Origin of the sequence: Trueperella bernardiae (assembly GCF_030246965.1) — a bacterium.
Classification (GTDB): domain Bacteria; phylum Actinomycetota; class Actinomycetes; order Actinomycetales; family Actinomycetaceae; genus Trueperella; species Trueperella bernardiae.
On the sequence record NZ_CP127099.1, the window covers coordinates 2,004,772 to 2,062,442 of the forward strand.

Annotated in this window: 39 protein-coding genes (2 of these 39 only partly in view); 22 read left to right on the forward strand and 17 right to left on the reverse strand. The window is 65.3% G+C overall.

Annotation, left to right across the window (positions count from 1 at the left end):
- Positions 1–425: the final stretch of an anaerobic ribonucleoside-triphosphate reductase gene (gene nrdD, locus QPC17_RS09190; RefSeq protein WP_068538894.1), read on the forward strand. It extends 1,726 nt beyond the left edge of the window; the window shows 425 of its 2,151 coding nt (coding positions 1,727–2,151); the start codon falls outside the window, past its left edge; it ends in the stop codon at positions 423–425.
- Complete coding sequence (nrdG, locus tag QPC17_RS09195; RefSeq protein ID WP_068538893.1) at positions 422–1,045, forward strand: anaerobic ribonucleoside-triphosphate reductase activating protein; 624 nt, start codon at positions 422–424, stop codon at positions 1,043–1,045. Before nrdD ends, nrdG begins: the two co-directional genes overlap by 4 nt.
- A gap of 229 nt (positions 1,046–1,274) precedes the next feature.
- Here nrdG and QPC17_RS09200 read toward each other — a convergent pair whose 3' ends face one another.
- Entirely contained in the window at positions 1,275–3,197 is a 1,923-nt protein-coding gene (locus QPC17_RS09200) for an acyltransferase family protein (RefSeq protein ID WP_285347271.1), read from the reverse strand.
- A gap of 252 nt (positions 3,198–3,449) precedes the next feature.
- Positions 3,450–4,241, reverse strand: coding sequence for an IclR family transcriptional regulator (locus QPC17_RS09205; protein WP_285347272.1), 792 nt, complete (start codon positions 4,239–4,241; stop codon positions 3,450–3,452).
- A 193-nt stretch (positions 4,242–4,434) separates the two neighbouring features.
- Between QPC17_RS09205 and QPC17_RS09210 the strand changes: the two genes are divergently transcribed.
- The 7 genes from QPC17_RS09210 (at position 4,435) to QPC17_RS09240 (ending at position 11,692) form a co-directional block, all read left to right on the forward strand.
- The gene (locus tag QPC17_RS09210; protein WP_070447687.1) at positions 4,435–6,036 is read left to right on the forward strand and encodes a mannitol dehydrogenase family protein; all 1,602 of its coding nucleotides are present in this window, start codon (positions 4,435–4,437) and stop codon (positions 6,034–6,036) included.
- Entirely contained in the window at positions 6,033–7,127 is a 1,095-nt protein-coding gene (locus QPC17_RS09215; protein ID WP_062612763.1) for a mannonate dehydratase, read from the forward strand. Before QPC17_RS09210 ends, QPC17_RS09215 begins: the two co-directional genes overlap by 4 nt.
- On the forward strand, positions 7,127–7,771 hold the full coding sequence (locus tag QPC17_RS09220) for a bifunctional 4-hydroxy-2-oxoglutarate aldolase/2-dehydro-3-deoxy-phosphogluconate aldolase (protein WP_068538890.1): 645 nt from the start codon (positions 7,127–7,129) through the stop codon (positions 7,769–7,771). Before QPC17_RS09215 ends, QPC17_RS09220 begins: the two co-directional genes overlap by 1 nt.
- Complete coding sequence (locus QPC17_RS09225) at positions 7,768–8,865, forward strand: sugar kinase (protein WP_062612759.1); 1,098 nt, start codon at positions 7,768–7,770, stop codon at positions 8,863–8,865. The genes QPC17_RS09220 and QPC17_RS09225 overlap by 4 nt, the downstream gene beginning before the upstream one ends.
- A 282-nt stretch (positions 8,866–9,147) precedes the next feature.
- On the forward strand, positions 9,148–10,173 hold the full coding sequence (locus QPC17_RS09230) for an endonuclease/exonuclease/phosphatase family protein (protein WP_062612757.1): 1,026 nt from the start codon (positions 9,148–9,150) through the stop codon (positions 10,171–10,173).
- An 83-nt stretch (positions 10,174–10,256) separates the two neighbouring features.
- Entirely contained in the window at positions 10,257–10,556 is a 300-nt protein-coding gene (locus tag QPC17_RS09235; protein WP_143602064.1) for a hypothetical protein, read from the forward strand.
- A 173-nt stretch (positions 10,557–10,729) separates the two neighbouring features.
- Complete coding sequence (locus QPC17_RS09240) at positions 10,730–11,692, forward strand: ADP-ribosylglycohydrolase family protein (RefSeq protein ID WP_160326859.1); 963 nt, start codon at positions 10,730–10,732, stop codon at positions 11,690–11,692.
- Between the two features lie 158 nt (positions 11,693–11,850).
- Here QPC17_RS09240 and QPC17_RS09245 read toward each other — a convergent pair whose 3' ends face one another.
- Together QPC17_RS09245 and QPC17_RS09250 are read right to left on the reverse strand one after the other, a co-directional pair.
- Positions 11,851–12,951 (reverse strand): App1 family protein phosphatidate phosphatase, encoded by a 1,101-nt coding sequence (locus tag QPC17_RS09245; RefSeq protein WP_062612752.1) that lies wholly within the window; start codon positions 12,949–12,951, stop codon positions 11,851–11,853.
- Between the two features lie 199 nt (positions 12,952–13,150).
- A complete protein-coding gene (locus QPC17_RS09250; protein WP_285347273.1) occupies positions 13,151–14,068 on the reverse strand; it encodes a GntR family transcriptional regulator in 918 nt (305 codons plus the stop codon).
- Between the two features lie 202 nt (positions 14,069–14,270).
- Between QPC17_RS09250 and QPC17_RS09255 the strand changes: the two genes are divergently transcribed.
- The 3 genes from QPC17_RS09255 to QPC17_RS09265 are packed head-to-tail and all read left to right on the forward strand — an operon-like array spanning position 14,271 to position 18,015.
- Positions 14,271–15,767: a sugar ABC transporter ATP-binding protein gene (locus QPC17_RS09255; RefSeq protein ID WP_285347274.1), complete on the forward strand. Its 1,497-nt coding sequence runs from the start codon at positions 14,271–14,273 to the stop codon at positions 15,765–15,767.
- Positions 15,764–16,915, forward strand: a complete 1,152-nt coding sequence (locus tag QPC17_RS09260) for an ABC transporter permease (RefSeq protein ID WP_285347275.1) — start codon at positions 15,764–15,766, stop codon at positions 16,913–16,915. Before QPC17_RS09255 ends, QPC17_RS09260 begins: the two co-directional genes overlap by 4 nt.
- Positions 16,912–18,015 (forward strand): ABC transporter substrate-binding protein, encoded by a 1,104-nt coding sequence (locus tag QPC17_RS09265; RefSeq protein WP_218837028.1) that lies wholly within the window; start codon positions 16,912–16,914, stop codon positions 18,013–18,015. The genes QPC17_RS09260 and QPC17_RS09265 overlap by 4 nt, the downstream gene beginning before the upstream one ends.
- A gap of 43 nt (positions 18,016–18,058) precedes the next feature.
- Here the strand turns inward: QPC17_RS09265 and QPC17_RS09270 are convergent, their stop codons facing one another.
- Positions 18,059–19,252 carry a carbohydrate kinase family protein gene (locus QPC17_RS09270; protein WP_068538887.1) on the reverse strand — a complete coding sequence of 398 codons (1,194 nt, stop codon included), beginning with the start codon at positions 19,250–19,252 and terminating at the stop codon, positions 18,059–18,061.
- Positions 19,253–20,364: 1,112 nt separating this feature from the next.
- On the opposite strand from QPC17_RS09270, the gene QPC17_RS09275 reads away from it, so the two are divergent.
- Positions 20,365–21,723: a family 4 glycosyl hydrolase gene (locus tag QPC17_RS09275; RefSeq protein WP_276787477.1), complete on the forward strand. Its 1,359-nt coding sequence runs from the start codon at positions 20,365–20,367 to the stop codon at positions 21,721–21,723.
- A 92-nt stretch (positions 21,724–21,815) separates the two neighbouring features.
- Here the strand turns inward: QPC17_RS09275 and QPC17_RS09280 are convergent, their stop codons facing one another.
- The 7 genes from QPC17_RS09280 to QPC17_RS09310 form a co-directional block, all read right to left on the reverse strand.
- Entirely contained in the window at positions 21,816–26,657 is a 4,842-nt protein-coding gene (locus QPC17_RS09280; protein ID WP_285347276.1) for a family 20 glycosylhydrolase, read from the reverse strand.
- Positions 26,658–26,886: 229 nt separating this feature from the next.
- Positions 26,887–28,365 (reverse strand): galactose-1-phosphate uridylyltransferase, encoded by a 1,479-nt coding sequence (locus tag QPC17_RS09285; protein WP_285347277.1) that lies wholly within the window; start codon positions 28,363–28,365, stop codon positions 26,887–26,889.
- Complete coding sequence (locus QPC17_RS09290; protein ID WP_068538883.1) at positions 28,362–29,456, reverse strand: phosphotransferase enzyme family protein; 1,095 nt, start codon at positions 29,454–29,456, stop codon at positions 28,362–28,364. The genes QPC17_RS09285 and QPC17_RS09290 overlap by 4 nt, the downstream gene beginning before the upstream one ends.
- Positions 29,456–31,618, reverse strand: coding sequence for a 1,3-beta-galactosyl-N-acetylhexosamine phosphorylase (gene gnpA, locus QPC17_RS09295; protein WP_285347278.1), 2,163 nt, complete (start codon positions 31,616–31,618; stop codon positions 29,456–29,458). The genes QPC17_RS09290 and gnpA overlap by 1 nt, the downstream gene beginning before the upstream one ends.
- A 35-nt stretch (positions 31,619–31,653) precedes the next feature.
- Positions 31,654–32,592, reverse strand: a complete 939-nt coding sequence (locus QPC17_RS09300; RefSeq protein WP_285347279.1) for a carbohydrate ABC transporter permease — start codon at positions 32,590–32,592, stop codon at positions 31,654–31,656.
- Positions 32,585–33,553, reverse strand: coding sequence for a carbohydrate ABC transporter permease (locus QPC17_RS09305; protein ID WP_062612730.1), 969 nt, complete (start codon positions 33,551–33,553; stop codon positions 32,585–32,587). Before QPC17_RS09305 ends, QPC17_RS09300 begins: the two co-directional genes overlap by 8 nt.
- Before the next feature lie 85 nt (positions 33,554–33,638).
- Entirely contained in the window at positions 33,639–34,973 is a 1,335-nt protein-coding gene (locus QPC17_RS09310; RefSeq protein ID WP_285347280.1) for an ABC transporter substrate-binding protein, read from the reverse strand.
- A 230-nt stretch (positions 34,974–35,203) separates the two neighbouring features.
- Here QPC17_RS09310 and QPC17_RS09315 point away from each other — a divergent pair, with 230 nt between their 5' ends.
- Together QPC17_RS09315 and QPC17_RS09320 are read left to right on the forward strand one after the other, a co-directional pair.
- Positions 35,204–36,376 (forward strand): ROK family protein, encoded by a 1,173-nt coding sequence (locus QPC17_RS09315; protein WP_145989883.1) that lies wholly within the window; start codon positions 35,204–35,206, stop codon positions 36,374–36,376.
- Positions 36,373–37,284, forward strand: coding sequence for an ROK family protein (locus QPC17_RS09320; protein WP_101923875.1), 912 nt, complete (start codon positions 36,373–36,375; stop codon positions 37,282–37,284). The genes QPC17_RS09315 and QPC17_RS09320 overlap by 4 nt, the downstream gene beginning before the upstream one ends.
- A gap of 217 nt (positions 37,285–37,501) precedes the next feature.
- Here QPC17_RS09320 and QPC17_RS09325 read toward each other — a convergent pair whose 3' ends face one another.
- The 4 genes from QPC17_RS09325 to QPC17_RS09340 are packed head-to-tail and all read right to left on the reverse strand — an operon-like array spanning position 37,502 to position 43,377.
- Positions 37,502–39,571 carry an ABC transporter ATP-binding protein gene (locus QPC17_RS09325; protein ID WP_285347281.1) on the reverse strand — a complete coding sequence of 690 codons (2,070 nt, stop codon included), beginning with the start codon at positions 39,569–39,571 and terminating at the stop codon, positions 37,502–37,504.
- Positions 39,572–39,573: 2 nt separating this feature from the next.
- On the reverse strand, positions 39,574–40,563 hold the full coding sequence (locus QPC17_RS09330) for an ABC transporter permease (protein ID WP_083281071.1): 990 nt from the start codon (positions 40,561–40,563) through the stop codon (positions 39,574–39,576).
- On the reverse strand, positions 40,560–41,519 hold the full coding sequence (locus QPC17_RS09335; protein WP_062612721.1) for an ABC transporter permease: 960 nt from the start codon (positions 41,517–41,519) through the stop codon (positions 40,560–40,562). Before QPC17_RS09335 ends, QPC17_RS09330 begins: the two co-directional genes overlap by 4 nt.
- A 52-nt stretch (positions 41,520–41,571) precedes the next feature.
- Positions 41,572–43,377: a peptide ABC transporter substrate-binding protein gene (locus QPC17_RS09340; RefSeq protein ID WP_285347282.1), complete on the reverse strand. Its 1,806-nt coding sequence runs from the start codon at positions 43,375–43,377 to the stop codon at positions 41,572–41,574.
- Between the two features lie 189 nt (positions 43,378–43,566).
- On the opposite strand from QPC17_RS09340, the gene QPC17_RS09345 reads away from it, so the two are divergent.
- The 5 genes from QPC17_RS09345 to QPC17_RS09365 all read left to right on the forward strand — a co-directional run bounded on the left by QPC17_RS09345 (position 43,567) and on the right by QPC17_RS09365 (position 54,497).
- Positions 43,567–44,727, forward strand: coding sequence for an ROK family protein (locus tag QPC17_RS09345; RefSeq protein WP_062612716.1), 1,161 nt, complete (start codon positions 43,567–43,569; stop codon positions 44,725–44,727).
- Between the two features lie 11 nt (positions 44,728–44,738).
- On the forward strand, positions 44,739–46,028 hold the full coding sequence (locus tag QPC17_RS09350; RefSeq protein ID WP_082661087.1) for an alpha-L-fucosidase: 1,290 nt from the start codon (positions 44,739–44,741) through the stop codon (positions 46,026–46,028).
- A 3-nt stretch (positions 46,029–46,031) separates the two neighbouring features.
- Positions 46,032–47,495: a M81 family metallopeptidase gene (locus tag QPC17_RS09355; protein ID WP_062612712.1), complete on the forward strand. Its 1,464-nt coding sequence runs from the start codon at positions 46,032–46,034 to the stop codon at positions 47,493–47,495.
- Positions 47,489–48,250 (forward strand): copper homeostasis protein CutC, encoded by a 762-nt coding sequence (locus tag QPC17_RS09360; protein WP_285347283.1) that lies wholly within the window; start codon positions 47,489–47,491, stop codon positions 48,248–48,250. Before QPC17_RS09355 ends, QPC17_RS09360 begins: the two co-directional genes overlap by 7 nt.
- 700 nt (positions 48,251–48,950) lie before the next feature.
- Positions 48,951–54,497, forward strand: a complete 5,547-nt coding sequence (locus QPC17_RS09365; protein WP_285347284.1) for a Rib/alpha-like domain-containing protein — start codon at positions 48,951–48,953, stop codon at positions 54,495–54,497.
- Positions 54,498–54,731: 234 nt separating this feature from the next.
- Here the strand turns inward: QPC17_RS09365 and uxaC are convergent, their stop codons facing one another.
- Positions 54,732–56,138, reverse strand: a complete 1,407-nt coding sequence (gene uxaC, locus QPC17_RS09370; RefSeq protein WP_062614185.1) for a glucuronate isomerase — start codon at positions 56,136–56,138, stop codon at positions 54,732–54,734.
- 337 nt (positions 56,139–56,475) lie between these two features.
- Between uxaC and QPC17_RS09375 the strand changes: the two genes are divergently transcribed.
- The gene (locus QPC17_RS09375; protein ID WP_068538876.1) at positions 56,476–57,513 is read left to right on the forward strand and encodes a TRAP transporter substrate-binding protein; all 1,038 of its coding nucleotides are present in this window, start codon (positions 56,476–56,478) and stop codon (positions 57,511–57,513) included.
- Positions 57,513–57,671, forward strand: the start of a protein-coding gene (locus QPC17_RS09380) for a TRAP transporter small permease (protein ID WP_068538875.1). Its footprint extends 537 nt past the window's final position; 159 of the gene's 696 nt are visible here — the first part of the coding sequence; it begins with the start codon at positions 57,513–57,515; its stop codon lies off the right edge, out of view. Before QPC17_RS09375 ends, QPC17_RS09380 begins: the two co-directional genes overlap by 1 nt.

Genomic DNA, 57,671 nt, shown 5'->3' on the forward strand with positions numbered 1-57,671 from the left:
AGGAGTACTACACGAACTCCTTCCACTACGACGTGCGCAAGAAGGTCACCCCGTTCGAGAAAATCGACTTCGAGGCCGAGTATGCGCCGCTCACCAAGGGTGGCTTCATCCACTACTGCGAGTACCCGAAGCTGACGCACAACACGAAGGCGCTGGAGGCCGTGTGGGATTACGCCTACGACCGCGTGGCCTACCTCGGCACGAACACTCCGATCGACCGCTGCTACGAGTGCGGTTTCGAGGGCGAGTTTGACCCGACGCCGGAGGGCTTCGCCTGCCCCGAGTGCGGTAACGACGACCCGGACACCTGCGACGTCGTCAAGCGCACCTGTGGCTACCTCGGCAACCCGGTCAAGCGCCCGATGGTCCACGGCCGCCACGTGGAGATTTCCTCGCGCGTCAAGCACATGGACGCCCGCGAGTGATTAACGCCGATGGCGTCAGCGTCCCCGCCCCCTGCGAGTGGGACGGGCGGGCGCTGTTCGCCGGGAATGTCGCGGACTACAAGCCGTTCAATTTTGTGGACGGGGAGGGGGTGCGCTGCTCGTTGTACGTGTCGGGGTGCCCGTTCCGGTGCCCGAATTGTTACAACAAGGCGGCGCAGTCCTTCCGCTATGGCCGACCCTACACGACTGAGCTTGAGGAGCGGATCCTCGCAAATGTCGCCCAGCCGTACGTGGCCGGGCTGTCCCTGCTGGGCGGGGAGCCGATGCTGGCCACCCCGATCCTGTTGCCGTTGTTGCGCCGCTTCCGCGAACGCTTCGGCGCGGGTGAGGCCGCCACGCGCGACGTGTGGGTGTGGACCGGCTACACCTACGAACAGCTCCTGGCCGACACCCCCGACAAGCGCGAGCTGCTCGACCTCGTGGACGTGCTCGTGGACGGGCCGTTCATCCAGCGTCTCTACCACCACGACCTCGCCTTCCGCGGCTCCGCCAACCAGCGCATCATCGACCTGCGGGCCTCCCGTGTTCATGCCGACCTGCAGTGCTCGGGTGTGCAGTACGCCGCCGAGCCGGTGCTCTGGCGCGGGGGCGAGTACTAGCCGCCGAGCCGCGGGCACAAATGCCGCCAGCCCGGGCGCCGATAATCCGTGCCGGCAGCCTAATTTCAGTCCGGCACCCGGAGGCGCCGGGGTCATTCCCTCCTGATACCCGGTGGCGCCGCCATAAGTCGTGAATCTGGTGCCCACCGAGTGTCTATAGGAATCGGTAGCCGGTATTTTCACGACTTCTGTCGGACGGGCCCTGAGAACCGCGTGTGCTGCCCAGAAATCAGAACGAGTCGACCGCCCGCTTGACCTCGGTCGCGTACTCGGCCCCGCCTTCACCGCCGGGGTGGATCCCGTCGGAGGCGAGGTGTTCGGGGTGGGCGGCGGCGATCGCGGCCCAGTCGGCAACCCGCACGCGGTCCGGGTATTCGGCGGCGATCTGCGAGATCGTGGCGTTCGATTGCGGCACCCATTCAGCGTGCGGGGCGGCGGCGGTCACCCACACGACGTGGCGGTCGGGCCCGAGGTAGTCCATGATGTCACGCGCGGTCTCCACCGAGATCGCGCCGTTGGTACCCAGTGAGATGACCACGGTCCCACGCAGCTTGCCCTGCGCGGCGTATCCCTCGGCGATGCCCTTGAACACCCGGATCGACCGGGAGACCTCCCCGTCCACAACGGCGTCCGGGAACGTCTCGAGCAGAGCGGGTGCGGCGGCGAGGGTGACGGAGTCGCCGATGATGGTGATGTCGGCGCCGGTGTTGGGCGTGGGGGCGGCGGTCGGTTCCGGTTCGGGTGTCGCTTTGGCGCTGGGCTCGGGCGCAGCGGTGCCAGCGGCCCCGCCCGGCTCAGCCGCTCCAGCCCCGCCAGCGCCTCCGGCTTCACCAGCGCCGTCACCCGGTTTGGCGGAGTGCGAGGCGAGGGCGTGCTTCCCGGCGGCGACTGCGGCCTGGGCCTCGGTCATGTCGGGGGAGGTGACGAGCGCGACCGTGAACGTGGCCGCGAGCGCGAGCGCGCCGGTGGTGAGCCACGCGGTTGTGACGGTGGGGAGCTTGCCCATGGAGCGCACCCAGGCCACTAGCCCCATGGTGCGGATCGGCGTCTCCACGTAGGTATAGGACAGGTGCGCGGCGGCCACCGACACGGCGAGCACCAGGGCTGCCGCGAGCGGCCGCGGCATGTGGAGGTGGTAGACGGCGAGCACCCACAGGGGCCAGTGCCACAGGTAGATGCCGTATGAGCGCTGCCCGATCCACACCATGACCCGCGACTCGAGCAACCCGGCGAGGGCCTCGGAGGGTGTGCCGACGACGTCGGGCAGGATCCCCCGCACGGCCACCCCGGCCAGTGCGGACGCGAGCAGCATGCCCCAGGGGTAGAACCAGGAGGCGTCGGGGACGTTGAACGTGAGCACGGTCAGGCCCGCGAGCGCCACCCAGCTGCCCACGCCCCACAGGGGGGAGGCGGTGCGCGGCCGGCCGGTCATGATGCCGGGCAGGGCGAATGCGATGCCGGCGCCGATCATGAGGCCGAAGATGTGGGATTCGGTGCCGACGTAGGCGCGGGTGACGTCGCCGCCGGCGAGCCACGCGTGCAGCGTCAGTGACATGACGCCGATGCCCGCAATCACTCCGATCTGCGCACGACGGGCGTCCCGTTCGGCCGCGCCCGCGCCCCCGTGCCCCGCGACCCACCGCCGCGCGCCAAGCAAGAGCGCCATGACTACCACGGGCCACACGAGGTAGAACTGCTGCTCCACCGCGAGCGACCACATGTTGTTCAGCAGTAGCGGCGACTGCGCCTCGAAGTAGTTGGACCCGTTGGCCACCTGGAACCAGTTGTAGGTGCCGGTGAGCGCGCCGAAGGCTTGCCAGCGAGCCTGGGTGACGGCGTCGGCGGAGATGAGTCGGCCGAGCGCGAGCGTGACCACCACCATGACTACCACCGCGGGCAGGAGTCGCCGGTAGCGCCGGTGGAGGAAGCTGGGCAGGTCGATGACGCCGGTGGCGTCGTGTTCTTTGAGCAGGAGCGCGGTGATGAGGAACCCGGAGATGACGAAGAAGACGTCCACCCCGATGAACCCGGCCCCGCCCACGGACGGCAGCAGGTGGTAGACGAGCACAAACAGTGCTCCGATGGCGCGCAGGCCGTCCAGGCCCCGGATACGATACGGCCTCGAAAACGAGTTCGCGGTGTTCCCTGGCATGCTCCCCATATTAGGTGCGCGCCCGCTCGCCGATGTCCACCGCGGGCCCTACGTGTGTCGTGAGTTTTCGCTTGTTGTAGCGGGTTTTCTGACGCCGCCGTGGCGTAGCTCGCTGCTGTAAGTTACGTCGCGTGTGGGGTGCCGACGATGCCGGCCCGACCGGTTGCACTAGTTCCAGCAGCACCGGCACAGTCCGAGCCGCACGAGCCCCAGCCGCGCTACCCGGCAGGCCGCGCGACCGGCGTCGTGAACCTATCCGCGCTCGATGGGGCGCGTGTGGAGGTGGAGGTTCGAGGGGAGGTGGTCGCTTTCTTCGCGGATGCCGGCGGCGAGTTCGGCGCGATAGTCGGGGGTCATGCGTTCGGCGGGGGCGGAGATGGAGATGGCGAAGTTTTTGCGCGGGCCGAGGAGCGGGACGCCCACGCAGGCGATGCCGACTTCGTTTTCTTCGATTTCTTCGGTCCACCCGTCGTGGTCGAGGCGGGTGAAGTTGGCGAGGACGGCGTCGTGGAGGGTGCGCTGGTCGGCCTTGGTGCGCGAGGTGATGTCGGGGGTTTCGAAGTACCAGGGGAGGCGATTGTCGCGGTCGGGGAAGGAGCCGATGAGGGCTCGGCCGAGCGAGGTGGTGACGGCGGTGGCGTGGCGGCCGACCGCGGAGACGACTCGGATGGGGCGGTCGGGTTCGACCTTGTCGAGGTAAACGATGTCGGTTTCCACAAGTTGGCCGAGGTGGACGAGTTCGTTGAAGCGCCGCCCGATGTTCTCAAGGTAGGGTCGTAGTTCGTCCACGGCGCGGCGGGTGGAGGTGCGGTAGGCGGCGATGGGGGCGATGCCGTCGCCGAGCCGGTAGAAGCCGGTTTCGGGGTCTCGTTCCACCCAGTCGCGGTCGCGTAGCGTGGCAAGCGTGTTGTAGACGGTGGCTTTGTTGAGGCCGAGGTCGGAGGCGATGGTGCCAAGTGCGGTGCCGTCGGGGTCGCGGGTGGCGAGGTATTCCACGAGCGAGAGGGCGCGGCTGACGCTTGCCAGTGGTTTGGGTGTGCTCATGCGGCTAATTCTAGCGCGGCCCGTTCCACCATATGAAATACGCGGGGAATCTTGCGTTCGGTTGCGCGGAGAATGTTGTGCTCGACACACTATGATGAAACTAGTGACTGTGTCACAGGGACAGGGTACTGTTTAAGTGTATGAAACGAGCGTTTCACATAAATAAATGACTAGGGTCAACGGAGAGCCAAGCATGAAACTGAATCTCGCAGGACTAAGCGACCGCGCCCCCTTCGAAGTGGCCGGCGTGCAGCTACCGCCCTTCGACGTCGCCGCCATGCAGGCGGACGGGCGGGCCAACCCGCGCTGGATCCACCTGGGTCCCGGCAACATCTTCCGCGTCTTCCCGGCGCGCATCGCCCACGACCTCCTGGCCGCCGGCGATCGCTGGCCCATCACCGCCGTCGTGCCGATGGACCCCGCGGAGCTCGACATCCAACTCGGCAAACACGACCTCATGACCCTCTCCACCATCCTCAACCCGGACGGCTCGCGCGACTACCGCGTGATCGCCGGCATCGCCGAGGGCCTGGCCTGGCAGCGCCCGGAGGACTTCGAGCGCCTCACCCAGATCGTCACCAACCCCGAGCTCACCCTCATCACGATGACCATCACCGAAAAGGGCTACGGCATCCACGACTCGGCCGGCAACCTTTCCGAGCAGGCGCTCGCGGCGATCGCCGCCGGCCCGCACGGCTTCCATGCAAACACGATGGCGAACCTGGCCGGGTTGCTCGTGCGCCGCTTCGAGGCCGGCGCCGGCCCGATCAACGTCATCTCTTTCGACAACTTCTCCCACAATGGCGACAAGCTGCGCGACTCGGTCATGACCATCATGCGCGGCTGGCACGAGGCGGGCCAGCTCTCTAACGAGGCGCTCGCCTGGGCCGACGACGCCGCCCGCGTGGCCTTCCCCATCACCGTGATCGACAAGATCACCCCGCGCCCCAACACCTCCGTGGCTGAGGAGCTTGCGGGCCTCGGCTTTGAGGACATGGGCATCGAGATGCTCGGGCGCACCCCGCTGGCCGGCTTCGTCAACGCCGAGCCTACCGAATATCTCATTATTGAGGACGTGCTCGTGGGCGAGGTGCCGGATTTCGCCGCTCATGGCGTTCACCTCACCTCCCGCCAGGTGTGCGACGACTTCGAAAACATGAAGGTCACCACCTGCCTCAACCCCCTCCACACCGCGCTCGCCACCGCCGGCGTGCTGCTCGGCTTCCCCACGATCGACTCCGAGATGCGCGACGCCGACCTGCGGGCTCTGGTCGAGCGGCTCGGCTGGAAGGAGGGCCTGCCCGTCGTCGTCGACCCCGGAATCGTGAACCCAGAGGACTTCCTGCGCGAAGTGCTCGAGGTGCGTTTCCCCAACCGCTTCCTGCCCGACGACCCGGCCCGCATTGCGATGGACACCTCGCAGAAGGTGGGCATCCGCTTCGGGGAGACCATCAAGAAATACCTCGCGCAGGGCCGTGACCTGGGCGAACTCGTGGCGATCCCGCTGGTGATCGCTAACTGGATGCGCTACCTGCTCGCTGTCGACGACGATGGCGCGCCGTTCGACCCGTCCCCGGACCCGCTGCTGGCTGAGCTGCAGGCCCACCTGGACGGTGTCGAGCTCGGAGGGGACGTGGACGCCCACGCGGCCCTTCAGCCCATCCTGTCCAACCCCGCCATTTTCGGCACCAACCTTTATGACACGCCGCTCGCCTTGCGCGTGGAAGAACTGTTCACCAAACTCGTGGCCGGCCCGGGCGCCGTCCGCACCACCCTGAAGGAGACCCTCGCATGAAGATGACGTTCCGTTGGTACGGCGAAGGATTCGACCCGATCCCGCTCCAGTACATCAAGCAGATCCCCGGAATGACCGGCACCATGGGTGTCCTGTCGCAGTACGCTGCGGGGGAGGTGTGGACCCGTGAGGAGATCGCGAAGATGATGGACCAGGTCCGCGCCGCCGGCCTCGAGTGCGAGGTGATCGAGTCGGTCAACGTCCACGAGGACATCAAGCTCGGCCTTGACACGCGCGATGAGTACATCGCCAACTACTGCACCACCCTGGAGAACCTGGCCGAGTTCGGCGTGAAGGTGGTCATCTACAACTTCATGCCCGTGTTCGACTGGCTGCGCACCGAGCTCGCCCACGTCAACGAGGACGGCTCGACCTGCCTGTACTACGACCACGCCGACATCGAGGGCATGACCCCGCAGGATATCGTCCAGCGCACGGCCGAGGAGTCCGGTGGGCTCACCCTGCCCGGCTGGGAGCCCGAGCGCCTGTCCCGCCTGGACGAGGTCATGGCCCTCTACCAGGATATGACGGTGGACAAACTGCGCGAGAACTGGAAGTACTTCCTCGACGGCATCATCCCCACGTGTGAGAAGGTCGGCATCCGCATGGCCTGCCACCCCGACGACCCGGCATGGGACCTGTTCGGCATCCCGCGCGCATACAAGAACCGCGACGACATCGACGCGATCTGCGGGCTGAATGACTCGGACGCGAACGCCCTGTGCCTGTGCTCGGGCTCGCTCGGCTCCAACCCGGCCAACGACGTCCCCGCGATCTTCCGCGAGTTCGGCAAGCGCGGCCGGATCGCCGCTGCCCACGTCCGCAACGTCAAGTACCTGGGCGAGAAGAAGTTTCAGGAGGCCGCGCACTGGGCCGCCGACGGCGACCTCGACATGCACGCCATTGTCGAGGCCCTCTACGACTACGCGCCCGACATTCACGTGCGCCCCGATCACGGTCGCATGATCTGGGGCGAGACGGGCCGCCCGGGCTACCCGCTCTACGACCGCGCCCTCGGCGCCCAGTACCTCCTCGGCCTGTGGGACGCGATCGACGCCCAGCGCAAGGCCGCCGCCGGAAAGGATGCCTAATGGTACAGATCCCTGACGCACTGCCCTTCCTTAAGGCCAACCCGATCGTGCCCGTCGTCGTGATCGACGACGCCGCCGACGCCGTCGACGCCGGCCGCGCCCTCGTGGCGGGTGGCATCCACTGCGCCGAGGTGACGTTCCGGACACAGGCCGGGCCGGACGCGATCAAGGCAATGAGCGCCGTTGAGGGCATGACCGTGGGCGCGGGCACCGTGCTCAACCGCGAGCAGGCCGAGCGCGCCGCGGACATGGGCGCGAAGTTCTTCGTCTCGCCCGGGTTCAGCAGGGGCGTGGCCGAGGTGGCCGCTGAGCGCGACATCCCCTACCTGCCCGGCGTGCAGACCGCCACCGAGGTGATGATGGCGCTCGAGGTGGGCGCCACCGCCGTTAAGTTCTTCCCCGGCGGGGAGGCCGGCGGGCTGAAGATGGTCAAGGCGCTGCGCGGACCGTTTCCGAACACGGCGTTCGTGCCGTCGGGCGGCGTGAACCTTGCAAACCTCAGCGAGTGGCTGGCCGACCCCGCCATCGCCTCCGTCTCTGGATCATGGATGATCAAGCGAGACCTCATCACAAACAAGGAATTCGACACAATTACTAAGCTCTCGCAGGAGGCCTCCTCGCGAGTCAAGGAGTTGCGATCATGATTAAGCTGCGTCCCGTAGAAGAGTGTGCCTACGACATCGTCTCGCTCGGCGAGGTGATGCTCCGCCTGGACCCGGGCGAGGGCCGCATTCGTACCACCCGCTTGTTCGCGGCCTCAGAAGGCGGCGGCGAGTACAACGTGGCCCGCGGCCTGCGCCGCTGCTTCGGCAAGCGTGGGGCCATCGTCACCGCGCTCGTGCGCGATGAGGTGGGCCGCCTGCTCGAGGACTGCATCCTCACCGGCGGGCTTGACACCCAGTTCATCAAGTGGGTTCCCTCCGACGGCATCGGCCGGACCGTGCGTAACGGGCTGAACTTCACCGAGCGCGGGTATGGCGTGCGCGGCGCGGTCGGCACCTCGGATCGTGGGAATACGGCCGTGTCGCAGATGCAGCCGGGCGACGTGGACTGGGATCACCTGTTCGGCGAGCTCGGCGTGCGCTGGCTCCACACCGGTGGCATCTTCGCCGCGCTGTCCGAGTCCACAGCCGAGGTGGCCAAGGCCGCGATGAAGGCCGCGAAGAAGTACGGCACCATCGTCTCCTACGACCTCAACTACCGCCCCTCCCTGTGGAATGCCTTCGGTGGGCTCGACAAGGCGCGCGAGGTCAACCGCGAGCTGGCCAAGTACGTGGACGTGATGATCGGCAACGAGGAGGACTTCACCGCCTCCCTCGGCTTCGAGATCGAAGGCGCGAACGAGAACCTCGACAACCTTGAGGTGGAGTCCTTCCGCAAGATGATCGAGAAGGCGTCGGCCGCCTACCCGAACTTCCAGGCGATCGGCACCACGATGCGCGAAGTCAAGACAGCCACGATTAACAACTGGTCCGCCGTGGCATGGAGCCGTGAGGACGGGTTCGTCAAGGCCACCCAGCGTGACAACCTCGAGATCCTCGACCGCGTGGGTGGCGGCGACTCCTTCGCCTCCGGCCTCATCTACGGGATCATGGAGAAAGGCAACGTGCGCGAGGCCGTCGAATATGGTGCGGCCCACGGTGCGCTTGCCATGACCACCCCGGGTGACACCACGATGGCGTCGCTCGAAGAGGTGGAGCGCCTGGTGGCGGGCGGTAGCGCTCGCGTGCAGCGCTAAACGCCACGTTGGCGGAGGGCCCGGGGGCCGGCATGGTGTGCCGGCCCCCGGGCCCTCTTGCGCGTCGGCGTGGCAGCGCCCGGCTGCCGGTTCCCCCGGGCCCTGGTTTCGCCGCGTGCCGGAGTCGGACGCGGATCGGCACGGCATCGTGCGAGCGGCGTCTAATCTGATGCGCTAGGGCCGGGCCTGATGGGCTGGGCGCGCTCGACCCCACGCCTGGCCGCTTCGCAGAATTGTCGGAGGCGGCCACTAGGATGAAGGCTCGGAGACGAGGGGAGCCTAATGAAGTACGTGTGGGGATTCCTGGCGGCCGTTTTTGTGGCAGTGGGCGCGCTGACGTTGCGGCCGGACCTGCTGCCGGGTGCCGAAAATTGGGTGCTTGACACGCCGATGGCGCAGGTCATGGCTTTGCGGGTGTGGCTGGCAATTGTGTTCTTCGGTGTGGCGATCTTCCTCTTTAGTTTTGCGGGCATCCGGCGCAGGCTAGTGGACTCGGGGCGGATTGCGCTGGCCACGGCCGTAGCGTACCTGGTGATGGCGATCTTCCATGGGGGCACGGTGTATGCGCGGGGGATTGAGTCGCCGGAGCAGTTGAAACCGGACCGCGGGGTCACGGTGGCAGGCGCGGGTAATGGCGAGGTCACGGTGTTGTCGTTCAATACGCTCGGCGGGTCGGTGGATATGGAGGATCTGGCCGCGTCGGTGGTGAGGAACGGCGTGGATGTGCTCGTGTTGACGGAGACGGCCACGGCACGCGGCGAGGAGCTCGTGGGGCTACTGGCCGAGCGTGGGCTGGACTTCCATCAGTTCGACACGGGCACTGACCGCTACGCCACGGAGTTTGAGTCCACGGTGGTGCTTATTTCCGACTCGCTCGGGGAGTACGCGCAGGTGGAGCCGGAGGGGTTGCCGGGTTCGACAGTCATGGTGGTGCCGGCAAACGGGCAGGGGCCCAAGATTATCGGCGTGCACCCGTTTGCTCCCGTCCTCGCGCATATGGGCCGCTGGAAGTCCGATATTTCCGCGATTTACAGCCAGTGTGCTAGCGGGCCGGTGATCATGGCTGGTGACTTCAATTCGACCGTGGATCATCAGATGACGCTCGGGGCGGACTGCGCCGACGCCCGCATCGAGGCAGGCGCCGGCGGTCTTGGCACGTGGCCGTCCAACCTGCCCGCGCTACTGACCACGCCGATTGATCGCGTGGTCACCGACGGCAGCTACCGCGGGGTGGAGGCCGTAGGCGTGCCCGCCGGCGGCAGCGATCATCGCGGGATCATCGTGCGGTTGGCGCCGGCTGGGGACTAGGCGCGGATTCAGCGCACCGCATATCGGGCGGCCGGGGAGGGTCGGCGTCGTTATGCTGGAGAAAAACTAACGAAGGGGGAACCATGGGTTTCTTGAGGACTGTGACCGTGGGCGCGATCGCGTACGTGCTGGGCGCGCGGGCGGGCCGTGAGCGCTACGAGCAAATTAAGACTGGGACGAAGCGCGTGTGGGATTCGAACGTGGTGCGTGATGGTCGCTCGAAGGTCCGCCACCAGGCGGCCGACACGTTCCAGCAGGCGCAGAACCTCGCCTCGGAGAAGCTGCACGAGGCCACCGACGCGGTGAAGGAGAAGGTCCGCCAGGACGATCCGCGCGTCGAGGACGAGATCACGGTGGAGGCCGTTAAGGTCGACCCCCAGTAGCCGGCGACGGCGGCCAGGCGTTGAGCCCCGGCAGGCAGAGCCCGGCCGCCAGACTTCGCGCACGAGCCGACTAGGCGCCGCGGCCTAGGCCGGTCAAAACGTGAGCCAGCCCACCCACGTCGTGATGATCGGGGTAAGCTGGGGGAAACCGACGGAGGTGCCCCATGGACTATGTGCTCACTGATTTGATGGTCGACCGCGGGCGCGGGGCGCTCCTGGCCTCCGCGTGCGGAGACGCGCTCGGCGTGCCGTACGAATTCACGCGCGGAACGGATGACCCGCAGATGCTCGGCGGCGGGCTCGGCCCGTACGAACCGGCCGAATGGAGCGACGACACGCAGATGGCGATCTGCATCGCGTCCGTGGCGGACTCCGGGCTCAGCCTCACGTCGGACCGGGCTCACGACGAGATTGGCCAGAACTTCATCAACTGGATGCACGATGGCGCCACTGACATCGGCATCCAAACCCGCGCGGTGTTGCTTAATGCGTCGCGGTTGACGGGCGACGTGTCTGACCGGCTGCGGCAGGCCGCGCGCGAGTACTCGGCGAACACTGAGCGGGCGGCGGGCAACGCAGCGCTCGGTAGGATCGCGCCGATTGGGATCGCATTCCTGTGGGACCGCGACGCCACCGCGCGGGCGGCTCGCAGCATCGCATCCCTCACGCACGACGACCGCGAGGTCGAGGAGGCGTGCGTGCTGTGGGCTGAGGCGATGCGCGTGGCCGTGATCGACGGGGTGCTTGACGTGCGGGCGGGCATGGACCTGCTACTCGCCGAGTCGCGCCCGAAGTGGGAGGACTGGATTACCGACGCCGAATCGGGGCTGGTCAACCCGCGGACGAATAGCTCGGCGGTGTCGGCGTTGCAGTGCGCGTGGTTCGCCGTGAAGGCCACCCAGGACTACTTCGGGGAGGCCGCGATGTACGACGGGCTGCGCCGGGCGGTCAAGCTGGGCGGGGATACGGACACGGTGGCGGCTATTGTGGGTGCGCTGCTTGGCGCCCGATGGGGCGAAAGCGCGATCCCAGCGGCCTGGAAGGAATCGGTGCACGGCTGGCCCGGCATGAGCAGCGGCCAGCTCGCCGACATGGGCGAACGGATCGTGCGCAACTCCCAGCCGCGGGGTTTCTAGCCGGGCGGCTGGGCGGCTCGGGCGGGCGCTCCCGGGCGGGCGTGCCCCGCCAGGCTGAACCGCACCCGCGCCCTTCGCGGGACGATTTCAGCCGTATCTACGCATATACGAAGATACGGCTCATTTCGTCCCGTCAAGGGACGGCCTGCGCGTGTCACCTACCGGAAGCGCTCCACCTGACCCAGCAGCGCGTACCCGTCTTCGCCGCGAATGATGGGGACGCCGTCGTCCTCAAGGTCCGACTCCTCGCGGTGCAATGCCGTGGCCTCCGTGGTGCCGTGGGAGAGCACCTGCTCCACGGGGTTGAGCGTGCGTAGCGCGATACCGCGAACGCGGCGCGGGTAGGCGCGGGCGAGCTCGTCGTAGATGAGGGGGTCGTGCTGACCGTCGTCGCCCACCAAGTACCACGAGATGTTGGGGAACATGATGAGCAAGTTGCGCAGCTGGGTTTTCTTGTGTTCCTGGCCGGAGCGGAACAGGCCGGTGGGGGTGGGGCCCCAGTCGGTGAGGAGCATCGGGCCGATCGGCAACGCGTTGTGCTGGATGAAACTCAGCATCGTCGAGTAGACGTTCCACGCGCCGGTGGACAGGTAGAAGACGGGCGCGTCCGGCGTCGGCTCGAGGAGGGCGTGGTAGAAGTCGGCCATGCCGGGCACGGGCTGGCGCATGTCCGTGTGCAGGACGAAGGAGTTGTAGGCCGCGAGCATCGAGCGGGGTAGCCAGGTGACGACGATCGTGTCGTCGATGTCTGAGATCAGGCCGGTGGTGACCTGGTTCGCCACGATCATCACCGGCGCCGTGATCGGCTCGCCCGCGGCCGGGGTCAGGGTGGCTTCGTGCCAGCCGGGGGCGAGGCCGTGATCTTCGATGAGGAGGTCGACGTAGCCGGAGCGGTCCGTGCGCGTCTTAATCGTGCGGTTGCCAAGCTGCACCGTGACCGGGAGGAAGCCCACCTGCGTGGTGAAAAACTGGCGCCACCCGCGCTGGGCCTTCTCCGCGTTCTGCGTGGCGAGTTTCGCCAGGCCGGACATTTGCGGGGAGGTCAGCGAGTGCATCGACTTCGGCAGGAAGGGAAGCTTGAAGGGCTGGGAGTCGTTGGGGTCGGCCATCGTAGCGCGGGCTAGCACCTTCGCCGCGTGCACCGAGCCCCAGCCGGCGTAGCCGGTCAGCCGCGGCTCCCATCCGCGCTCGCGCAAGCGCACGGTGTTGCGCCTGTTCGCGCCGTCTTCAAAGTTGCGGACCACATCAGCCAGAGCCATAGCTCCAGCCTACAAGGGTCGGGCTGGCAGTGCGAGGGCGGCGGCAATGCGAGGGCGGGGTGCCCGACAGAAGTCGTGAATATACCGGCTGGCGATTGCTATGTGGGCGAGGTCGCTTTCAGGTTCACGAGTTGTGTCGGCGCCGCTGGGAACCAGGGCTGGGGACGCGGATTATCGGCGCCCGGCGCGGCCCACCCGCCTACGCCTGGGCGAACACGGTCGATTCGTACCTATACAAATCTGCTCGATAGATATGGAACCCCCACTCGATGATGTGCCCGCTGGGGTCGAAGGCGGTGCGGTCGATGGTGAGGACGGGGTCGCGCAGGGAGATGGCGAGCAGTTTGGCCTCGCGCCGGTCGGGGCGTTCGGCGCCGACAGACTGCGTGGTCGACGTCGGCTCCACCCCCGCTTCGCGCAGCAGCTCGTACAGCCCGTGATCCTCGAGCTTTTCCCGCGGCGGGGTGATCTTGGCGGGCAGCCAGTTGTAAAGGATCGCCACGGGCACGCCGTCGCGCTTGCGTAGCCGCTCCAGCTCCACGACCGGCGTGTCGATCGGTATGCCCAGCTGTTCGGCGATGGCGTCGGTGGCGCGGCGGTGGTTGTAGTTGAGGATTTCGGTGGTGGAGGCGTGCCCGGTCGCCTGTATCTCCTCGTGCAGGGACGGCAGGCGCATGAGCTGCCGCTTCGGCTGCGGGGCCACCACTGTCCCCACCCCACGACGCCGCAGCAGGAACCCCGCATCCACCAGGGTCTGGAGCGCCTGGCGGGTGGTCGGCCGCGAGACGTTCAGCCTCCGCGACATCGACACCTCATTTTCAATCCTCGTCCCCGGCAGTAGGTGCCCCTCGAGGATCGCGCGCTTGATCGGTGCGGAAATCTGGGCGTGGAGCGGCTGGCTGGAGGTTCGGTCAAGCACGACGGTGGGCTCCCACCTCACGCCCGACGTCCGGCTGCTCGCCTCCAGGCTGCCGACGCCGCCCTGCCCCGCGGAGCCTGCGCCGCCCGCGCCCCGGCCCGCCGATCCTACGCCGGCCGCACTTGCCCGGTCCGAGCTCGCAACCACCGAGCCATCCGCGCCCGCCGCCCGCGCCTCGGCGCGCTCTGCGTCAGTCATCTGAGCTCCTTCCTGCGATGTGTCTCTCAGCCCATTCTAGCCGCACGGTGAGACGCTCCTAGAAAACGGCTTTGTCATGACATAGAGTAGACTATGTTCGTGAATGAGCCGCGCTCCGGCGTGCCTTAACCCGCATGATTCCATACAAATGTGGTGTTGAGGCACCTCCGCTTCGCAGCTCGCCTAAGTTGGGATGTGTTATATGCTTCTCGAAGCGCGCTCGATCTCGAAGCGCTACCCGGGGGTGCAGGCGCTGGACGGCGTGGACTTTTCGCTCCGCGCGGGCCAGATCCACGCGCTCGTGGGCGAAAACGGTGCGGGTAAGTCCACGCTGATGAAGATCCTCGGCGGCATCGAGCACGCCGACGCCGGTCAGGTGCTGCTCGACGGCCAGCCGGTCTCGATCGCCGGCCCGCTGGACGCCCAGCGCCGCGGCATCGCGCTCATCCACCAAGAGCTCAACCTGATGGCTGACCTGAGCGTCGCCCAGAACATTTACTTTGGCCGCGAGCCGCGCCGGGGTCACTTCATCGACGACGCCGCTATGGCGGCCGGCGCCCGCGGCATCCTGCTAAGGGTGGGTCTGGACATCGACCCCACGATCCGGCTCGGCACCCTGACGGTCGCGGGCCAGCAGATGGTGGAGATCGCGAAGGCGTTGTCGATGGACGCCCGGATCCTCATCATGGACGAGCCCACCGCCGCGCTGTCGGAGCACGAGGTCACCCAGCTTTACGCCATCGTGCGCGAGTTCATCGCGGGCGGCGACCGCGCCGTCATCTACATTTCGCACCGCTTGGAGGAGATCCGGGAGCTGTGCACGCAGGTCACGGTGTTGCGCGATGGCGTCATCGTCGCCTCCCACCCCACCGCGGACCTCACGCGTGAGGACATGATTGCCCTCATGGTCGGCCGCGTCATTGATACCTCCCACCGCCCGGACCCCCACCCGGGTGGCGAGCCGAAGTTGGAGGTGCGTAACCTGTCGGCTGGTTTCGTGCGTGACGTGTCCTTCATTGTCCGTGCGGGCGAGATCTTCGGCCTGGCCGGCCTGGTGGGGGCGGGCCGGACGGAAACCGCGCGGGCGATCGTCGGGGCGGACGGCAAGGAGGCGGGCGACGTCGTCGTCGCCGGAAAGGCCCTGCTCGCCACCACGGTGGAGGAGGCCGTGCGTGGAGGGATCGGCTACCTGTCGGAGGACCGCAAGCATTACGGGCTGCTGCTTGAGCAGTCGCTGACGCAGAATGTGGCGTTGCCCTCGCTGGCGCGGTGGTCGCGGCACGGGGTGGTGGATGACTCGTTCGCTGGTGAGGTGGCCGAGCGCTCGGTGGATGACCTGGCGATTGCCACGCCGTCGGTGGAACAGAAGGTCAAGGCGCTCTCGGGCGGGAATCAGCAGAAGGTGGTCATCGCCAAGTGGGTGGCCCGCGACTGCGACGTCCTCATTTTCGACGAGCCCACCCGCGGCGTGGACGTGGGTGCGAAGGATGACATTTATCGGCTGATGGAGTCGCTGGCGGGGGAGGGGAAAGCCATCGTGGTCATCTCCTCTGAGATCGCCGAGCTGCAGCGCGTGGCGCACCGGATTGGCGTCATGTGCCAGGGCCGGCTGACCGGGGTCCTCGACAACGCCGAGGCCACGCAGGAGAACATCATGGATTTGGCAACGCGTTTCGTTGCGGCAGAAGGAGAAGCATGAACGGCAAGGTCGAATCGGCTGTGAGGCCCGACGACGACGGGCGCACGGCCCGCGCTGCCAGCGCGGCTGGTGCTGGCGCGGGTAGCGTCGGGGACGTGGGCGCGGCTGGCACGGGCGGCGTCGTGCACGCCGGCGAACGCGGCGGGATCAAGGTGCGGGAGCGTCGGAAGGTCGGCGGCGGGTTGCTCGGCCGGCTGTATGCGAAGCACCCGGCGCAGGTGCTGATCGTGGTGTCGGAGCTGGTGCTCGTGGCGGTTTTCGCGGTGGCGAGCCCGTACTTTCTGGACCTGGGCAACATGTCGGCGCTGCTGCTGGACGCGTCGGTGTACATCCTGCTGGCGCTCGGGCTCACGTTCGTGATTGCCACCGGCGGCATCGACCTCACCCCCGGATTCGGCATGGCGTTCACCGGCGTGATCGCGGCGCTCGCGATGACGAAGGTGGGCGGGCCGATGGGGCTGGCTATTGCGGCCGGCGTCCTCGCAGGAATCTTGGCTGGGCTGGTGCTCGGCGTCGTGAACGGCTTCCTTGTGGCGAAGCTGAACATGCAGCCGATGGTGGCCACGCTGGCGATGATGCTGGTGGCGTGGGGTGCGGCGCTGTCGATTACGGGGACGTCGTCGATCCCGCTCAACGATTTTGGGCCGTTCTTGGCGCTCGGCAACGGCAAGACCTTCGGGCTGACGAACGCGATTTACCTGTGCATCTTGGCGGCCGTGGTGGCGCACTTCCTGCTCAAGCACACGCTGATCGGGCGGTATGCGCTGGCGATGGGCTCAAACGAAGAGGCCACCGAGCTGTCCGGCGTCAACGTCCAGCGCTGGAAGTGGCGCGTGTATGCGCTGGCCGGCACGTTCACGGGCCTGGCGGGGGTGCTGATGGCGTCGAGGTTGGCGTCGGGCAAGCCGGACGTGGGCCAGTCGTATGAGATGTATGCGATCGCGGCTGCCGTCCTGGGTGGGGCGTCGCTGCGCGGCGGCAACGCCTCCGTGTTCGGATCGGTGGTGGGCGCGATCCTCATCGCGACCATCCGCAACGGCGCCGTCCACCTCGGCATGTCTGACCAAAACCAGAAGATCGTGCTCGGCATCATCGTGCTCATCGCGGTGTTTGTGGACGTGCGGAGGAAGCCGAAGGCGGCGGCATGAGAACGTTGAAAGGAATTATGTGCCGGGGTGGCGTGGTGGGCGCGCCGCAGGCGGGACCCGCGGCGCGCCCGTCCGGCCAACGCCAACACCGGGGCCAGCGGCCGCGCGTGAGCCGCCACCCCCGCCGCCCCTGGATCGTCAGCGCGCTCGCGGCCCTCACCACCGGGGCGGCCCTCACCCTGGGGCTGACCGGGTGTGCGGGCCTGGGCGAACGCGTGTCGGGGTCGAACGGGCGGATGGATATCGCTGTGGTCGCCAAGGGGTACGCGAGTCCGTTCTGGGCCGCCGTCAAGGCCGGTACGATGGCCGCCGGGCAGGACCTGGGGGTGAACGTGACGTTCTCCGGGCCGGACACGGAGTCGGACGTGGTGCGGCAGGTGGACCAGATCAACCTCGCCCACGTCCAACACCCTGACGCGTTCGTGTTCGCCGCTCTCGACTCCTCCGCGTCCGTCATCGCGTTGCAACAGTTCGTGGACTCGGGCATCCCCGTCATCGCGTTCGACTCCGGCGTGCCCGGCTCCGATATCCCCGTCTCCACCGTGGCCACCGACAACCGCGCCGCCGCCGCCGAGGCCGCCAAACACATGGCCGAGCTGCTCGGCGGGGAGGGCAAGGTGGCGGTGCTCGCCCAGTCCTCGACGTCTGTCACCGGCACTGACCGACGCGATGGCTTCATCGGCTGGCTCGCCGCCAACGCCCCCGGCGTCGATGTGGTGGACGTCCAGTACAACGATTCCGACCAGGCCAAAGCCGAACAGCAAGCCGCCGCGATCCTCCAGGCTCACCCCGATCTCGCCGGTATGTTCGCAACCGACGACGACGGCGCCGTTGCCGCCGCGCAAACCGTGCGCCGCACCGAGCGTGACGTGCAGGTGATCGGGTTCGACTCCGGTGCGGTGCAGATCGGGCTCATCCGCAAGGGTGTGATGGCTGGGGCCGTCACGCAGAACCCGTATCAGATGGGGTACATCGCGGTGGAGAAGGCGGTGGCCGCCGCCAAGGGTGAGGAGGTCGAGCCCGAGATCGACTCCGGCTTCTACTGGTACGACGCCACTAACCTCGACGACCCCGACATCCAGAAGGCGGTCTACGACTAGCGGGGTGCGGGGCAGCTAGCCGGCGGTGCCGGGCGGCCGGCTGCTAGTCGCCGGCGTAGGCGGCCGCCACGGCCGCCGGGTCCGGGATTGTCGGCCAGTCAGTGGGGCCAGCACCGAGGCGGGCGGATTTTTGCGGGACGATTTCGACCTCATCTACGTATATACGAAGATACGGCCCAAATCGTCCCGTGAATTCCGGTTCGCGGCCGAGGCTCGGCTCGCCTGGCCCCGCCGTGTCGGTGGGGAGGGCCCAGCGCAGTTGGCCCGACACGGCCCATTCCCGCAGGTCAGCACGGGTGGGCGCCGCCGCCGATCCCCCAAGCCGCTGCACGGTCCACCCCGCCACCACCTGGCCGAGAACCACGGCCTCGAGTAGTTTGGCCCCGCGGGCGAGTGCACGCACGAGCCCGGCGGTGAAGGAGTCGCCCGCGCCGGTGGTGTCTTTTGCCTCCACGTCGATCGCCGGTAGCTCGATGACGAGCGCGCCCGGCCCACCGGCGCTAGCCCCAGCCGGGCCACCCAGCGCATGATCCCTTGTCAGCACGCACGTGGGCCGGCTGGCGATCACTACCCCGTCCCCGCCGCAGGTCACGACCACGGTGGGCACCAGCTCCAGCAACCGCCGGGCGGCTTCCCGCACGTTCCCCGCCCGCGTGTAGGCGAGGGCTTCGGCGGCGTTGGGGACGAAGATGTCGGCTTGAGCCAGCGGGTCGAGGTCGGCGCGATCCCAGCGCCCGGTGGGGTCCCAAGCCGTGTCTGCCACGACCACGGTCCCGGCGCCCCGTAGCCGCTTCAGGCATTCGAGGTTCCGCGCCAGGTAGTCCACCGACGCCACCACGAACCCCGGCGCCGCATCCGCCAGGCCGGCCGGCAGGTCGGGGTAGGCGCCGTCCCCGTACGTGGTGAACGCCCGGTCGCCGTCCAGCACCTGCGCCACGGTCACGGATTGCGTCCCCCCGCGCGTGGAGCCCGCCAGGCCCACGCCTTCCTCGGCGAGCACCTCGGCCACCCAGCGCCCGGCCCTATCCGCGCCGACATTTGTCACTACGTCCACGTTCAGGCCGAGCCGTGCGCACGCGATCGCCTGGTTCGCCACGCCGCCAGCCATGACGGCGCCGCCCGCGACCCACTGCTCTTCGCCGGGCCGCGGGGCGTGCTCGAGCCCGAACTGCACGACGTCCAAAAACAGCGGCCCCGCCGCCACCACATTAGCTACAACCTCAGCCTTTTCACCCATACCCCCAGCCTACCCGCGCCCTCCGACAATCGCCGCGCCCTGCCAAATGTGGGTCAAATCTTGGCGTGTAGTAGGCGAGAACAAGACCATTGCTCTCTTTTGAAAACCTTGTAGCGGCGAAACCTCCGGTGCTACGCTATAAGCACTAAGTCATTGGTATCAGCGCAACGGTGCGTTGGAGATCAGTCGACTTCATTTGTAGCTCCCGTTACGGTTCAGCCGTCAAGTCGATCTGTGTGCATAGTGTCGACCATTTATCATTTCGTTTTGGCGACATTCGACAACAATAAGCAGCGTTTTCATGTCGTCATCGTCGATTGTACGTCGAGGCTTAGCAAGCCTCGCTATTGTTATGCTTCTTGCGCCAACAACCGCAGTAGCTCATGCGCATGCAACCTCTGAAAGTGCGGAGATTTCAGCAAGCGCTCACTCAGTCGAGCTCACCGAAGAGGAGAGAGCTTCCCTTATCGGCGAGTTTGCGTCCTACGGCGTCAACGAGGAAGTAGCTGCTGGGCTACTAGATAAGCTCCAACAAGGGTATCTCTTGGACTCTATGAAGCCTGACGCTGTTCCCGTATCCAGTGTGGAAAGTGTTCATGGAACAGAAATTGAGGTAATCGAACGGAATACGGGCGTGGAAGTACATGGGCAGAGAGAAGCACCAGCGTGACTCGGCTAGAAAAAGTCATCAAGACCAGATGAGTCACCAAGTTGACGGCTGAAGACCGTTGAGGAGCAGAAAAGTGGGCTGTCTCTATGGGTAGCCCTGCGCCTTTGAGGCAACACGGCGACGTGCCCGGCGTCTTCTACCAAGGTGGAATGCGCCGGGCACACGCATGGTGAAGCCGTACTTCTTGATCAAGCCGTTGAAATTGTAGCTAAAGGCTGAGGCGGGGATCTTCTTCGTCCTTGGTGACTGTCCTGTTGTGGGGATGCGGACGGCAGGGACTCACGAGTCGCTGCGTCCACAGCGCTCGACGCCTCCTCGCTGACAACGCTCTTCTGGCCCGCAAAGAACCCTCGGGATCGGCCTCCAGGGCGGTTACCTCGAACCGCCCACCGTGCCATTGGCCCTGGTAGCTCGCTAGGCTTGGATCCGAAAGGAAGGCATCATGAAACTGACGTTGATCGGCGGGGGCGGCTTCCGCGTCCCGCACGTGGCATCCGTGTTCCAGGAGGACTCTCCGGTGCACCTGGACGAGCTATGCCTGTACGACATCGACCCCGCCCGCCTTGCCATTATGCGCAACGTCCTGGTCCAGCTGGGACTGGCGGAGGCGATCGGGTCCGTGACCACGACGACGTCGCTATCGGATGCCGTCCGCGGCGCGGACTACGTCTTTTCCGCGATGCGCGTCTCAGGGGCATGCGGGCGCGTGATCGATGAGCGGGAGGCGCTGTGCCGCGGCGTACTCGGCCAGGAGACGGTGGGAGTCGCCGGCTACGCCTACGCGTTCCGTCAAATCCCGGAGGCCCTCCGCCTCGCCCGCGCGGTCGCCGAGCTCGCGCCCAGCGCCTGGGTCCTGAACTTCACGAACCCGGCTGGTGTCATCACGCAGGCGATGCGGACGATTTACCCGCGCGTTGTGAGTATTTGTGACACCCCGATCGGGCTGGTGCGCCGGGCAATTCACGTGCTTGGCCTGGAGGAATCCACGACCACCTACGACTACGTCGGCCTCAACCACCTCGGCTGGCTGCGCTCGATGACGTCGAATGGCGTTGACCACCTGCCACGCCTCCTAGCAGACGATTCTCTTCTGGCCCGGATGGAGGAAACCCAGGTCATCGGCGCGGACTGGATTCGTGCGCTTGGGCACATGCCCAACGAGTACCTGTATTACTACTACAAGAATCGGGAAATCGTGCAGCGTTTGCGCCACGGTCAGACTCGTGGCGAGTTCCTCGTTAAGCAGCAGGGGCGCTTCTACGAGTCAGCGGAGGCGAATCCGGGCCGGGCGGGCGAGGTGTGGCGTGCCGCCGACGCCGAGCGTGACGCTACGTACATGGCCGAGGCGCGCGAGGCGGGTGAGGGACGTCCCGAGGAGGGGATCGACATCGGCGGCTATCCGCGCGTCGCTCTGGAGTTGATGAACGCGCTGAGCAACGGCGCGACCTCCCAGTTCCAGATGATCCTTGGCGTGGGTAATTCCGACGACGAGTCCGGCCGGGGGTTGCTCGTGCCCGAGCTTCGGGCCGACGCCGTGGTAGAGGTTCCGTGTGTCGTGGATGCGAACGGTATTCACCCCCGGCGTCCGGAGCCGGTGACGGGGCCCGAACTTGGGTTGATGACCTCGGTGAAGGCGTGCGAGGAGTTGGTCATCGAGGCTGCGCTCAAGGGGGATCGGGAGATCGCGTGGAAGGCGTTGGCCAGTCACCCGCTTGTTGACTCGATCGATGTGGCTCGTGAGGTCCTGGATGCCTACATCGCGCGCAACCCCGATGTGGCCCGCGTGTTCGCCCAGGGGTGACGCACGCAGAAAGCGGGAAATAGTGCTGGATTAGTGTTGCATGTGCAAAGGGGGCGCCGGCCGGCCCCCGCGGGGGCCGGCCGGCGAGGCATCTATCCGATCATCGCGATCGAACTCCACCCATGGCCCGCCTCCTTCGCTGGGCCCCAACCACTACCGGTGTTGTGGTAGCTGAAGAGCTTGCCATCGTTTCGGATGCCGACGAGGTCCAGGCGCCCATCACCGTCCGTGTCGCCGGGAACGGTCACGTGGGTGAAGGCATCCCACCCGTGACCGATGCGATCCGCGAGGCTGATGTAGCCATCGGAGGAGCCGGCGTAGAGGTAGAGGCCGCCGTCGCGTCCTGTCGCGATGACATCCGATACGCCGTCGCCGGTGAGATCTCCGGCTGACATGATAGAGCGCATGTCTCCCCACGAGTGGCCAATCTTCGTCCCTGAGTGCATACCCGAGGGGGTGAGCACGTAGCGGTACAGATCCCCGCTGGGAACGTGACGTGCCACGACGAACTCGCTTCGCGACGAACCGATCCTGCCGACGTAGGCGAGGTTGTCCAGGTTCGACCAGCCGTGGCCTGCCTGCTGCCCGCGGGTGAGAAAGCCATCGCCTTGCGAGTTGTAGAAGAAGGCACGCCCGTCGTCGAGAGTCACGAGCATGTCCGCGCGCCCGTCGCCGTTCATATCCGGGATCGGAGCCATGGAGGCGAAGTTCTGAGCGTCGCAGGACACGACACCCTTGCCAGCGAACTTGCCGTTTCCGAGGCTCGGGTAGAACCGGAGATGACCGTCGGCGTCGATCGCCCACAGGTCCGCGAAGCGATCGCCGCTTGCTTCGCCGAGTCGATCAGTGGCCTTCGCCGGGGTTGACGGCCTGTCGATCGTCTCGCACACCGGATCGGCGGGCTCGTCCGGAACGATGGCCTTGTCGGGGAACTGGTGTGTCCACGTGGTCTGCGCCTGGGGATCAAGTGTGATGCCGTCCGCGAGTCCGTCCTTGAGCTGCGCGCTCATCTGCGCGACGTAGCCCGGCTCGACAGAGTGAGTTCCGGGGGAGAGGAGCGTCGATCCAAGAAGGTAGTCGACGTACTCCGACTCGGGAACGGTGATGGTCAGGTTCTCATCGTCCCAGGTCGGCTCGTCCGGGACGATCAACGTTTCGAAGGTGTGAACCCACGGGATGAACTTGCCGTCGTTGTCGTAGAAGGAGTCGCTGAAGTAGTAGCCGTCAGCGGGCTCGGCGGTCACGACGAGCGTCGAACCGGCTTGTCCTTCGTGGCTGCCCGGCGTCACGGGCGCGCCGTCGACGAGGTAGGTGACGCCCTCGGTGGCGGGGATGGTGTAGCTCAGGCCGTCGTAGGTCGGCTCCGCGGGCTCAACGAGGGTCTTCGGTGCGCCCGTGCCCCGAATGACCTGAAGCTCGCCGGCAGACATGACGGTTGCGTCTGTGACGCTCGGCTGAGCGTTGAGGCCTTGGAACCGGAGGTACTTGGCCTTAACGCCGTCAAGCGAGACCAATTGGCTCTTGGTGGAGTCCTCGAAGGATCCCCTTGCGACCGGTTCGCCCCAACCTGCCGGGTCGGATGGCATCTCGTTGGCCGCGTAGATCTCGTAGTCCTTGACGCGACCGTTGACCTGACCCTGCCTCGGGGTGTAGACGAAGCCGCACAGGTCTACCCCGTCCTCGCCAACTTGCAGGTCGATGTAGTGGGGGTAATCGGGGTGCGAGTTCTGCCACGCGGTGTGCCAGAAGGTGGCGGGGTTGCCGTCAACGGCTGCCTCCTTAGGCCCGTTGGGGGCTCGCTCGCCAGTCAGCTCCTCCGAGGATGCGCCCACCGCCGTCGGAGATGTTGGCAATCCGCAGACTGCCGAGATAGTGGCGCGGACGTTCGCGCTCTGCTCGCCGGCGGTGACGTTGAAGACGAACTCCGCTTCGCCTCGATACCAGTCAGGCTTGACCTTGAAGGTCACGTCCTTCGCTTCGCCGGCGCCGATGGTGTCGATGGTCTGAGCGCCGGGGGTGATGAGCCAGCCGTTCTTCACGGGAGGCTTCACGACGACTTTGGTGAGGTTGGCGTCCGTGCGGTTGGTGATCGTCACGGTCATGGTGGCCGCCCCGGCGTCGTCGGCGGAGGGGTAGGCGGTGAGGGGGTTGGCGGCGACGGTTGCGGTGAAGGTGCGCGTTGAGGGCTCGATCTTCCACACGTCGTCCGTCATGTCGCCGGGCAGCTGGACGATTTCGCCGGCAGCGGGCTTGGTGTCCTTCTTGGTCCCGTTGAACTCGACGAAATCGATGTGCTCCTCGGCGCCGGTGGCGACTGCCAGGCGTTGGAGGGTCACGGCGTTGACGATCTCGAAGGAACCGTCGCCAGTTGTGAGCAGCATCCACTTTTGCGGGTTGCGCTCGGCGTAGCCGCTGTTACCGGCCTGGTTGCCCGTGTAGATCTTGGACACGTCCACGCAGGGACGGGCCTCGGGGCGCGCGCCAACCTGGGTCACCGTGGAGAGGTGCTTGTAACCGGAGACAACCGACAGACACTGGTTGGTCGCCATGTTCTTCAACTGGTAGTAGTGGTCCGGCGTGGAGGTCAGCGTCCATTCGTCTCCGTCCCCGAGCGAGGCGTTACCCGCGAGTTGGAGGGACTTGCCGGCCGGCTGAGAGATCGTGTAGACGCCGTCCTCAAGCGGCTTGCGGTTGATGTTCTCCCACATGGGCGAACGTTCGATCTTGTCGACGCGCTTCGCCTTGAAGTCCGCGTAGGTCGGGTTATCGGAGGGGTTTCCTCCGCTCCACGTGATCTGTGCGATGTAGCGCATCGCCTCGTAGACGTCGAGTTCGACCTCGTTTTCGGTTTGCTTGACGCCGTTGTCGGGCCAGATCGAGAGCTTGGCGCCGAGGATGTTGTCGGTCTTAGACACGACGCCGTCGCGGCCCTGGAAGATGTTGACGTCGAAGTTCGGGTCGTTGTACAAGAAGGCCGGACCGTTTGCCTGGATGGGGTAGGGGGTGGCCCTGGCGAAGTAGAGTTTGAGGTTCGCGTTGACCAGCCGGTAGCCGTCGTTAGCAAGCTCGTTGGCTGAGCGTCCAGATCCGAGCCAGTGCTCGACTACGATGTCCTTGTCGAGCGTGACGGCGTGGGTGGCGACGATTCCGTCGTTCCAGATGCGCAGCGTCTTGCCTTTGGCCTTGACATAGCTGTTGATGTCGTTGATGAAATAGGTGAAGGCGTCGGCGCCGGTAGCCTGACTATTGCCGGTGACCTCCCTGGCGTAGCGGGCCAGTTGTGGGTAGGTGGCGTAGCTTGCCCCCATGAGGTACTCGTCGGCGCCCATGTGCCAGTAGTTGGTGGAGAAGACGCCGTCGTACTCGTCGATGAGTGTCTTGTAGAACTCCACGGCTTGCGGGTTCGTGATATCGAGGCGATCGACGCTACCGTTGCCGGCTTGGTCCTTCAGTTGGAACTGGGGGAGGTTCTCCAGCCAGATGTTCATGTGGCCGGGGGAGTTGATCTCGGGGATCACGTCGATGCCGTAGGAGTCGGCCTTCTCAACAAATGCCTTCACGTCCTCGCGCGAGTAGTACGAGAACGTGTTCGCGGCCGGGTAGGCGTCCGACTTAAGTTTCATCTCCATGAGGATGGAGTTGAGCTTGAGGTCAGCCATCTCATTGAGGAAACGCTCGATCCACTCGGTGGAGAAGTTGATCTGGCAGGCGCACAGCGTGACGCCGCGCTCCTTGTAGGTGGGTGTGTCCGTCACCGATCCGGCGGGAAGGGTCAGACTCTGGCGGAGCATTTGGGACAGCGTGCGGGTTCCCCAGAATGCCCCGCGCGCTGTGGCGGCCGTGATCGTGACGCCCGCTGGTTGGATGGAAAGGGTGTAGCCCTCCTCGCCGAGGCTTTCCTTGTGGGTGTCGTCGATGACGATCTCGATCCCTGTCCCGTTAGTTGTTCCCGTGACGGAGTCGCCGTTGGTGTAGGCATTGAGTTCGTCGACGAGAAGCTGGGCGCTGCTGGCGAAGGTGTCGGGGCGAACGACTGTCACGTCCTGCGTGGCAGTCCAGGTGCCCTCGGAACGTGCAAACTGTCCGGTCAGGGAGGGGATGGTGGCCGGGATGGGCATGCCCTCGTAGCTGAAGTCGTAGCTAACGGACTGGTCGCCGAAGAACGTGTAGCCATCTCGAGGGGTGGCGGTTACGGTGGTGGCGCCGTTGTTGAGGGTGACGTCGCCCGTGACGATCGCGCCGTTGATCTTGTAGTCGACCCCGGCGATGGTCGGCACAGTGATGCTCGCACCGTTCTCGCTCTGGATAGGCGCGGTGGGGGTCACGATGGTGGCGCCGGCCTCGGTGTGGCAGGAGCCGATGAGGCGAATGTCGCCCACGGACGTCAGGTTCTGGCTGTTGACGAGCGCGGAGAGCGCCTTCAGGGTGACGAACTTGCCGGTTGCGGGCCCCTCAAAGCGGACGACCTGCGCTGAGTCCGTGTTCTCGAAGGTGCCGCTAGCGACCCGGGTGGTGTCGGTGAAGCCGGCGCCATCCTCGATGGGGCTATCCGAGACATGGATCTCGTAGTTGCCGACGATGCCGTTGTGTTTACCGGTTCCACTGCTGCCCTGCCGCTGGGTGTACTCGATGCCCGTGAAAGAACAGTCGGCGATCTGCGCACCTGGGAATGTGCCCACGGAGATCCAGTGGGGGCCGGGGGTCTCGGTATTGCCCACCGACCAGTTGGTGTGCCAGTAGGTGGTCGCAACCCCGTCAATCGCCTTAGCGGCGGGACCGTTGCCGTTGGGCTCCTGAGTTTCCTCCGAATCCGCATACCCGACGTACAACTGGTCGGGGCCGCCGATGAAGGTGTCGGTTGTGTCGGCGGTTGCGGGTGGGGCAGTGAGGGTACCGAAACCGCCTCCCGCCACGACGACGAGTGCAGCCGACACTGCGGCGATAGCTCGCCTAGACCATGATCTGCTTGTGCCTATCACATGTGCTCCTTTGCTCGATGTGGTTGGTTGGTCTTAACGATAATGGTTGGTCGTCGACAGTGACGACGGTCCGCCGTGGCCAGTTACGTCTGTGCCCCTGTGCAACATCGAAGTGACATAGGGGCACAGACGCGAGCGGCCGGCGTGATCGCCAGGCTAAACCTCATGGGATGTGCTTCGAGACCTATCGCTCCTCGAAGCCATGGTCGAGGAGCCAGGCCAAGGTCTGCTCCTTGTGCTTGAACACTGCCGTGTTATCGAGGATGCGCTCGCAGATGCTGCCTAGCTCGTCGCGGATGGCGGCGTCGATTGCGGCGCGGTCGGTGGAACCGGACAGGGCCTCCTTCGTCTCGTCGAACAGAAGGCGGAACGGTTCGAGGTCGGCTGGGAGGTCGGCGCCGGATTCGATCGCGTCCGCGATCAGCGCCAGCTCCGAGTCGAGGCGGCCGGGCAGGATGAACAAGCCCTGGGCCTCGATGAGGCCGATGGATTCCTGCTTGACCGCATGGAATTCTGGGTGGGCGTGAAACACACCCGCCGGGAACTCCTCGGTCGTAACATTCGACCGCAAGATGAGGGACATTTCGTATCCGCGTTCGGTGCGAATCACCGTGGGGGAGGTGGCGGAATGAACGCCCTCATCATCGCGGGCGATTATTCCTAGCTCCGGATTGGAGTAGGACACCCATGCGTCGTGGATCTTCTCGCAGACGGCTACCACGGTCTCCGCGTCCGGGCTGACCACCCGAATGGCGGTGTTGTGCCAGTCGAGGATCTCCACCCCGGCATCCGGATGGTCCGGGTCTTGGACTTCCTTCCACGTCTTCGCGGTGTGCATCGGCAGGAGCTCCCCGCCGCCCTGGTAGTGGTCGTGGCCGAGCACCGAGCCGCCGATCCGGGGCAGTGCCGCGTTGCAGCCGATGAACAGCGAGGGGTACTGGTCGACGAAGGAGATGAGCTGACGGAAGGCGTCGGCGTCCACGTGCATCGGGGTGTGAAGGGTGTTGACCGCGATGCCGTGCTCGTCGAGGTAGCCGTAGGGGGAGAACTGCCAGAACCAGTCCTCCGTGCCCATTTTCAGCGGCACCGTGCGGAGCGTGAACTTGGCCCGGCCCGCGAAGCCCTCGTTCTCATGGCAGATCGAGCAGCGTGGGTAGCCGCCGGCCACCGCGTTTCCCGCCGCCGCTTTCTTCGGGTCTTTGAACTCGGGCTTGGCCTTGTTGATCGTGACGATCAGGCCGCGGGTTTCGAAGCGCGGGTTGCGGTCAAGCACCGCCCGGCGCACGTAGTTCGAGCGGATCGAGTACTCGTAGAGCCACGCCATCGCGGCGTCCCCGCCTTCGGCGTCGCGCACTTGCGCGAAGCGCTCCTGTAGCTGGGAGGGGATGAGTGTGAGGTAGCCCATCGCCTGGTCGCAGACGGCGTCGGCCTGGTAGTCCTCGATGAGACCCTCGGCGGCCAGCGCCCCCGCGAACTCGGCCAGCAACGCGTCGGGCCGCACGTGCTCGGCCCCGCGCGCCCCGGTCGGCTCGTAGGAGTTGAGCCCGAACATGCCAAAGATCTGGTTGCGCGCCCAGTCCTCGTTGGCCGCCCCGAGCTCGAGGTGGGCCCGGGCGTAGTCGACTAGGGCGTCGATCGCTTCATACACGCGGCGCAGAGTCATTGTTCTTCCTCGCTTTCTAGCGCGCGGCGCACGATCGCATTCATTTCATCCATCTTCTTTTCGATGTCGGCTACCAGCGCCAGTTGGGTGCGGGCCCGCTCCAGGTTGTGAGTGGGGTGCTTCGTTGCGAAGTACACGTCGCCTTCAAGGTAGTCGGTGAGGAATCGCATGCCGCATTCAAGGGTGAGGAGCTTGACGGAGAAGGCTAGCAGCTCGGATTCTTTCTCCGTGATCGCGTCGCCCAGGGTGCTGACGAATCCGCGGCAGTACGCCTCGAATAGCTCGAGGTTGATCCCCATGTTGGCCGGCTCGGGGTCGTCCTCGTCCGTGGTGGCGGCCCCGGTGCGCAGTGCGTCGCCGAAGTCGTACAGCATCGAGCCGGGCATCACGGTGTCGAGGTCGATGATGGCCCGCGCCTCGTGCGTGGTGGCGTCGAACAGGATGTTGTTGATCTTCGTGTCGTTGTGCGTCACCCGGTAGGGCAGTTTACCGGTGCTGAGCCGGTCGGTCACCACGAAGCAGTCGAGTTCGCGCCGCATGTAATCGGCGATCTCGGCCCGCGCGCTCTCGGCCCGGCCGGCGATGTCGGCCTCCACGGCCGCCGCGAGGTTCGCGAACCGGCGTGGCGTGTCGTGGAAGTGCGGGATCGTCTCGGCAAGCTGGGTGGCATCAAAATCGGCGAGGTCCTTTTGAAACTGGCCGAATGCCGCGCCGGCGGCCCGCGTCACGCCCGGGTCGTCCACCACCGAGTACGACACCGTGTGCGGGATAAAGACGTACAGCCTGTACGCGCCGTGCGCCCCGGCGTCGTGAAACAGCTCGCCCTCGACCGTGGGGATCACGGTCAGGGTCTCGCGTCCCTTGGCGGCCACGAAGCGCGTTACGAGGTCGATGTTGCGCATGAGGCTGGCCGGGTCGCGGAAGATCTCCGTGTTGAGGCGTTGCAGGATGAACACCCCACGGCCGGCTTCCACCCGGTAGGTGTCGTTGATGTGCCCGTCGCCCCACGGCTCCAGGTGGGTCACCTCGCCGATGTCGAAGTGACCCAGCACCTGCTCCAGCACGTCGGGCTTGAGTTCCTTGGCGCCCATCAGTCCTCGTAGTCCTTCCACAGGATGCCCGAGCCCTCCAGCTCCACGTCCACGCGCTCCCCGCCTGGCAGCGCCACGGTGGTTGCCTGCGGCTGGCCGGTGTTGTTCACGACGGCGTAGCACCGGCTTGCGGGGAAGTAGGCCACTTCGCAGTCGGGGTTGGAGCTCGACCATTCGGCGTAGTGCTCCTCCGCGCCGGCAACCCAGAACAGGATGCGCTCGAGCAGGCGGGCGTTCGTGGCTGAGTAGGGCAGGCCAGACAGGTACACGCCGCGGCCCTTCCCGTAATCGTTGGCGGCCAGCTGGACCTCGCCGCCTTCGGCGCGCAACACGGCCGTGTCCTGGGAGATCGGGAACGTGTTCGTGATCGTCTCACCGAAATCGAGCGGGGCTTCGAACTCCGCCGTGATGAAGTGATCCTCGGTGGGCTCGGGCCAGTACTTGTCCACGTTGAGCGAGCGGTAGATCTCCTCGTCCACGCCCAGCACGTCGGCCAGCTGGAAGAAGCGGCCCTGCCGGTCGATCGCGGTGGGCTGGCCGACGCCCACGAAGCCCTTGCCGCTGCGCACCCACGCGCGGATCGCGGAGACGAGGGCGGGGTTGGCCCAGGCGTCGCCGCCCGAGTAGGAGGTGGCGGCGGGGCCGGCGTTGATAATGACGTCGACGTCGTCGGGCACGCCGCCCTCGAGCACGTCCGCGAACGAGATGAACCGGACGTTCACGCGCATACCCGAGATTGCCTCGAGGATGCCGTAGTAGTTGCGGTTGTACTTGTTCGGCAGCGCGTGCGCGACAGTGAAACCCTGCCAGGAGCGCTGCTCGCCCCACGCGTCAAGGAACGCGACGGTTAACTGAGGCTGCGCGCCCACGCCGCCCGAGCGGTCGTAGATGTCGCGGAACTCGTCGGCAATGTGGGCCACGGCCTCCACGAAGGTCGGGAACTTGTTCGCCAGCGACAGGTAGCCGCCGTAACCCATGCGCTCCAGCGGGGAGCGCAGGATTGCGCGGCGGGCCTTGCGCCAATTGTCCCACGCCTCAATCGAGGGGTCTGCCCCGTCGTAGAAGCTGTCCGGGAAGAAGTAGGGAAGGAAGCGACCTTCGTGGTATCGCACGCCCTTGATGTCCGCGATCATGCGGGTGGTGGTGCCGTCGCCCACCGAACCCACGATCGCGTCCATGCCCAGGTCCGGGTATTCCTTCGAATACGGCTCGGTGCCGATCCACTGGTCGCCAAGGAACATCATGGCTTCCTTGCCAGCGGCGTGGGTCAGATCGACCATGTGCTTAATCATGTGCTGGACCGAGTGGAAGGTGAAGTCCAGCCAGTCGCGCTGCGGCTTGCCGGGGTTGACGAACGACGAGCCGTAGCTACCGGCGTCGACGAAGTCCTCCGGGCGCATCCGGTAGCCGTACTGTTTCTCGAAGTCAGCCAGCGCCTGAGCCGAAACGGTGACTTGGAATCCCGTCCAGTCCACGATCTTCTCGCGCCGAAGGTTGTTGAAGATCAGCGTGAACTGGTAGAAGAACGTGGTGAAGCGGACGACGTCGACGTGCGGGTTGTCCGCCAACCATTTCTCCAGGGTCTCGTACATGAAGTCACGGACCTCCGGGTGGCGCGGATCGAAGGCGATCTCGTGCTCCTTGTCCCCCCAATCGTTCGTGATGTGGTTGTACATCTGGACCGGATCCCAGATGACGTAGGCGAGGAACGTCACGGTGTACTCGTGCATCGAGGTGGCCCCGGTGATCGTGACGCAGTCCGTGGTGGCGTCGTAGCTCCACGACGCCGTGGGCAGGGTCTCGCCGGACGTGCGGTCAATGACCTCCCAGTACTGGGCCGGGTCGTCGTCGTGATTGACCTGGAGCTGCTCTTCAAAGTAGGTGGCCAGCAGCGGGATGGTGACGGATTCGCCCTCGGCAAGGGTGCGCTCCGAGAGCAGGTAGACCTGCGGGACGTACCTCATTCTGCCGACCATAAACTCGTTATGGCCACGGGTGGGGAAGTAGGCCGAGTAGACGCGCTTGCCCAAGTCCAGGACGTCATGGTCAAGCTGCGTGCCGTCTGAGTTGCGGACGGCGTCAGCGCCCCAAAGTTCGGCGAGTTTCTTAGATTCTTCGAAGAAGTTTTCTTCGGTCGGCATGGTGAAGCGGCCGTGTGACATGGTTTCTCCGTGAGGTAGTAGTAGGTGGGTGGTGATCAGCCCTTGACCGCGCCGGCCGACAGACCGGACTGCCAGTAGCGCTGCAGTGCAAGGAACAGGATGATCAGCGGGACGACGCCCAGCAGGGAGGCCATCATCATCGGACCATACTGCGGGTTGAAGTACGAGGCCATGCCGTACAGACCGAGGGTGATGGGCTTGAGTTCCTGGGAGGAGATCATCAACTGCGGCAGGATGAAGTTATTCCAGGTTGCCACGAAGATGAACAGGAAGATCGTCACCATCGCCGGGGCCAGGATGCGCAGCACCATCGTGAAGAAGATGCGTCCCTCGCCGGCGCCGTCGATGCGGGCCGCCTCGATCAGTTCGGTGGGCACCGATGACTGGACGTAGACCCTGCCAAGGAACACGCCGAAGGGTGAAACCGCGCAGGGGATGATGATCGACAGCATCGTGTTGTCCAAGCCAAGGTTCAAGAACATGATGTAGATCGGCACCGAGAGCAGGGCCACCGGCATGAGCAGGCCGGCCATGATGGTGCCGAGCGCGGCGTTCTTGAACGGGAAGTTGAACTTTGCGAGCGCGTAGCCGGCCATCACCGAGGTGATGGTGCCGATGAGCGCCGCAACCGTGGAGTAGATGAAGGAGTTGCCGATCCACCGCCACAGCAGGCCCTGGGTCCAGCCCACGAGCGAGTCATAGTTGGCGGAGATGGCGGCGGGCAGTGACGGGCTCGCCGTCGTGTCGTTGTGGGAGGCGAACCACAGGCCGAACGTGGTGGTCAGCTCGGAGTTCGTCTTCGTGGAGGCGACGATCATCCAGTAAATCGGGAAGATGAAGTACAGGAGGAAGATGATCATGAACAGGGCGGCGATGACCTTCGAGGTGATCTTCGGTGCGAAGGTGCGGGTGGGGACGCCCTCGATTGAAGGGGTGTAGGTTCGCCCGTCGGGGAGCGCGGCTGTCTTAGTCATTTCCATTCACCTTCCGATCCGTCAGGAAGTAGATCACGGCGAGGACACCGGCGATGATCGCCATCATGATCGCGATGGCGGACGCGGGGCCGTCACCCGAGGGCGTGATGTATCCCTTGGCCGTGTTCAGCGCCATCATCAGCGGCGTGTAAGCCTGGCCCATCCAGGTGTTCTTCGTGGCAAGGACGGCGGGCTCGTTGTAGAGCTGAATGGTGCCGACGATCGACAACAGGATGGCGAGCAACGCTGCTCCGCGCACCATGGGGATCTTGATGTGGCGCACGATCTGCCAGGATGATGCGCCGTCGACACGGGCTGCTTCGTACAGGTCGCGCGGGATGGCCTGCAGGGCTGCGAGGAAGATGAGCATGTTGTAACCAGCGAACGTCCACGTGGTCATGTTCGCCATGGAGGCGAGAATGACGTTGCTGGAGAAGAAGTCGATCGGGAATTCCACGCCGATCGCATCAAACAGTGAGTTCAGGGGCGAGACTGTCGGGGTGTAGATGTACATCCAGATGATGGCGGCCACGACGCCGGGAACGGCGTAGGGCAGGAAGTAGGACAGCCGGTAGATGGTGACGTGGCGGAGGATCAGGGAGTCGATGAGGAGAGCCAGGACCAGGGCCAGGCCGATCATGATCGGTACCTGGAAGAGGGTGTAGAGGATGACTCGTCCGATGCCGGCCCAGAACACGTCGGAGCCGACGACGTAGGCGAAGTTGTCAAACCCGACGAAGACCTGCTGAGAATCGCCGCCGCCGAAGGCGCCGCCGCCGACCACGCGGGTCTGGAAGAAGGCCTTGTAGATGGAGACGAAGATTGGGATAACGAAGATAAACGTGAAGAGTGCAGCAAACGGGGCCATGAAGAGCCAGCCGGTGCGGGCTTCGTGTGCCTCGCGCTTTGTGCGCCGATGCTTGTGCGTTGTGGCTGGAGGTTCCTTAACGGTTGTAGACATTATTATTTTTCCATCCGTTTCTGCATCCCGTTCTTTTGCTGTGGGGGCACCTTTCGGCGCCCCCACAGCAAAAGAACAAGTGTTCTTACTTCACCGTCAGGCCGGCGTTTTCGATGGCCTTCTTGGCGGTGTCGGCAGCCTGGTTGAGCACGTCAGCCACTGAGCTGGACCCGCTGCCTGCGGCGGCGGCGTTCTCACCGAGGTTGCTCCACACGGCCGACCAACCCGGGATGTAGAGGAAGGGCTTCATCGCGTCGTTCGCGGTGGCGAACTGGGCGAGTACATCCTCATCGCCGTAGAAGGAGGCGTACTTGGGGTTGGCGGGCTTGTCGGCCGCGGCGACCACGAGACCCTGGGAGGCGAGGTCGTCAACCTGGGTGTTGAACCAGGCGTTGAACTCCATGGCCTGCTCGGGGTACTGGCAGGTCTTGGACACGACGACGCCGGAGCCGCCATTGGGGCCGGTGCCGCCGCCGTTGCCGAAGTCGGGCAGCTGGGCGATGGACCACTTGCCGACGTTGTCGGAGCCGGCCATGTCGTCAGCGAGGAGCGGGGCCTCCCACGCGGCGCCGATGGTGCCGATGATGGTGCCGTCGTTGAGCTTGGACTTCCAGTCAGCGCCCCAACGCTCGATCACGGGCGCAGCCTTCGCGTCGAGCAGCTGCTGCCAGAAGTCGGCGACGGCCGAGGTGCCCTTACCCGTGACGTCGATCTTCCAAGAATCGCCGTCGATGGCGAACCACTGGTCGCCAGCAGCCGCGGACAGTGCCGGGAAGATCGAGCCGGCCTCGTCAGTCTGGAAGGTGGCAATGTACTTGCCCTTCTCGGCTGCCTTCTTGGCGGTGTCGATGAACTCTTGCGAGGTGGTCGGAACGTTGAGGCCAAGCTCCTCGAACGCGGCCTTGTTGTAGTAGTAGACGAGCGGGCCGGTGTCCTGCGGCAGGCCGAAGTACTTGCCGTCGAGCTGCATGGAGCCGAACGGGCCATCACCGAACTTGTCGGCGTACTTCGTGGCGTACTGCGTGACGTCCTGGACGAGACCGCCGACGTAGAGCTCGGCTAGATCGGCGTATCCGGCCTGGAAGAGGCAGGCCGCGTTGTTGGCCGAGACGTCCGTCTGGACCTTCTTGATCAGGTCGGCCGGGGCGCCGTCGAACTTGGTGGAGGTGACCTGGATGTCGGGGTGCTCCTCGTTCCAGCGTGCGACGATGTCAGCGACGGGGACCATGCCTTCGCCGTCGGGCAGGCGGTGCAGGTACTCGATGGTGACGGGTTCACCGGAGGCGGAGGTTTGCGATCCGCCGCTGGTGGGCGTGGTGGTGGACTCCGAGCCGCCTGCACCGTTTGAGCAGGCGGAGAGGATCAGGGCGCCCGAAGCAAAGAGGGCTCCGACCTTAGTGATTGACGAAAGTTTTGTCATGTTTCCTCCCCCTTGAGGATTGTTGTGTCGTGGTGACGAGATTCGGGTTCCGAATCAGTATTGGCACATCGCCTTCGGTGCGCCTCAACTGACCTCGAGCTTAACACACTTCATCCACGCAGTGTGCAATTTGCAAAATAATAACGATATGGTTTCGCCAAGTTGGAAAAAGGCTCGTAGGAGGATACACTGATTCTAGAGCGGATACCACGGCTCAAGGAGGAGTTTAAGTGGCGAAGAATCCTGCGGTAAGCACCGACTTGCTAGACACCGCATACGGAATGATCAAGTCAGGCGTTGCCCGGCGTCGATCGGATTTGGTGCACTCGATGGGGATTTCGTCGTCGACAGCGTCGAACGTCGCCCGCAGCCTCATCGAACAGGAGCTGATTAAGGAAATAGAATCGAACAGGTCCACCGGCGGGCGGCCGGCAAAGATCCTTGTCTCAATCGACACCGCCGAGGTGGTGGCGGTGGCAGAGGTCGGCGCCCACCACCTGCGCTTCGGCATCATGGACTCCATCCACCCGATGCGCGAACCGAAAGAGATCGTCTTCGATTCCCCTTCGCCGCCCGAAAAGGTGATGGCCACCCTGGTCGAACGGTGGAATCAGCTACGAGAGGAGCACTTCGCGGAGTGCAAGATTGGCGCGATCGGCCTGTCCGTGGCCAGCCCGGTGGAAGCGATCACGCGCAAGCTCGTCCTACCCGCCCGCATGCCCGGCTGGCACGGGGCGGACCTGTGCGGGATCCTCAATGAGATGACGGGCCTGCCCGTATGGGTGGAAAACGACACGCGCGCATGCGCGGTGGGGGAGCTGCCCTACGTGTCCGCCGATTCTTACATCTACGTCAAGGCGGGTACCGGCATCGGCGGGGCGGTGGTCATCAACGGCGAGCTCTACCAAGGCGCGGGCGGCTTCGCGGGAGACATCAGCCACGCGCGGGTCGATCCCAACCTCAACAACCTGTGCGCCTGTGGGCGCATCGGGTGTCTGGAGGCGGTGGCCTCGGGTGCCATGATTCGCGAGCGGGCGCTGAGTGCGGGCCTCGACCTCGGCGACCGCCCGATCGTCGACGCCGTGCTTAACGACATGCCAGAAATCAACCCGTACGTGCGCCAGTCTGGGGAGCTGATTGGCCGGGCTTTGGGGCCGATCGTCAACTTCATTAACCCCGGCGCGATCTACGTGGGAGGTTCGCTCGCTCAGCTGGGCGTGTTCATGAGCTCCCTGCGTGCCTCGGTGTTTGATACTGCCAGCTCCACCGCCAGCCAGGATCTCGTCATTGACATCGCACCCAACGGCGCGAACGCCCCGCTCATGGGCGTGGCGCGGGAGGCGTTCAAGCTTATCGGATCCAACACTAGCCATCTGAAGTATCGACCTAGGAGGCATGAATGATGCGCGTGGGAATCGACGTCGGCGGCACGAAGATTGCCGTCGGCCTCGTTGACGGTGGAAACATCCTCGCCAAGGAAAGGTTCGCCTCCTATCCGGGGGCGCCGCAGTCAACGATCGCCGACATGGCACGCGAGGTTAAGGCCCTCGTCAGCGCGCACGGCCTCGGCCTTGACCAGATCGGCGGCGTGGGTGTGGGCTTCGCCGGCACGGTGGACTCGGACGCCGGCGTCGTGCGCACCTCGGCCAACCTGCGTTGGACGGACGTGGACGTCCGCACGCCGCTATCCTCAGCGCTTGGGCTTCCCGTCCGCCTGGTCAACGACGCCGACGCCGCGGCTTGGGCCGAATACCGATTCGGCGCGGCGCGAGGGTATGACTCGGTGGTGGCCGTTACGGTGGGCACCGGGATCGGAGGCGCGCTGATCTTCGGCGATCGGGTGCTCGAGGGCAGGCACGGCCTGGCTGGCGAGCTCGGGCACTTCACCTACGAGCCGGGCGGACTGCCGTGCGGGTGCGGACGTGTGGGGTGCTGGGAGCAGTACTGCTCGGGTAGCCGGATGAACGCGCTCGCGGCTGAACGCCTGCCGGCCACGAACGGGCTGGCCACGGCCCGCGACGTCGATCCCCTCGCGCTCGCGGGGGACCCGGTGGCGCTGGGAATCTTTGAGGAGATCGGCACGGCGCTGGGTGCCGGCATGGCCTCGCTTGGCATGATCTTCGACCCGGACCTCTTCCTTATTGGCGGCGGTGTGTCCGAATCGGGGGAGCTGCTGTTGGAGCCGACGCGCCGGGAGTACACCCGCCAGATGGGCCTGGGCGGCTTCCCGTGTGCGAAGATCGTTGCGGCCTCCCTCGGCAACGACGCGGGAATCATCGGCGCGGCCGACCTCGGCGCAACCGCGCGGTGACCGTGGGGTGGTCGAGGGTCCCCGGCCGCAGCCGAGGACCCTCGACCACAGCCGGAGACCCGCGGCCGACGCAACTCAGGAATCTGGGGCCTGCCGGGCGCGTATAGCGATCGGTGGCCGGTATGTTCACGTGAAGTGTCGGGGCAGGCCGGCAGAGCGCGCGGGATTTCCGGGCGGCCGCGGTGAAGCGGCCTGCGGGGACACTCAAACTCAGAGCCTACGCCCGCCCGGCAACACCCGGCCCCGACCCAGCAATAGCCGGCGTGACTCGGGCCTGCACGCCGTCCACCAGCGGGAAGTGGCAGGCCACAAACTGGTCGTTGCCCTGCCCTGTACGGAGCTTTCGCAGCGCCGGCTCCTGCGCCGCGCAGATGTCCTGGGCGAAGGGGCAGCGGGTGCGGAAGCGGCAGCCGCTGGGCGGATCCATCGCGGAAGGGGTCTCGCCGTCGATCTTGAGGCGGGAGACCTCCTCGGTGAAGGCGTCCTCGATGCGGGGGACGGCGTCCACCAGCCCCTTCGTGTAGGGGTGGAGTGGGCGGCGGGCGACGCTGTCGGCGTCGCCGTACTCCACGATCTTGCCCAGGTACATGACGGCGATGCGGTCGGACATGTACTGGACCACCGACAGGTCGTGGCTGATGAACACGTAGGCCAGCGAGTAGCGCTGTTGCAGGGCCCGCATCTGGTTAAGCACCTGAGCCTGAACGGAGACGTCGAGGGCGGAGACCGGCTCGTCGCACACGATCAGCCGCGGGTTCAGCGCGAGCACGCGGGCGAGCCCGATGCGCTGGAGCTGGCCGCCGGAGAATTCGTGCGGGTAGCGGGAAAGGGCGTCGCGTGGTAGGCCGATCTGCTCCACGAGAGCGGCCACACGGTCGTGGCGCTGGGCGCGGGTGCCCACCTTCTGAATGTTGAGCGGCTCGAGAATGATCTCGTCCACCCGCATGCGCGGATCCATCGCGGCGGCGGAGTCCTGGAACATCATCTGGACCTGGGCGTGGAACTTCTTCCGCTCCTTACCGCGCAGGCCGCAGAGTCGCACGCCTCCCACCTCGATCTCGCCTTCGGAGACGTCGTCGAGCCCGGCGATGAGCCGGCCGAGCGTGGACTTGCCGCACCCGGATTCGCCGACCACCCCGAAGACCTCGCCCTCGTAGATGGTCAAGGAGACGTCGGAGACAGCCGAGACGGTGCCGATCTTGCGCCGCACGAGCGAGCCGCCGTAGGCGGGGAAGTTGCGCGAGACGTGGCTGACCTGAAGAATCGGCTTGCTCTCATCGAGAGCATCGTTGCGCGACACGGACCGTAGCTCGTTGGTAAGCGGCTTGCCGCCGGGGAAGTGGCAGGCCACCTTGTGGCTGCCCTCCCCGAGCGTCGGTGTCACGGTGTGGCACACGTCCTGGGCGAAGGCACAACGCGGCGCGAACGGGCACCCGGTGACCTCCTCGGTGATCTCCAGCGGGGAGCCGGGGATCGAGTACAGCTCGGCGTCGGCGTTGTGGGCGCGCTCGGGTAGTGCAGCGAGCAAGGCGCGCGTGTACTGGTGGCGCGGGTTGGTGAACAGCTCGCGCGAGGGGGCCTGCTCCATCACGCGCCCCGAGTACATGACGGCCACGGAGTCCGCTCGCCCGGCTACCACCGCGAGGTCGTGGGTGACGAGGATGACGGAGGAGCCGAACTCGTCCTTGACGTCGTCGATGAGGTCGAGGATCTGCATCTGGGTGGTGACGTCGAGGGCGGTGGTCGGTTCGTCGGCGATGAGGAGCTTGGGCCGGCAAATGAGGGCCATGGCGATCATCGCGCGTTGACGCATGCCGCCGGAGAGCTGGTGGGGGTAGTCGCCGACGATCTTGTCGGGTCGGGGCATCCCCACGCGCCGCATGATGTCGATGGCCGCCTCGTAGGCCTCCTTCTTCGACGCCGAGTGGTGGACGCGCAGCGGTTCGCCGATCTGGTCGCCGATGGTCATCGTGGGGTTGAGGGAGGTCATGGGATCTTGGAAGATCATGCCCACCTCGGTGCCACGTAGGCGACGCAACTCGGCGTCGTCCATCCCCACAAGCGCCTTGCCGTCCAGGGTGATCTGCCCGGAGGAGACGTACCCGTTGGAGGGTAGGAGGCCCATGAGGGCGAGCGCCGTCATGGTCTTTCCGGAGCCGGATTCGCCGACGATGCCGAGGGTCTGCCCGCGTCCGACTGTCAGGTTGACGCCGGACAGCGGCTGAACCTCGTCTTTTCGGCGGGGGATGCGAACCGAGAGGTCCTCGATTGATAGCAGGGTATCCATGTCTACCTCTTCCTCAAGCGCACTTCGAAGGCGTCACGCAGGCCGTCACCAACGAAGTTGAAGGCAAGCACCAGGACGATGATCGCGATACCGGGGGGAAGGATCAGCCACCAGTTGCCCGAGTAGACCTCGGACAGGCCGGAGGAGAGCATGCCGCCCCAGTTGGCTGCGGGCGGCGGAACGCCCAGTCCGAGGAAGGATAGGTAGGCGACGTACAGGACGGCGTCGGCGACCTGGAAAGTGGCGTTGACGATGACGGTACCGATGGAGTTTCGCACGATGTGGGTGCGCACGGCCCGCCCCGGGGAGCCGCCCATGCCCTTCATGGCGAGGATGAACTCGCGCGAGCGCAATGCGATGGAGTCACCGCGGACCATGCGCGCCGGGTTGAGCCACGCGAACGCGGAGATGACGAGCACGAGTAGCGGGACTGTGGGGGTGATGATCGTGGCGATCAGCATGAACAGGAATAGCGCGGGGATCGACATGAGGGCGTCGACGAGGCGCATCATGACGGCGTCGACCCAGCCGCCGATGAAACCTGCCGCGGCTCCCCAGAGGGTGCCGAAGGCGGTGGCGAGCAGGCCGGCGCACAGGCCCACGATGAGGGAGGTCTGCCCGCCGAGCATGAGACGGCCGAGCTGGTCGTAGCCGACGGAATCAGTGCCGAGCGGGTGGCCGAGCTCGCCGGGGGCGAGGTAGGCGTGTGCGAGGTCGGTGTGGACCTGATCGGTGTGGTAGATCAGGGGGCCAACGAATGAAAAGAGAATGAGGGCGACCACGAGGCACAGGCCGAGGACGGCGAGCTTGTTCTCGAAGAAGACGGCTATGCCTTGGCGTCCGATGCCGAGTTGGCGCCGTGCGTGCGTGGCGTCGCCGACGACGACGGCAGCACCGCCGGATCCACCTCCGGCAACGCCGGCACTGTGGCTCGAGGAACTGCGGCTTGAGGCGGGGATGCCGGCCACCGCGTCGTTGATGGACTCACTCATTTGTCACCTCCAGAAAGTCGGACGCGGGGATCGGCCACGGCGTAGAGAATGTCGGCGATGAGGGCGCCGATCACGGTGGCGAGGGAAACGATGAGGGTGGAGGCCAGGAGGATGGGGTAGTCGCGGGTCTGGGTTGCCTGCCAGAACATGAGGCCCATGCCGGGATAGTTGAAGAGCTGTTCGACCACGAGCGCGCCGGAGAAGAGGGCGGGGATGTACATGCCGAGTAGCGTGATCACGGGGAAGAGGGAGTTGCGCAGAGCATGGCGGATGGTCACGCGCGAGGGGGAAAGGCCTTTGGCCTTGGCGGTGCGGATGTAGTTTTCGTTGAGGTTGTCGACCATCGTGGAGCGCACGTAGCGCGTGAACGCGGCGAGGGCGACGACGGCGAGGGTCACCACCGGCAGGATGAGGCCCTTCCATTGGCTGAGGATCTCGGCGACCGTGAAGCCTTGCGGGGCTTGCGGGGGAAGGATTGGCCACCACTGGGAGAAGACCACGATGAAGATGATGCCGAGGAAGAACAGCGGGGTGGCGTAGGCCAGGAGCGCGATCCCGGTGATGGCGTAGTCGACCTTGGTGTTGCGGTAGACGGCCTGGATGGCGCCGAGTGGGATGGAGATGATGACGGCGAGGGTGGTGGCGAGAAGGCTCAGCAGGATGGTCTTGGGCAGGCGCTGGAGGATGACGTCGGCTACCGGCTGGTTGAGCCGGAAGGAGTATCCGAGGTCGCCGCTCAGGAGGCGCTGGACGTAGAGGCCGAACTGCGTGAGGAAGGGCTGGTCGTAGCCCATCTGCGCGTTGTAGGCATCGATCTGCGCCTGCGTGGCATCCAGGCCGAGCGCGGATCGGGCGGCGCCGCCGGGAAGAAGATGAAGAAGGAGGAAGGTCAAGAAGGTCACGATGAGCATGACCGCGAATGCCTGACCGAGCCGTTGAAGAATGTATCGCCACATAGTTGCCCCTCGCGGGCCGGCTGGCGAAAGCCAGCCGGCCCGTCAGCGTGTGTTACTTACGTGTCCAATCTTGGGGGTACATGCCGAGCATCGGATCTTGCGGATCGATCCCGGAGATATCCGACTTGTAGGCCGAGACCCGGTTGACCGGATTCGGCATCCACAGGACGGGCAGGTCTTCGGCCAGGAAGTCGTTGTAGTCCTTCATTGCCGACTCGTCGGAGGAGACGAGGGTGGCGTCGATGAGCTTATCCGCCTCCGGGTTGGAGTAGGCGCCGAGGTTAACCGGCGCGCCGGTGGCGAACAGGCGCTGGCCCGAGGCGAAGGGCGGGTAGTACCAGGAGCCTTCGGAGCCGAAGAAGGATAGATCCCATTCACAGTTGGGGTCGTCCTTCTTGCACACCTGCGAGACGGCCACCGAGTCGGGAACCTCCTGGATCTCCAGCACGATGCCGAGCTTGCCGAACTGGGACTTCAGCTCCGCCATCATGTCGTGGGTGGCGGTGAAGCCGGACTGGGAGATAAGAGTGAAGCGCATTTCTGCGCCCGCCTCGATTCCTTCGCCGCACTGGCCGGCGCCGGTGCCGGGCTTTTCACAGGTGGTCACGCCGTCGGGGTTGATGGCCCAGCCGTGATCTTCGAGCAGTTTTCGGGCGGCGTCGGGATTGAAGGAGTAGGCGCAGCCCTCGGTGGTGCCGGCGGCGCCGGGCTCCTGCGGGACTGGCCCGCAGGTGGGGGCCGCCATGCCCTTCCAGATGACCTTGGAGATGGTCTCCTGGTCAATCAGTTGCTGCATGGCTTGGCGCACGTACTTCTGGGCGAAGATCGGCCCGGACTTGGGGTGGTTGAAGTTGAACGGCATGTAGGTGATGGACCAGCCGTACCACGGGGAGACGGTGTAGCCCTGACCTTCGATGTAGTCCCGCTGGGAGATGTTGCCGGCGGGGATGTAACCGTAGTCGATGCCGCCGGCGCGCAGGGTGTTGAATTCGGCGTCGTCGGAGGTGAAGGGCTTGTAGATGACATGGCTGAAGGTGGCCGGGTCGGTGCCGTCGTAGGAGTCGTTGGCGGCGAGCTCGACCTCGCCGGACGGCGTGTAGGAGGTCAGCTTCCAGGGGCCGGAGACGGTCTGCCACAGGGCGTTGCTGGCGTAGTTGGCCGGATCCTCGGCGGCGCTACGCAGATAGGCATAGATGTCCTTGGCGTTTTGCGGATCGGTAAAGTCGACGATCTCGCCGTCGTCGGAGGTCTTGGCCCAGGCGTGTGCGGGCATGGGCCGCACGGAGTTGAGCTGGTTGCCCACGAAGTAGCCACCGGAGAAGGGCTCGGTGGTGGTGATGGTGAAGGTCTTGTCGTCGACGATCTCGAAGCTGGTGACGTTGTCCGGGAAGCCGCCTTCGCGGTAGGAGGCCCAATCGGCCTTGTTGTTGAGGACAAGGTTGTACCAGAAGTCGATGTCCTTGGTGGTGAGCTTTTCGCCGTCGGACCAGGTGCGATCTTTGAGGGTGATGGTGTAGGTCAGCCCGTCGTCGCTGATCTCGGGGATGTTGGCGATGGAACGCTTTTCGTCGATGTTGTAGGCGTGCTCACCGTCGAGGGTGAAGGAGTACATCGAGGGGTAGAGCATCTCGATGAAGATGCCGTTTTCGCCCTGCGTCTTGCCGGGGGCGGAGATGGGGAAGATCCACGTGGGGGTGTCCATGGCGACGGTGACGGTCGATCCGTCACCGTCGGCGGAGCCTGATGGATTGGTGGCGCCTGAGGGCGTGGACGAGCTTCCACTGCCGCAGGCGGACAGGAGCAGGGCGACGCCTGCCACGGTGGCGACGATGCTAGCTCGCCGTGATGCGCGGGTCATGTGTGCCTCCTTTGACTCACGTTTTGTGCCGTGTGGCACAAACCCTGGGATTGTTTCCAAAATAGCAGGATGTGATCCAGAGTGTGGGGTTTTTGGAAAACCTCTTGCCAGTTTAGAAAATCAATTGCGTTGTTTGGATCTTAGTGGTGATATAGGAAACACAACCGTCGTCGATGAAGTGAGGCATCCATGGCTAGCGAACAGGGTTTTGCTACTGTGAGCCCCGATCTGCTTGAGTCCGCCTACCGGCTCATTCGCGCAGGCGCGGCCAAGAACCGTTCGGACCTGAGCGAGAAGCTCGGCGTGTCGTCGTCGACGGCGTCGAACATTGCCCGCTCGCTGGTCAGCCAGGAGCGCGTGCGCGAGGTGGAACCCGCCTCCCCCGCTCGCGGCCGGCGCTCCACCCAGCTGGAGAGCATCGCCCCGCCCGTGCTCGTTGCGGCCGCGGAAATCGGCACAAGCCACATCCGTTACGCGCTCTCCGATCACGTCGGCCCGATCGTGGAGGCGCAGGAGGTGCCGATCGACCTCGCCCCCGGCCCGCGCCCTGTCCTCCAACGCCTGGTGGACCTGTGGCGCGAACTGCGCGACCGCGAGTTTCCCGGCGCCGACATCCTCGCTGCCGGCATCGCGGTTCCCGGCCCGGTTGACGCGAGCACACGGCGCATCGTCTTGCCCTCGCGCATGCCGGGGTGGCACGACGCCGACGTGCGTGCGATCGTTGCCGAGCTGGCGGACGTGGATTGCGTGGTGGAGAACGACGCGCGGGCGGCGGCGCTTGGCGAGGCGAGTGTGCGCGGCCCGGAACACCAGCCACTGCTCTACATTAAGGCCGGTTCCGGGATCGGCGGCGCGCTGGTGATCGACGGCAAGATTTACACGGGCGGGATGGGCATCGCTGGCGACGTCTCCCATGCGCGCGTGGTGGAGGATTCGCCGTTTGTGTGCGGGTGCGGGAAGTCGGGCTGCTTGGAAACCGTGGCGTCGGGCGCGGCAATTCGCCGGGACGCGGCGCAGTTCATGGAGCTGGGCTCGATGGCGGAGCTGGTGGAGGCGGGCCAGAATCAGTTCCCGCACATCACCCAGCTGATCCGCAATTCGGGGATGCTGGTGGGTAAGGCGCTCGGGCCGCTGATTAGTTTCGTCAACCCCTGTGACGTGGTGGTGGGCGGGGCGATGAGCGAGCTGACCGCTTTCATGAACGCGTTTCGGGTTTCGCTGCTGGGCTCGGCGGTGCCGATGGCGACGGAACGGCTACGGATCGAGGCGGCGAGCCTGGGCGCGAATTCGGCGCTGACGGGGATAGCCCGCAGCGCCCATGACCTGGTGGTCAGCGCTCCGGTGCAGTGACGGGAGAGATTATGGATAACACGTTTGAACATCGAACCGGCCCTGCAGACTTGGCCGCCCGCACCACCTACCCGGCACACGAAGTGCCGCAGTGGTTCACGGAGGCTAAGCTCGGCTTCTTTATCCACCTGGGCATCTATTCGATGCCGGGTTGGGCCTACCGGCGCGAGGCGGGCCGCAAGACGCCGCCCGAGCTGGCTTACGACTATCACGAGTATGCGGAGTGGTACGCCAATACGGTGCGCATCCCTGGCTCGCCGTGTGCGACGTGGCATGAGGAGACCTTCGGGGTCGGCACCAGCTACGAGGACCTCGCCTTTCGCTTTGCGCCCTCGCCGGAGAACGTGGCCAACCTGGTCGCCACGTTGGTGGCGGCGGGCGGGCGCTACATCGTGCCGACCACGAAGCATCATGACGGCTTTTGCCTGTGGGACACGGCAACGACGCCGTTTTCCTCCGTCTCGCGTGGTGGCCCGGACGTCATCTCCGTGGTCGCGGACGCCACCCGGGCGGCCGGCGCCCGGCTCGGCCTGTACTTCTCCGGCGCGCTCGACTGGCACGTGTCGCACCTCCCGCCCATCCGCTCGGACGAGGACCTTTTCGCCTTTCGTCGCAATGACGAGGCCTTTGCCCGCTATGCCGCCGGCCAGCTGAGCGAGCTGATCGACCGCTTCCATCCAGACCTTTTGTGGAACGACATCGACTGGCCCGACGCCGGCAAGGGGCCGGAGGAGTGGGGTTTGTCCGCCATCCTCACCCGCTATCTGGCCGAGCATGAGGCCACGATCAACGACCGCTGGGGGATCCCCTTCCATGGCTACCTGACCCGCGAGTACACGCAGGTGGACGAACCGCTTCCGGAAATGTGGGAGTCTACTCGCGGCCTGAACCGCTCGTTTGGGTACAACCGCAACGACAACCCCGCCGACCGGCTCAGCGGAGCCGAGGCGGCCTGGCTACTCGTCGACGTCGCCTCCCACGGCGGCAACCTCCTGCTCAATGTGGGCCCGCGCGCCGACGGCTCGCTCGACCCGTACCAGGCCCGCGTGATTGCCGAGCTCGGTGAGTGGATGAGGACCTACGGGCGCTACATCTACGCCTCTACGCCCGGGCCTGCGCCCTTCTCCCTGCTCACTCCGGGCGCGACGGCCTATTTCGTCCGCGAAGGCGAGGCCGCCGGCTCGGCTGGCGCCGCCGACCTTGCGCGCGCCTTCTGGCTCGCCCCGGACGGTAGCCGTATCCCGGCGTCGTGCCCGGCGCCGACCTCCTCTTTCCCCGTCGCTCTCATCGTTGAAAGGTAAGTCATGCGCATCGCAATCGCAGGTATCCACATCGAGTCATCCACGTTCTCGCCGCAGCCGGCGGTGGCGGAGGACTTCGAGATCACGCGCGGTGAGGAGGTGCTGGGGCGCTACGGCTGGATCCACGAGACGTGGAGCAAGGCGGTGACGTGGCTTCCAATCTTCCACGCGCGAGCGTTGCCCGGTGGCGTGCTGGAGCGGGCCACGTATGAGGTATGGAAGGCGGAGATCTTGGACGGGCTCGCCGTCCTTACGGACCAAGCGCCGCTTGATGGCTTCTTCTTTGACGTCCATGGCGCCATGAGCGTAGCGGGGCTCGACGACGCCGAGGGCGACCTGATCACCGCGATCCGCGCCGTGATCGGGCCGGAGCCGATGGTCTCCCTGTCCACAGATCTGCATGGAAATGTCTCCGAGGCGCTGTTCGCGGGGTGTGACCTGCTGACCACCTACCGGGAGGCCCCGCACGTCGACGCCCTCGAATCCCGCCGACGCGCGATGAAGAATCTCGTCACGCGCTTGCTGAGCGGGCTCGGCAAGCCGGCGAAGGCGCTGGTGCACATGCCTTTTCTTTTGCCGGGTGAACGCACATCCACTCGCCTTGAGCCGGCCGCTTCCCTCTATGGGCGCATTCCGCATCTGGAGGCGATGCCGGGGATCCTGGATGTGGGTTTCTGGATCGGGTTCGCCTGGGCGGACCAGCCGCGGTGCAAGGCGGCGGTGGTGGTCACGGGCGATGACCAGGAGCGGGTGTCCGGGGTGGCCCGTGATTACGCGCGGGAGATCTGGGCCCGCCATGAGGAGTTTGGCTTCGTGGCGCCGGTGGACTCGATGGACGGCTGCTTGGAGTGGGCGCGGACGGCCGCCCGCCCGACCTTTATCTCCGACACGGGTGACAATCCGGGTGCCGGCGGCGCTGATGACGTCACCTTCGCCCTCTGGCGTCTCTTGACCTTCCAGCCGGTGGCGGCCGGCGAGCTGTCCGCGATCTTTGCCTCGATTCACGACGCCGCCACGGTGGCGCTCGCGGCCGAGGCGGGCGTGGGCGCCCGGATCGAGGTGCAGCTCGGCGGGAAGATTGACGCCCGCGAGCCGGGCACGCTGGCCCTGAGCGTGCAGGTGGAGAACCTGGCCGTCGACCCGCGGGCGGGCGAGGTCGCCGTGTTGAGGCCGTTGGGGGAGGGCGGGCCGAGCGGCGCGGTCGTCGTCGTGACGCAGAACCGCATGCAGTACGCCACCGAGGAGGCGTTTACGATCGCGGGGCTCAAGCCGCGCGAGGCGGACGTGGTGGTGGTGAAGATCGGTTACCTCGAACCTGACCTGTATGAGATGGCGGCGGCGTGGAAGATGGCGCTCACGCCGGGCGGTGTGGATCAAGATTTGGTGCGGCTGGGTCATTCGCGCATCGACCGCCCGATGTATCCTTTTGATGAAGGTTTTGAGTGGGAGGCACAGGTCACGTGCTAGAGATTGCAGTGCAGGACGCCGCGGGCGCGCGGATTGCGCGGGAGGCGGGCGCCGACCGGGTGGAGGCGTGCAGCGCCCTGGAGGTCGGGGGCCTGACCCCGTCGCTTGCGATGGTGGAGGCGTGCGTAGTGGAGGGCATCCCCGTTTGCGTGCTCGTCCGTCCGCGCGCGGGTGACTTCGTTTACGACGACGCCGAGGCCGCGGTCATCGCCAACGACGTGCGGTGGGTGGTCTCCCGCGGGGCCGCAACCGTGGTGGTGGGCGCGTTGCGCGAGGGGCCTGCGGGCCTTGAGCTGGACGTGGCGCGGCTGCGCCAGTGGGCCGAGGTGGCCAGGGAGCGCAACCCGGAGGTGGACGTGGTGGTTCACCGGTGCGTGGATGTGCTGTTTGGCGCCGGGGTCGGCCCGGCGGAGGTGGCGCGCCAGCTGGCAGAGGTGGGCGGCGTGACGCGCGTGCTGAGCTCGGGCGGCAAGTCCCGTGCCGGTGACGGCGCTCCCGTGCTCGCGCAGTTGAAGGCCGAGTTGGATCGGCTGGGTGCGGGTGTCACGGTCATGGCTGGCGGGGGCGTGGCCCTGGAGGCGATTCCTGCCCTGCGTGAGGCCGGGGTCGAGGAGTTTCACATGTCGGCCCGCCGCCAGATCCCTACGGGCCCGACCGGCCCGGGTGGGGGGCAGAGCGTGCGGTCGGTGACGGACGGGGAGCTGGTGCGGGCGGCCCGCGCCGTGATCCGCGGAGCGCAGGTACACGGCGACTAAAGCGGACTGGACGGTTGTGGGGCGATCTTCGTTTATGGTGAGGTCGCCCCACAATCGTCCGGGTTTTCTTAATTCGCGGCCGGTTGAACCGACCAGCGGCCCGAACCGAGATAAGCCAGCCTGGACTCGTAGCGCGATCGATGAGGGGCGCGAGCTGTCAGCGCCGGTGTGACGCGGAACGCACTATATCACCTGTTATTAGTAAGGGTTTCCCGTGGATTCAGTGCCCTGTTTGGTATGTGAGATGTCGGACAGGGCTCTGAGCTGTGATTTTGTCCGTTTTGACGGCAATGCTGGATCTGCGACGGCGGCACTTAGTATACTGGAATCAATCCAGCGCTAATTTCATGCGCATGGCTATCGTATGGTTTTGTGGGGGGAGGGGGCTCTCAAGGCGAGTCTTTTGGTTGCCACAGGTTGCCCATTAGGCAAGTGATTCACGATTCTACTGATGTACGCACCGATTGGGCAGTGAACGAGCTCAATTCGAATCCAAATTGAGAGGAAGGAGAGATTTGTGATCTCTCGGATAGTAAGGAAGGCGATGGCTGTCGTAGGCACAACGGCAATCATCGCTACCGGGCTTGCAGGAGGGGGCGCCGTAGCGGCCCCCGCTCCTGACGGTTCCGGTGGAACTACGGCCGTACGGTCGACTGGGACGGCGATCGAGTCGACGGGGAAGGGAAATGCTCCCTACACCGTGTCGGGCACGACGCGTTTCATCGAATCCTACGCATCGAATAACACCGGTTTTGAGTACACCGGACCCATCGAGGGTGTGAAGGTCTACGTGCAGTGGCGAGAGGGCGCCGGCAACGCTGACTTCCCCTACAGCTACTCCCCGATCTACTACTCCACTGCGGACGCTCAGGGTAACTTCTCGATCGACATGAAGCCCTACTTTGATTCGATCGGGCGCGTGCGCTACTTCGAGGGGCGGGTCGACACCGGCGCCGCCGGCACGAAGGATCTCGCGGGCAACGACTCGCGCCTCGGTTGGAGGGAGAAGGTTCGCATCTGGGCCGAGCTTCCTGACGGAACCAAGGCCGATTACCGGCTCATCAACCACTACGCAACGTCGTGGGCACCCGCTGATCCCACGCTTGATAACACTGTGATGGCGACCTGGGATTCCGGAAAGTCCTCCATCCGCGGCGTCTACATTAACTATGCCAAGAACACGGACAACGTCCTGGCCAAGCCGGATCGTAATGATTGGGCTGTTTCCGGCGAGGGTAATAACGTCGGCAAGGGTCTTAATGGCTCTGTTGGCGGAACCGTGTTCTGGAACGCAAACGTTCCCAACGGCGCCATAGACTTCTCCACGTCGATGCTCTACCAGGGCGGAGCGGACTACCCGCTCTCTGGAATCACGATCCAGGGATCTTACCTCAGCGATGAGGCGGTCGCCGCGATTAAGGTGCACGCTGCTGCGGCCTTCGCGGGCAAGACCCTGCGTGGAAACGGCTGGACCGCGACCGACGAGAACTCGCTGCAGGCCTGGATCAGCGAGCAGATTAAGGCTGATCCCACTTGGGTTGCAGAGACCGTCACCGCAACGACGGGCGCGGACGGGAAGTACCAGCTGTACTTCCGTGGCATCTACGGAAACTCGGCTAACGCCTGTGGCATCACTGGTGATAAGTGTCATAAGTTGGCCGACTCGTGGGACACGGGCTCGTTCCTGAACGGTAACCTGCAATCCAAGCACACCAACTGGGACTGGATGTACGTCGCCCCGGTTGATCTTCCGAACAACGTTGGCGTCATGTCGCCGTGGTCGATCCAGCGCTGGCAGCGTGTCGATGGGCGCGGAACCTGGAACGGTGCCAACTTCGGCCAGGTTGGATTCGCCGTCGGCGGCACGATCGACAGTGTGACTTTGGCGGACATCCTTCTGTCCCCGGCGCCACTCGAGTTCGACGTCGTCAACTACGACACCCAGCTCAACCCTGCCGCGCCTGGCGACACCGCCAAGACGTACACCGGCGGCGTGCTGACGAACGAGAACCTCACCTACGACATCGTCTGGACGGACCAAAAGGGAAACCAGGTCCACGAGTGTACGGGTCTCACGCCGGACACGAACCTGAGCCTTGCCTCGTGTGACTACCAGGTCCCCGCCGACCTGACCGCCGACACGGTCTACACCGCCACCCTGTACGGCGTGAACGATGGTCAGAGGGGTGCGTCTCTCGGTTCGGACGCTTTCCTCGCCACGCGCGGCACCGAGCTGCCGTGGGGCTCGAAGTACTCCGACTACGATGAGGAAGCACTTCCCAAGGCACCGGACGGGACGACCCTCTCTGGGCTCACCGCTGACGGCCTGCCTGACGGCCTGAGCATGGATCCCGACACCGGCAAGATCACGGGCAAGCCGACCGAGACCGGCCGCTTCCTCGTGAAGGTGACTGGAAACGCTTCCGTTCCGCGCGATGGCGCCGACCCCGTCGACGTCCGTCTTGCGCGCACCTACATCGTCGTTGTCACGGACACCCCGCTCATGGCGGGCGTTCGCGGCACCGAATACAACCAGGAAGTCACGCCGACCGGATTTGAGGACTCCGGCTACACGCTGGGCGAGATCAAGTCGGTGGACAACCTGCCCGCGGGTCTGACTTATAACGCAGACACGAAGACGATCACCGGCACTCCGACCGAGATCGTCACCGCTGACGAGCAACAGCCGAACGTCACCGTCACCTACACCGTGACGCGCGAGACTCCGAATGGGACGGAAACCAAGGACGTTACGGATATTGTTCCGTTGCCGGTGGTTGCCGGCGACTCGGATGGCGATGGGGTTCCGGATCCGGCTGATCCGGATAACCCGAAGCCGGGTGAGGATCAGTGCCCGGATACGCCGAAGGGCGAGAAGGTCGATGAGAATGGTTGTTCGCTTGCTCAGCTGTTCGAGCCGGCTTACGCCGATTCGACCGCTGTCGCCGGTGGCGATCCTGTGACCGTTTCTCCGACGTTCACGAAGAAGGACACGGATGGCACGGTTGATGCTCCGGTGGGTACGACCTTCGCTCTTGCCAAGGGTGCTCCCGACTGGGCCTCGATTGACGCGAACACGGGTGAGATCACGTTCGCCCCGGGTGCCGATGTTGCTGCTGGCCCGGTTGAGGTCCCGGTTGTGGTGACCTACCCGGACAACGGTGGTACTGACGCTGTTAACGCGAAGGTGACCGTCCTTGCTGACTCGGATGGCGATGGGGTTCCGGATCCGGCTGATCCGGATAACCCGAAGCCGGGTGAGGATCAGTGCCCGGATACGCCGAAGGGCGAGAAGGTCGATGAGAATGGTTGTTCGCTTGCTCAGCTGTTCGAGCCGGCTTACGCCGATTCGACGGTTGAGGCTGGTAAGACCGCCACTGTGACCCCGACCTTCTCGAAGAAGGACACGGATGGCACGGTTGATGCTCCGGCGGGTACGACCTTCGCTCTTGCCAAGGGTGCTCCCGACTGGGCCTCGATTGACGCGAACACGGGTGAGATCACGTTCGCCCCGGGTGCCGATGTTGCTGCTGGCCCGGTTGAGGTCCCGGTTGTGGTGACCTACCCGGACAACGGTGGTACTGACGCTGTTAACGCGAAGGTGACCGTTACGGTGACCGATACCGACGGGGACAATGTGCCCGACGGTAAGGATCAGTGCCCGGATACGCCCGAGGGTGTGAAGGTCGACGAGACCGGTTGTGCCGTTGCTCCGTCGGTCCCGAACGTTCCGGAGATCAACGGTGAGGTTAACAAGCCGATTGATCCGGTCGTCGTTCCGGTTGCTAACCCGGGTAAGGCCACTGACCTGGTCTGCACCGCTAAGGGCCTGGCCGATGGTCTGACGATCGCTTACGACGCGGAGAAGGGTGCGTGTGTGATCACGGGTACCCCGACCGCTCCGATCGATGGCAACTACACCGTCACTGTTGAGGGCAACCGCCCCGATGGTGATAAGGGTAAGGTCTCTGAGTCCGGTACTGGCAAGATTGTCGTGACCGAGCCTGGAGATAAGGACGGGGACGGGGCCACCGACGATAAGGATCAGTGCCCGGATACGCCCGAGGGTGTGAAGGTCGACGAGACCGGTTGTGCCGTTGCTCCGTCGGTCCCGAACGTTCCGGAGATCAACGGTGAGGTTAACAAGCCGATTGATCCGGTCGTCGTTCCGGTTGCTAACCCGGGTAAGGCCACTGACCTGGTCTGCACCGCTAAGGGCCTGGCCGATGGTCTGACGATCGCTTACGACGCGGAGAAGGGTGCGTGTGTGATCACGGGTACCCCGACCGCTCCGATCGATGGTGAATACACCGTCACTGTTGAGGGCAACCGCCCCGATGGTGATAAGGGTAAGGTCTCTGAGTCCGGTACTGGCAAGATTGTCGTGACCGAGCCTGCCGCTCCCGAGCCTGGAGATAAGGACGGGGACGGGGTCACCGACGATAAGGATCAGTGCCCGGATACGCCCGAGGGTGTGAAGGTCGACGAGACCGGTTGTGCCGTTGCTCCGTCGGTCACGGGTGTTCCGGCGATCACCGGTGAGGTTAACAAGCCGATTGATCCGGTCGTCGTTCCGGTTGCTAACCCGGGTAAGGCCACTGACCTGGTCTGCACCGCTAAGGGCCTGGCCGATGGTCTGACGATCGCTTACGACGCGGAGAAGGGTGCGTGTGTGATCACGGGTACCCCGACCGCTCCGATCGATGGTGAATACACCGTCACTGTTGAGGGCAACCGCCCCGATGGTGATAAGGGTAAGGTCTCTGAGTCCGGTACTGGCAAGATTGTCGTGACCGAGCCTGCCGCTCCTGAGCCTGGAGATAAGGACGGGGACGGGGTCACCGACGATAAGGATCAGTGCCCGGATACGCCGAAGGGCGAGAAGGTCGATGAGAATGGTTGTTCGCTTGCTCAGCTGTTCGAGCCGGCTTACGCCGATTCGACGGTTGAGGCTGGTAAGACCGCCACTGTGACCCCGACCTTCTCGAAGAAGGGCGCGGAGGGCGCGGTTGATGCTCCGGCGGGTACGACCTTCGCTCTTGCCAAGGGTGCTCCCGACTGGGCCTCAATTGACGCGAACACGGGTGAGATCACGTTCGCCCCGGGTGCCGATGTTGCTGCTGGCCCGGTTGAGGTCCCGGTTGTGGTGACCTACCCGGACAACGGTGGTACTGACGCTGTTAACGCGAAGGTGACCGTTACGGTGACCGATACCGACGGGGACAATGTGCCCGACGGTAAGGATCAGTGCCCGGATACGCCCGAGGGTGCGAAGGTCGACGAGACCGGTTGTGCCGTTGTTCCGTCGGTCCCGAACGTTCCGGAGATCAACGGTGAGGTTAACAAGCCGATTGATCCGGTCGTCGTTCCGGTCGAGAACCCGGGTAAGGCCACTGACCTGGTCTGCACCGCTAAGGGCCTGGCCGATGGTCTGACGATCGCTTACGACGCGGAGAAGGGTGCGTGTGTTATCACGGGTACCCCGACCGCTCCGATCGATGGCAACTACACCGTCACCGTTGAGGGCAAGACCCCGGACAGTGGCAAGGAAGTCAACACCTCGAACGATGGCAAGATCACCGTCACCGAGCCGGAGGCTCCCAAGTCCCCGGATTGGGGTAATGGTTCGGGCAAGCCTGGCGAGACCGTTGTGATCCCGAATGACGGTGGCCCGGTTCCGGACGGCACCACGGTCGAGACTGACGGTCCGGGCAAGGTGACCATCGATGAGAATGGCAACGTGGTTGTCGACATCGATAAGGACGCCAAGCCTGGTGACAAGATCGTAGTTATCGTCAAGGACAAGGACGGCAACGAGATAGACAAGATCGAGGTCACGGTTACCGATCCGGACAAGCAGCCTGAGGCCGATAAGCCGAACTGGGGCGACGGTTCTGTCAAGCCTGGCGAGACCGTTGTGATCCCGAATGACGGCGGCAAGGTCCCCGGCGACGCTAAGGTCACGGTCGAGGGCCCGGGTAAGGCTCAGATCGACAAGGATGGCAACCTGGTCATCACCGCCGATCCGAATGCCAAGCCCGGCGACAAGATCACGGTCACCGTGACGGACAAGGACGGCAACGTCCTCGATACGTCCACGATCACGGTCGCGGGTAAGACTGCGCCGAAGTCCGGCACCGGCAAGCTCTCGTACACGGGTGCTACCGTGGGCGGCTTGGCTGCTGCGGCTACCATGCTGACTGCAGCTGGTGCCTTCCTGGTGTCGCGGAAGCGTCGGGAGGACTAATCACCTTCAGGTGAGAGTCCACCTCTAGCGCGTGGATCCCCCGGTGTTCTGAAAAGAACACCGGGGGATCCACGTATGTGCGGGCGCCACCAGCCGACGGGGCTAGCCAGCACCAGCCGGCTAGAAGAAGTCCGGCGCGAGGATGCGGTTCCACGTCCACTAGTACGGTGGGCTCGAGGAAGAAGCCGTTGTTGAACGGTCGCCCGCCGCCCGCGACCGGGCCCCGACCGGGCCCTAGCCTTCGAGCTTGAAGGCCCGCACCGGGTTGCCCACCACCAGCTCGCGGATGGCCTCCTCGGCCTCATCCATCTCTAGCCGGTGCTCGGCCACCAGCTTGGCCACGTACCCGGCGTCGATACGGCGCGACACGTCGTGGCGGGCGGGGATGGAGCAGAAGGCGCGGGTGTCGTCGATGAAGCCGGACGTGCGGGTAAAGCCCGCAGTCTCGGTGACGGCGCCGCGGAAGCGGGCCATCGCCTCGGGCGCGTCGATGAACCACCACGGCACGCCGATAAACACCGACCGGTAGAAGCCCGCCATCGGCGCCAGTTCGCGCGAGTACACGGTCTCGTCCATGGTGAACGGGATGAGATGCAGGTTCTCGGAGTCGCCGCAGTCGGCGAGCGCGGGCTGTAGGGCGGCGGCGAACTCGGTCTTGAGCGGGATGTCGCAGCCCACGTCCGCGCCGTACTTGTTGAAGGTGGGCGTGTGGTGGTTGCGGTACACGGACGGGTGCATGGTCATGACCAGCCCGTCCTCGGAGGCCATGCGCACCTGCTCGTACATCATGGAGCGGCGGAGAGCGTCGGCGTCGGCGGGGGACACCTTCCTGGCGAGGGCCTGCTGGTAGATCCGCTCGGCTTCGGCGTCGGAGAGGCGGGCGGTGCCCGGGTCGCGGTGGGAGTGGTCGGTGGAGATCGCGCCGGCGGCCTTGAAGTAGGCGCGGCGGTTTTCCATCGCGGCGTTGAACCCGGCCCACGACGTCGTGTCCACGCCCGAGGCCTCCGACAGTGCCGCCATCAGCTCGGGCCAGTCGGCGCGGGCGGGCTCGAGGTACTTGTCGGGGCGGAAGGTGGGGACGACCGTGCCGTCGAAGGTCTGCCGGATCTTGGCGTGGTGCTCAAGCGAATCGCACGGGTCGTCGGTGGTGGCTAGGAACTGGATGTTGAAGCGCTTGTAGAGGGCGCGCGGGCGGTAGGCGGGGTCGGCGAGGCGTTCGGCGATCTGGTCGTAGATCTGGTCGGCGGTCTCCGCCGACGGCCGCACCCGCACCTCGAAGTAATCAAACAGCTCGTTTTCCATCCAGTACTTCACGGGCGTGCCGCGGTACAGCCACCAGTTGGCGCACAGGATGCGGAACGCGTTGCGCGACTGCTCCTCGGAAAACTCCTTTTGCCCGACGCCGAGCTCGCTCAGCTCCACGCCGTGGGCGTGCAGCATGCGGTTGACGTAGTGGTCAGGGGTGATGAGGAGGGACGTGGGGTCCTTGAACGGGACGTCGTCCGCGATCCACTCCGGGGGAACGTGGCCGTGCGGGGAGATGATCGGGGCGTCCTTGACCAGCGCGTACAGGTCGCGGGCGATGCTGCGCGTGGTGGGATCGGCGGGGAAGAGGCGATCGGGGTGCGGCTGAAGTTCCATGTGTGCCTTCCTTGGGTTGGGGATCGGCGGGTGGTGAGCTGGACGCGAGGTGCCCGGCCGACGTCGGCGGGGCGACAGTGTCGTCAGTCTTTCGTCCCTACGCTCACTCTAAGGGGCGGGCGCGAACATGTCATGCGTTTTGAGGGTATAAACGGTAATTCAGCAGTGTGAAATACTACATTTGTCAAGTTCTTCCCTGGGTGTAAGGATCCTGATAGCCTCAAAGCATCTTCCAAGACGCACGCAAAGCCGCCGCGTCCCACGAGGACGACCGAAGCCAGTGCTGGCTCACACACCCACGGGGTGGCACCCGCGCCCCGCATGCTAAGGAGATCCAATGAAGAAACGTTGGAACCTTCTCGCTCTCGCAGCAAGCGCCTCACTCCTGCTGTCCGGCTGTGCCGGGCTCGGAGGCATCAAGCTTGACTCGGTGGGCGACGAAGATACTGTTTCCTACTTCAAGGTGGCCCTCAACCAGTCGGAATCCCACCCGTCATTTAAGGCCCTCCAGAAGTTTTCCGAAGACGTCGCCGAGCGCACAAACGGGCGCTACGTGATCGAAATCTTCCCCAACGAGCAGCTCGGCTCGCAGCAGGAAGTCCTCCAGTACGTCAAGTCCGGCGCCATCGAAATGTCTATCGTGTCCGGCACCCAGCTGGAAAACATTAACCAGGACTTCCGCGTCCTCAACATGCCCACCACCTTTAGCTCCATCGAACATCAGATCAAGGTCATCCAAGACCCCGACATCGTGGGCGGCCTCTTCGCCTCCCTCGAGGACAAGGAAAACATCACGGTGCTCGGCGGCTACACCCAAGGTGAGCGCCACATCTACACCACGTTCGGCCCGGTCCAAACCCCGGCCGACCTCGCGGGCAAGAAGATCCGCGTCCAAGAATCCGACATGCACATCGAGATGATTAAGCTCATGGGCGGGTCGGCCACCCCGCTGTCCTACGGCGAGGTCTACTCGGCCCTCCAGGCCGGCGTGCTCGACGGGGCCGAAAACAACCTCGTCTCCTACAACACCGCCCGCCACATGGAAGTGGCGCCCTACCTGTCCTACACCAACCACCTGGTCGGCCTCGACTACATGATCATGCGCCACGACCTGCTCGAGGCCATGCCCGAAGCCGACCGCGAGATCCTCTACGAATGCTGGTACGACTCCATGGACTTCCACACCGAGCTGTGGAAGGAATACACCGAAGAATCGCGCCAGATCGCCGAAGACAACGGCGCCACCTTCTACGAGGTGGACAAGGAAGCATTCGCGCAGGCCCTCGCCCCGATCGTCGACCGCTTCGTGTCCGACGGCTACCAGCGCGAGCTCTTCGACGCGATCCGCGCTGCCGACACCGAAGGGGGTCAGTAATGCAACGCGTCCATCAGTTCACCACCAAGTTCCTCGGCTGGCTGTGCATCATCCTGTTCGTCGGCCTCGTTTTCTCCACCACCTGGCAGGTCTTCTCCCGCCTGGTGCTGTCCTCGCCCGTGACCTGGTCTGAGGAGCTGGCCAAGATGCTCTTCGTC

Excerpts from the sequence above, each read along its gene's own strand:
- QPC17_RS09205 (WP_285347272.1), bottom strand. The coding sequence starts at position 4,241 with ATGAGCACACCCAAACCACTGGCAAGCGTCAGCCGCGCCCTCTCGCTC.
- QPC17_RS09225 (WP_062612759.1), top strand. The coding sequence starts at position 7,768 with ATGATTAAGCTGCGTCCCGTAGAAGAGTGTGCCTACGACATCGTCTCG.
- QPC17_RS09230 (WP_062612757.1), top strand. The coding sequence starts at position 9,148 with ATGAAGTACGTGTGGGGATTCCTGGCGGCCGTTTTTGTGGCAGTGGGC.
- QPC17_RS09345 (WP_062612716.1), top strand. The coding sequence starts at position 43,567 with ATGGCTAGCGAACAGGGTTTTGCTACTGTGAGCCCCGATCTGCTTGAG.
- QPC17_RS09245 (WP_062612752.1), bottom strand. The coding sequence starts at position 12,951 with ATGGCTCTGGCTGATGTGGTCCGCAACTTTGAAGACGGCGCGAACAGG.
- QPC17_RS09235 (WP_143602064.1), top strand. The coding sequence starts at position 10,257 with ATGGGTTTCTTGAGGACTGTGACCGTGGGCGCGATCGCGTACGTGCTG.
- uxaC (WP_062614185.1), bottom strand. The coding sequence starts at position 56,138 with ATGGAACTTCAGCCGCACCCCGATCGCCTCTTCCCCGCCGATCCCACC.
- QPC17_RS09260 (WP_285347275.1), top strand. The coding sequence starts at position 15,764 with ATGAACGGCAAGGTCGAATCGGCTGTGAGGCCCGACGACGACGGGCGC.
- QPC17_RS09255 (WP_285347274.1), top strand. The coding sequence starts at position 14,271 with ATGCTTCTCGAAGCGCGCTCGATCTCGAAGCGCTACCCGGGGGTGCAG.
- QPC17_RS09320 (WP_101923875.1), top strand. The coding sequence starts at position 36,373 with ATGATGCGCGTGGGAATCGACGTCGGCGGCACGAAGATTGCCGTCGGC.
- QPC17_RS09355 (WP_062612712.1), top strand. The coding sequence starts at position 46,032 with ATGCGCATCGCAATCGCAGGTATCCACATCGAGTCATCCACGTTCTCG.
- gnpA (WP_285347278.1), bottom strand. The coding sequence starts at position 31,618 with ATGTCACACGGCCGCTTCACCATGCCGACCGAAGAAAACTTCTTCGAA.
- QPC17_RS09265 (WP_218837028.1), top strand. The coding sequence starts at position 16,912 with ATGAGAACGTTGAAAGGAATTATGTGCCGGGGTGGCGTGGTGGGCGCG.
- QPC17_RS09200 (WP_285347271.1), bottom strand. The coding sequence starts at position 3,197 with ATGCCAGGGAACACCGCGAACTCGTTTTCGAGGCCGTATCGTATCCGG.
- QPC17_RS09220 (WP_068538890.1), top strand. The coding sequence starts at position 7,127 with ATGGTACAGATCCCTGACGCACTGCCCTTCCTTAAGGCCAACCCGATC.
- QPC17_RS09335 (WP_062612721.1), bottom strand. The coding sequence starts at position 41,519 with ATGTGGCGATACATTCTTCAACGGCTCGGTCAGGCATTCGCGGTCATG.
- QPC17_RS09325 (WP_285347281.1), bottom strand. The coding sequence starts at position 39,571 with ATGGATACCCTGCTATCAATCGAGGACCTCTCGGTTCGCATCCCCCGC.
- QPC17_RS09340 (WP_285347282.1), bottom strand. The coding sequence starts at position 43,377 with ATGACCCGCGCATCACGGCGAGCTAGCATCGTCGCCACCGTGGCAGGC.
- QPC17_RS09330 (WP_083281071.1), bottom strand. The coding sequence starts at position 40,563 with ATGAGTGAGTCCATCAACGACGCGGTGGCCGGCATCCCCGCCTCAAGC.
- QPC17_RS09350 (WP_082661087.1), top strand. The coding sequence starts at position 44,739 with ATGGATAACACGTTTGAACATCGAACCGGCCCTGCAGACTTGGCCGCC.
- QPC17_RS09275 (WP_276787477.1), top strand. The coding sequence starts at position 20,365 with ATGAAACTGACGTTGATCGGCGGGGGCGGCTTCCGCGTCCCGCACGTG.
- QPC17_RS09375 (WP_068538876.1), top strand. The coding sequence starts at position 56,476 with ATGAAGAAACGTTGGAACCTTCTCGCTCTCGCAGCAAGCGCCTCACTC.
- QPC17_RS09270 (WP_068538887.1), bottom strand. The coding sequence starts at position 19,252 with ATGGGTGAAAAGGCTGAGGTTGTAGCTAATGTGGTGGCGGCGGGGCCG.
- QPC17_RS09300 (WP_285347279.1), bottom strand. The coding sequence starts at position 32,592 with ATGACTAAGACAGCCGCGCTCCCCGACGGGCGAACCTACACCCCTTCA.
- QPC17_RS09285 (WP_285347277.1), bottom strand. The coding sequence starts at position 28,365 with ATGACTCTGCGCCGCGTGTATGAAGCGATCGACGCCCTAGTCGACTAC.
- QPC17_RS09215 (WP_062612763.1), top strand. The coding sequence starts at position 6,033 with ATGAAGATGACGTTCCGTTGGTACGGCGAAGGATTCGACCCGATCCCG.
- QPC17_RS09250 (WP_285347273.1), bottom strand. The coding sequence starts at position 14,068 with ATGACTGACGCAGAGCGCGCCGAGGCGCGGGCGGCGGGCGCGGATGGC.
- QPC17_RS09290 (WP_068538883.1), bottom strand. The coding sequence starts at position 29,456 with ATGGGCGCCAAGGAACTCAAGCCCGACGTGCTGGAGCAGGTGCTGGGT.
- QPC17_RS09210 (WP_070447687.1), top strand. The coding sequence starts at position 4,435 with ATGAAACTGAATCTCGCAGGACTAAGCGACCGCGCCCCCTTCGAAGTG.
- QPC17_RS09305 (WP_062612730.1), bottom strand. The coding sequence starts at position 33,553 with ATGTCTACAACCGTTAAGGAACCTCCAGCCACAACGCACAAGCATCGG.
- QPC17_RS09310 (WP_285347280.1), bottom strand. The coding sequence starts at position 34,973 with ATGACAAAACTTTCGTCAATCACTAAGGTCGGAGCCCTCTTTGCTTCG.